42 protein-coding genes and 1 pseudogene (1 of these 43 running past the window's edge) are annotated in these 57,671 nt (G+C 66.9%); 15 read left to right on the top strand and 28 right to left on the bottom strand.

Going from position 1 to position 57,671, the window contains the following annotated elements:
* From garL to AC1DQ3_RS17475, 4 genes are all read right to left on the bottom strand, one after another.
* A protein-coding gene (gene garL / locus AC1DQ3_RS17490) for a 2-dehydro-3-deoxyglucarate aldolase (RefSeq protein ID WP_477121424.1) crosses the window boundary here: on the bottom strand, positions 1 to 739 show its 5' portion. It extends 59 nt beyond the left edge of the window; the window shows 739 of its 798 coding nt (coding positions 1-739); the start codon lies at positions 737 to 739; the stop codon falls past the left edge of the window.
* A 160-nt stretch (positions 740 to 899) separates the two neighbouring features.
* Positions 900 to 1,274, bottom strand: a complete 375-nt coding sequence (locus AC1DQ3_RS17485; RefSeq protein WP_477121423.1) for a 5-carboxymethyl-2-hydroxymuconate Delta-isomerase — start codon at positions 1,272 to 1,274, stop codon at positions 900 to 902.
* Between the two features lie 47 nt (positions 1,275 to 1,321).
* The gene (locus AC1DQ3_RS17480; RefSeq protein ID WP_477121422.1) at positions 1,322 to 2,416 is read right to left on the bottom strand and encodes a malate/lactate/ureidoglycolate dehydrogenase; all 1,095 of its coding nucleotides are present in this window, start codon (positions 2,414 to 2,416) and stop codon (positions 1,322 to 1,324) included.
* Between the two features lie 111 nt (positions 2,417 to 2,527).
* Positions 2,528 to 3,574: a Bug family tripartite tricarboxylate transporter substrate binding protein gene (locus AC1DQ3_RS17475; protein WP_477121421.1), complete on the bottom strand. Its 1,047-nt coding sequence runs from the start codon at positions 3,572 to 3,574 to the stop codon at positions 2,528 to 2,530.
* Positions 3,575 to 3,830: 256 nt separating this feature from the next.
* Here AC1DQ3_RS17475 and AC1DQ3_RS17470 point away from each other — a divergent pair, with 256 nt between their 5' ends.
* From AC1DQ3_RS17470 to AC1DQ3_RS17455, 4 genes are all read left to right on the top strand, one after another.
* Entirely contained in the window at positions 3,831 to 5,531 is a 1,701-nt protein-coding gene (locus AC1DQ3_RS17470; RefSeq protein ID WP_477121493.1) for a thiamine pyrophosphate-binding protein, read from the top strand.
* A gap of 49 nt (positions 5,532 to 5,580) precedes the next feature.
* Positions 5,581 to 7,014, top strand: a complete 1,434-nt coding sequence (locus AC1DQ3_RS17465; protein ID WP_477121420.1) for an FAD-binding oxidoreductase — start codon at positions 5,581 to 5,583, stop codon at positions 7,012 to 7,014.
* An 82-nt stretch (positions 7,015 to 7,096) separates the two neighbouring features.
* Positions 7,097 to 8,089: a Bug family tripartite tricarboxylate transporter substrate binding protein gene (locus AC1DQ3_RS17460; RefSeq protein WP_477121419.1), complete on the top strand. Its 993-nt coding sequence runs from the start codon at positions 7,097 to 7,099 to the stop codon at positions 8,087 to 8,089.
* Positions 8,090 to 8,131: 42 nt separating this feature from the next.
* Positions 8,132 to 9,205: an Ldh family oxidoreductase gene (locus AC1DQ3_RS17455; protein ID WP_477121418.1), complete on the top strand. Its 1,074-nt coding sequence runs from the start codon at positions 8,132 to 8,134 to the stop codon at positions 9,203 to 9,205.
* Between the two features lie 81 nt (positions 9,206 to 9,286).
* Here the strand turns inward: AC1DQ3_RS17455 and AC1DQ3_RS17450 are convergent, their stop codons facing one another.
* The gene (locus AC1DQ3_RS17450; protein WP_477121417.1) at positions 9,287 to 10,006 is read right to left on the bottom strand and encodes a response regulator transcription factor; all 720 of its coding nucleotides are present in this window, start codon (positions 10,004 to 10,006) and stop codon (positions 9,287 to 9,289) included.
* Positions 10,007 to 10,671: 665 nt separating this feature from the next.
* Positions 10,672 to 11,703, bottom strand: coding sequence for an aldo/keto reductase (locus AC1DQ3_RS17445; protein WP_477121416.1), 1,032 nt, complete (start codon positions 11,701 to 11,703; stop codon positions 10,672 to 10,674).
* Between the two features lie 167 nt (positions 11,704 to 11,870).
* Here AC1DQ3_RS17445 and cls point away from each other — a divergent pair, with 167 nt between their 5' ends.
* Positions 11,871 to 13,304, top strand: coding sequence for a cardiolipin synthase (cls, locus tag AC1DQ3_RS17440; protein ID WP_477121415.1), 1,434 nt, complete (start codon positions 11,871 to 11,873; stop codon positions 13,302 to 13,304).
* A 10-nt stretch (positions 13,305 to 13,314) separates the two neighbouring features.
* On the opposite strand, the gene AC1DQ3_RS17435 is transcribed toward cls, so the two are convergent.
* The 10 genes from AC1DQ3_RS17435 to AC1DQ3_RS17390 all read right to left on the bottom strand — a co-directional run bounded on the left by AC1DQ3_RS17435 (position 13,315) and on the right by AC1DQ3_RS17390 (position 34,097).
* Positions 13,315 to 13,785, bottom strand: a complete 471-nt coding sequence (locus AC1DQ3_RS17435; RefSeq protein ID WP_477121414.1) for an ion channel — start codon at positions 13,783 to 13,785, stop codon at positions 13,315 to 13,317.
* Between the two features lie 329 nt (positions 13,786 to 14,114).
* Positions 14,115 to 14,384, bottom strand: a complete 270-nt coding sequence (locus AC1DQ3_RS17430; protein ID WP_477121413.1) for a hypothetical protein — start codon at positions 14,382 to 14,384, stop codon at positions 14,115 to 14,117.
* Positions 14,385 to 14,530: 146 nt separating this feature from the next.
* Positions 14,531 to 17,155, bottom strand: a complete 2,625-nt coding sequence (gene treY, locus AC1DQ3_RS17425) for a malto-oligosyltrehalose synthase (RefSeq protein ID WP_477121412.1) — start codon at positions 17,153 to 17,155, stop codon at positions 14,531 to 14,533.
* On the bottom strand, positions 17,156 to 19,444 hold the full coding sequence (gene malQ / locus AC1DQ3_RS17420; protein WP_477121411.1) for a 4-alpha-glucanotransferase: 2,289 nt from the start codon (positions 19,442 to 19,444) through the stop codon (positions 17,156 to 17,158).
* Between the two features lie 10 nt (positions 19,445 to 19,454).
* A complete protein-coding gene (gene treZ, locus AC1DQ3_RS17415; protein ID WP_477121410.1) occupies positions 19,455 to 21,320 on the bottom strand; it encodes a malto-oligosyltrehalose trehalohydrolase in 1,866 nt (621 codons plus the stop codon).
* A gap of 37 nt (positions 21,321 to 21,357) precedes the next feature.
* Complete coding sequence (gene glgX / locus AC1DQ3_RS17410; RefSeq protein WP_477121492.1) at positions 21,358 to 23,472, bottom strand: glycogen debranching protein GlgX; 2,115 nt, start codon at positions 23,470 to 23,472, stop codon at positions 21,358 to 21,360.
* A 25-nt stretch (positions 23,473 to 23,497) separates the two neighbouring features.
* Positions 23,498 to 25,705 carry a 1,4-alpha-glucan branching protein GlgB gene (gene glgB / locus AC1DQ3_RS17405; protein WP_477121491.1) on the bottom strand — a complete coding sequence of 736 codons (2,208 nt, stop codon included), beginning with the start codon at positions 25,703 to 25,705 and terminating at the stop codon, positions 23,498 to 23,500.
* Between the two features lie 88 nt (positions 25,706 to 25,793).
* Positions 25,794 to 29,264 (bottom strand): putative maltokinase, encoded by a 3,471-nt coding sequence (locus AC1DQ3_RS17400; protein WP_477121409.1) that lies wholly within the window; start codon positions 29,262 to 29,264, stop codon positions 25,794 to 25,796.
* The gene (locus AC1DQ3_RS17395) at positions 29,261 to 32,518 is read right to left on the bottom strand and encodes a maltotransferase domain-containing protein (protein ID WP_477121408.1); all 3,258 of its coding nucleotides are present in this window, start codon (positions 32,516 to 32,518) and stop codon (positions 29,261 to 29,263) included. Before AC1DQ3_RS17395 ends, AC1DQ3_RS17400 begins: the two co-directional genes overlap by 4 nt.
* A gap of 544 nt (positions 32,519 to 33,062) precedes the next feature.
* Positions 33,063 to 34,097, bottom strand: a complete 1,035-nt coding sequence (locus tag AC1DQ3_RS17390) for a sigma-54 interaction domain-containing protein (RefSeq protein WP_477121407.1) — start codon at positions 34,095 to 34,097, stop codon at positions 33,063 to 33,065.
* Positions 34,098 to 34,424: 327 nt separating this feature from the next.
* Here AC1DQ3_RS17390 and AC1DQ3_RS17385 point away from each other — a divergent pair, with 327 nt between their 5' ends.
* Positions 34,425 to 35,810 (top strand): sigma-54-dependent transcriptional regulator, encoded by a 1,386-nt coding sequence (locus tag AC1DQ3_RS17385; protein WP_477121406.1) that lies wholly within the window; start codon positions 34,425 to 34,427, stop codon positions 35,808 to 35,810.
* 50 nt (positions 35,811 to 35,860) lie between these two features.
* On the opposite strand, the gene AC1DQ3_RS17380 is transcribed toward AC1DQ3_RS17385, so the two are convergent.
* Positions 35,861 to 38,431 (bottom strand): glycogen/starch/alpha-glucan phosphorylase, encoded by a 2,571-nt coding sequence (locus AC1DQ3_RS17380; protein ID WP_477121405.1) that lies wholly within the window; start codon positions 38,429 to 38,431, stop codon positions 35,861 to 35,863.
* Between the two features lie 151 nt (positions 38,432 to 38,582).
* Positions 38,583 to 38,735 carry a hypothetical protein gene (locus AC1DQ3_RS17375; RefSeq protein ID WP_477121404.1) on the bottom strand — a complete coding sequence of 51 codons (153 nt, stop codon included), beginning with the start codon at positions 38,733 to 38,735 and terminating at the stop codon, positions 38,583 to 38,585.
* Between the two features lie 722 nt (positions 38,736 to 39,457).
* On the opposite strand from AC1DQ3_RS17375, the gene ribA reads away from it, so the two are divergent.
* Together ribA and AC1DQ3_RS17365 are read left to right on the top strand one after the other, a co-directional pair.
* Complete coding sequence (gene ribA, locus AC1DQ3_RS17370) at positions 39,458 to 40,054, top strand: GTP cyclohydrolase II (RefSeq protein WP_045238727.1); 597 nt, start codon at positions 39,458 to 39,460, stop codon at positions 40,052 to 40,054.
* Positions 40,055 to 40,183: 129 nt separating this feature from the next.
* Entirely contained in the window at positions 40,184 to 41,533 is a 1,350-nt protein-coding gene (locus tag AC1DQ3_RS17365) for a sensor histidine kinase (protein ID WP_477121403.1), read from the top strand.
* A 33-nt stretch (positions 41,534 to 41,566) separates the two neighbouring features.
* Here AC1DQ3_RS17365 and cqsA read toward each other — a convergent pair whose 3' ends face one another.
* The gene (cqsA, locus tag AC1DQ3_RS17360; RefSeq protein WP_477121402.1) at positions 41,567 to 42,895 is read right to left on the bottom strand and encodes an alpha-hydroxyketone-type quorum-sensing autoinducer synthase; all 1,329 of its coding nucleotides are present in this window, start codon (positions 42,893 to 42,895) and stop codon (positions 41,567 to 41,569) included.
* Positions 42,896 to 43,575: 680 nt separating this feature from the next.
* On the opposite strand from cqsA, the gene AC1DQ3_RS17355 reads away from it, so the two are divergent.
* Positions 43,576 to 43,752 carry a hypothetical protein gene (locus tag AC1DQ3_RS17355; RefSeq protein ID WP_477121401.1) on the top strand — a complete coding sequence of 59 codons (177 nt, stop codon included), beginning with the start codon at positions 43,576 to 43,578 and terminating at the stop codon, positions 43,750 to 43,752.
* 31 nt (positions 43,753 to 43,783) lie between these two features.
* Here AC1DQ3_RS17355 and AC1DQ3_RS17350 read toward each other — a convergent pair whose 3' ends face one another.
* From AC1DQ3_RS17350 to AC1DQ3_RS17325, 6 genes and pseudogenes are all read right to left on the bottom strand, one after another.
* Complete coding sequence (locus AC1DQ3_RS17350; RefSeq protein ID WP_477121400.1) at positions 43,784 to 44,203, bottom strand: hypothetical protein; 420 nt, start codon at positions 44,201 to 44,203, stop codon at positions 43,784 to 43,786.
* 148 nt (positions 44,204 to 44,351) lie between these two features.
* Complete coding sequence (locus AC1DQ3_RS17345) at positions 44,352 to 44,516, bottom strand: hypothetical protein (protein ID WP_477121399.1); 165 nt, start codon at positions 44,514 to 44,516, stop codon at positions 44,352 to 44,354.
* 80 nt (positions 44,517 to 44,596) lie between these two features.
* A complete protein-coding gene (locus tag AC1DQ3_RS17340; RefSeq protein WP_477121398.1) occupies positions 44,597 to 45,295 on the bottom strand; it encodes a hypothetical protein in 699 nt (232 codons plus the stop codon).
* A complete protein-coding gene (locus AC1DQ3_RS17335) occupies positions 45,264 to 45,719 on the bottom strand; it encodes a DUF417 family protein (RefSeq protein WP_477121397.1) in 456 nt (151 codons plus the stop codon). Before AC1DQ3_RS17335 ends, AC1DQ3_RS17340 begins: the two co-directional genes overlap by 32 nt.
* Positions 45,720 to 45,769: 50 nt before the next feature.
* Positions 45,770 to 46,056 (bottom strand): annotated as a pseudogene (locus AC1DQ3_RS17330) (catalase); the annotation flags it as partial.
* A 166-nt stretch (positions 46,057 to 46,222) separates the two neighbouring features.
* On the bottom strand, positions 46,223 to 47,422 hold the full coding sequence (locus AC1DQ3_RS17325; protein ID WP_477121396.1) for a site-specific integrase: 1,200 nt from the start codon (positions 47,420 to 47,422) through the stop codon (positions 46,223 to 46,225).
* A gap of 122 nt (positions 47,423 to 47,544) precedes the next feature.
* On the opposite strand from AC1DQ3_RS17325, the gene AC1DQ3_RS17320 reads away from it, so the two are divergent.
* The 3 genes from AC1DQ3_RS17320 to AC1DQ3_RS17310 all read left to right on the top strand — a co-directional run bounded on the left by AC1DQ3_RS17320 (position 47,545) and on the right by AC1DQ3_RS17310 (position 51,872).
* The gene (locus tag AC1DQ3_RS17320; protein ID WP_477121395.1) at positions 47,545 to 48,516 is read left to right on the top strand and encodes a DNA-binding protein; all 972 of its coding nucleotides are present in this window, start codon (positions 47,545 to 47,547) and stop codon (positions 48,514 to 48,516) included.
* Between the two features lie 140 nt (positions 48,517 to 48,656).
* Positions 48,657 to 50,126: a M20 family metallopeptidase gene (locus tag AC1DQ3_RS17315; protein ID WP_477121394.1), complete on the top strand. Its 1,470-nt coding sequence runs from the start codon at positions 48,657 to 48,659 to the stop codon at positions 50,124 to 50,126.
* A 120-nt stretch (positions 50,127 to 50,246) separates the two neighbouring features.
* Positions 50,247 to 51,872, top strand: a complete 1,626-nt coding sequence (locus AC1DQ3_RS17310; RefSeq protein ID WP_477121393.1) for a histidine kinase N-terminal 7TM domain-containing protein — start codon at positions 50,247 to 50,249, stop codon at positions 51,870 to 51,872.
* A 124-nt stretch (positions 51,873 to 51,996) separates the two neighbouring features.
* Here the strand turns inward: AC1DQ3_RS17310 and AC1DQ3_RS17305 are convergent, their stop codons facing one another.
* The 3 genes from AC1DQ3_RS17305 to AC1DQ3_RS17295 all read right to left on the bottom strand — a co-directional run bounded on the left by AC1DQ3_RS17305 (position 51,997) and on the right by AC1DQ3_RS17295 (position 54,364).
* Complete coding sequence (locus tag AC1DQ3_RS17305; protein WP_477121490.1) at positions 51,997 to 53,268, bottom strand: MFS transporter; 1,272 nt, start codon at positions 53,266 to 53,268, stop codon at positions 51,997 to 51,999.
* Positions 53,265 to 53,831 (bottom strand): isochorismatase family protein, encoded by a 567-nt coding sequence (locus AC1DQ3_RS17300; protein ID WP_477121392.1) that lies wholly within the window; start codon positions 53,829 to 53,831, stop codon positions 53,265 to 53,267. The genes AC1DQ3_RS17305 and AC1DQ3_RS17300 overlap by 4 nt, the downstream gene beginning before the upstream one ends.
* A gap of 74 nt (positions 53,832 to 53,905) precedes the next feature.
* Positions 53,906 to 54,364, bottom strand: a complete 459-nt coding sequence (locus AC1DQ3_RS17295) for a MarR family winged helix-turn-helix transcriptional regulator (RefSeq protein ID WP_477121489.1) — start codon at positions 54,362 to 54,364, stop codon at positions 53,906 to 53,908.
* Positions 54,365 to 54,754: 390 nt separating this feature from the next.
* On the opposite strand from AC1DQ3_RS17295, the gene AC1DQ3_RS17290 reads away from it, so the two are divergent.
* From AC1DQ3_RS17290 to AC1DQ3_RS17280, 3 genes are all read left to right on the top strand, one after another.
* Positions 54,755 to 56,053: a TAXI family TRAP transporter solute-binding subunit gene (locus AC1DQ3_RS17290; protein ID WP_477121391.1), complete on the top strand. Its 1,299-nt coding sequence runs from the start codon at positions 54,755 to 54,757 to the stop codon at positions 56,051 to 56,053.
* Positions 56,054 to 56,191: 138 nt separating this feature from the next.
* On the top strand, positions 56,192 to 56,590 hold the full coding sequence (locus AC1DQ3_RS17285) for a DUF1801 domain-containing protein (protein ID WP_477121390.1): 399 nt from the start codon (positions 56,192 to 56,194) through the stop codon (positions 56,588 to 56,590).
* Between the two features lie 359 nt (positions 56,591 to 56,949).
* Positions 56,950 to 57,498 (top strand): hypothetical protein, encoded by a 549-nt coding sequence (locus AC1DQ3_RS17280; RefSeq protein ID WP_477121389.1) that lies wholly within the window; start codon positions 56,950 to 56,952, stop codon positions 57,496 to 57,498.
* Positions 57,499 to 57,671 lie beyond the last annotated feature (173 nt).

The following is a 57,671-nucleotide window of genomic DNA, read 5'->3' as shown; positions in this document are numbered from 1 at the left end:
GCTCCACCCCTACCGCCACGAAGCTCGCGCCCATATCCAGGTAGCGGCGCGCGTCGGCTTCCACCGGCGTCAGCGTGCCAACCGCCTTGCCGGCGCGATTGGCGGCTTCGAAGATGCGCGCGACCTGTGCCTGCACTTCGGGATGGTTGGGGTTGCCGAGGTGGCCGCAGGCGGCAGCCAGGTCGGACGGGCCGATAAAGATGCCGTCCACGCCATCCACGGCGCAGATAGCATCGGCGGCATCCACGCCTTTCCGGCTCTCGATCTGCACCAGCACGCAGATATTGTCGTTGATCTGGCTGAAGTACTCCGGCACCGTGCCGTAGCGGTTGCTGCGCTGGACCATCGACACGCCGCGCACGCCGGCAGGCGGGTAGCGGGTGGCGCTGACGGCGCGCTCGGCCTGTTCGGCGCTCTCGACAAAGGGAATCAGGAAATTATAGAAGCCGATGTCCAGCAGGCGCTTCATCACCACCGGATCGTTCACCGGCGGCCGCACCACCGGCGCGCTCACGCTGCCTTGCAGCGCCATCAACTGCGGAATAAAGGTGAGCACATCGTTGGGCGAGTGCTCGCCGTCCAGCAGCAGCCAGTCGAAGCCGGCCAGGCCCAGGATCTCGGTGGTGGTGGGGTTGCCCAGCGAGCACCAGCACCCGATCAAGCGCTTGCGCGCCAGGATGTCGGCGCGGAAGCGGTTGGGCAGAGGGGAAGGCAGGTGCGAATTCGGTAGCGAAGTCATGACGATTGGTTTTCCTGTTGTTGCGGCGCGGTGCGATGGAAGTCTGTGGCGCCACGGCGCGAACGCGTGGTCGCCCGGCCGGGTAACGCGCTCCTGGCGCGCTGGCCGGGGTTGCTGCTGGTGCGATTCACGAAGCCGTCGGAGCGGCCCCGGGGCAACCTCAGCGCGAGCCGCTGACGATCTGCTTGGCGAAGCTGGCGCGTTCCATCTCCACGACTTCCACGCTGACCTGCACGTTGTCCTCGGCGTTGGCCGGCCGTACGGCTTCGGCGATGACATCGCAGATCGCCTTGCTGAGCGCCTGGCGCAAGGCCAGCTCGCGGCCGTCCAGGATGTGCAGCCGCGCATGCACGAAGGCGCCTTCGCGCACTTCGGTACCCTGGCGGAAGGAGGTCAGCGTAATGCAGCGGGACTTGATGTCCGGTTCGCCGAACTCGCCGGTAGCCAGCAGCGCGGCATTGGCTTCGTCCAGCAGTTCCTCCTGCGAGCAGGTGAGGCGGGTGTTCTCGGTGATTTCGATGATGAGGTGCGGCATGGTGGCTGGGCCTTGGTTGATTGGGTTGTCGTGCGGGACCGGGCGGATCAGTCCACCGCCAGCCGCGACAGCGGGCCGGGCGATGTCCCTCGCGCGGCCTGCACGCGTGCCGCGGCATCGTCGAGCTGGGCCAGCGTGCCGCTGTCCACCGGCATGAATTCGGCGCGGGCCCGGCGCCACGCGCGCTCGGGCTCGCCGGGCAGCAGGATGGCATCGGTGCCGGGCTGCCGGTGTGACGACCGCAGCCAGTCGACGAAGGCCTGCACCTCATGGCCAAAGGTGGTGCTGCTGCCCAGGCGCGCCGGGTCGAAGACGATGGCCAGCATATTGTTCCAGACCGCATGCTCGTGGGTCAGGGTCTCGGGGCGGATGGTGTGGCCGCCCGTAACGGCCGCGCCCAGCAGTTCGCACATCACGGCGAGCACATAGCCCTTGTGCTCGCCGAAGGCGCGCAGCGCGCCCTGCGGGTCGCCGGCGGCCGGGAACATCACGGCGGGGTCGTCGGTGGGCTGGCCCTGCGCATCCAGCAGGCAGCCCGGCGGCACCCGCACGCCCTTGTTATTGGCCACGCGCACCTTGCCCAGCGCGATCGCGCTGGTGGCGAAATCCATCACCAGCGGCTCGGCGCCGGCCACCGGCACGCCGATGGTAAAGGGGTTGGTGCCATAGCGCGCCTCATGGCCGCCATGCGGGGCCACGATCGGCTTGGACAGCACGTTGACAAAGTGGATGGAGATCATGCCGGCCGCCGTGGCCTGCTCGGCCCAGTGGCCGACCCGGCCCAGATGGTGCGAGCGGCGCAGGCCCAGCACGCACACGCCGTGCTCGCGCGCGCGTTCGATCGCCAGGCCCATGGCCTCCTCGGCCACCGCCTGGCCCATGCCGCGGTTGCCGTCCAGGCTCAGGATGCCGCCGGCCTCATGCAGCACGCTCACGCGCTGGTTGAGTTGGAGCTGCTCGCCCAGCCAGGACAGCACGTACTTCGGGATCATGCCGACCCCGTGCGAGTCGTGGCCAGACAGGTTGGCGCCAACCAGGTGATCTGCGGTGAGGCGGGCCTCGCGGGCATCGGAGCCGGCGGCAAGCCAGAGATCGGCCACCCACTGATGGAGGGCGGCGCTCGGAATACGGTGTTCGCTCATGGGCTTCGGGAGAGAGAAGGAGGAATGGGCCACTGGCCGGAGCAAGCGGCCATCATAAGCCGCCGGGCCCCGCTTGGGTACCCGGCAAGGCATGCGGGCCATGCGCTGGCGTCATTCCGGCCGGATATTCGCGGTCTTGATCAGTTGCGCCCATTTGGCCACTTCGCTTTTCTGGAAAGCGCCCAGCTCGGCCGGGCCGGCGCCGGACGCATCGATCCCCAGTCCGGCAAGGCGGGCGCGCATGTCGGGCTCCTGGATGATCTTGCCGATATCGCCGGCAAGCCGGTTGACGATGGGCGCGGGCGTGCCGGCGGGGGCGAACACGGCTTGCCAGGACACGATCTCGTAGCCCTGCAGTTTCGGCCCGCCAGCCTCGGCCACCGTCGGCACGTCCGGCAACTCGCGCGCGCGCTTGGCCGCGGTGGTGGCCAGGGCGCGGAACTTGCCGGACTGGATCAGCGGCATGGCCGCCACGCTGTTCTCGAACAAGACATCGACCTGGTTGCCCAGCAGCGCCTGTACCGCCGGGCTGCTGCCCTTGAAGGGCACATGGAGCAGCTTGACACCAGCCATGCTGGCGAACAGTTCGCCGGCCAGGTGCTGCGAGGTGCCATTACCGGACGAGCCGAAGGAGACCGCTCCGGGCTTGGCGCTGGCCGCGGCAATGACGTCCTGCACGTTCTTCCACGGGCTGTTGGCATTGACCACCAGCAGGTTGGGCAGCGTGCCGATCAGGGCCACCGGCTGGAAACTCTTGATCGGGTCGTATGGCATCTTCGGGTACAGGCTCACATTGATCGAGTGCGAGCTGATGGTGCCGCCGACCAGCGTGTAGCCGTCGGGCGCGGCCTTGGCCACATAGTCGGAACCGATATTGCCGCCCGCGCCGGCGCGGTTCTCCACCACCACCGGTTGGCCGATCATCTGCGACAGGCGCTGGCCGATCAGGCGGCCCAGCACGTCGGTGGTGCCGCCCGCGGCAAAGGGAACGACGTAGCTGATCGGCTTGGACGGCCAGGCGTCCTGCGCATGGGCGGGCAGGGCGCCAGCGAGGGTGCCCAGCGCGGCAAGCGCGCAGCTACACAGGCTGGCGAGCCGGCCCGTGCGGGCGCGATGGGAAAGCGGGAGCGACTGGCCGGGTTGCGGGTGCATGGGCATATCTGGGTCTCCTGATTGTTTTTGTCGAAGTCAATCTCCTTTCCACTGCCTTGCCGAGGCACCTTGCTCTGCCAAAGCGGCGCGGGGGCAGGACGGGATCGCTCGGCACCAATCTACACGCGCGCGGCGGCGCCAGCCTTGCGTTTTACGCATAGCAGAAATGCGGCGCATGCCAGACGCGCATGGCGTTCGCGCCATGACAATCAACGCATTCCCGGTTATCCGTCCGATTGCACCGCACCATTTCCATCCTGTCATGACCAGCCAGTCCGTTGCGACCACAGCATCTTCCTCTTCACCCGCCGCCAGGCAGGCCCGCTCCGGCGGCCGTATCCTGGTGGACGCCCTGCGCATCCACGGCGCCGAGCGCATCTTCTGCGTGCCGGGCGAGAGCTTCCTCGACGTGCTCGACGCCTTGCATGACCAGCCCGCCATCGACCTGATCGTGTGCAAGCATGAAGGCGCGGCAGCCAATATGGCCGAGGCCGACGGCAAGCTCACCGGGCGTCCCGGCATCTGCTTCGTCACCCGCGGGCCGGGCGCCACGCACGCCAGCATCGGCGTACATATCGCAGCCCAGGATTCCACGCCGATGCTGCTCTTCGTCGGCCAGATCGCGCGTGGCCACAAGGGGCGGGAAGCCTTCCAGGAAGTGGACTATGGCGCCATGTTCGGCACCATCGCCAAGTGGGCGGTAGAGATCGATAACCCGGCGCGCATCCCCGAACTGGTGGCGCGCGCCTTCCAGTGCGCCACCTCCGGCCGGCCCGGCCCGGTGGTGATCTCGCTGCCGGAGGACGTGCTGGACGGCCTGTGCGAAGTGGCCGATACCGGGCGCTATGCGCCGGTGGCGGCAGCACCATGCGCGGCCGATGCCGAGGCGCTCGCCGCCGCGCTGGCCGGCGCGCAGCGTCCGCTGGTGATTGCCGGCGGCGCCAATTGGAGTGCGCGGGCGGCAAGCGATTTCGCCGCCTTTGTCCAGCGCTGGAACCTGCCGGTGGCCTGTGCCTTCCGCCGCCAGGACGTGTTCGACAACCGCGATCCGCATTACATCGGCCACCTCAGTCTTGGCGTCAATGCCGCGCTGGCGGAACGCGTGCGCGATGCCGACCTGATCGTCGCCTTTGGCACGCGCCTGGGCGATATCGCGACCGATGGCTACACCTTGCTGGAAGTGCCGCGGCCGCGCCAGCGCCTGATCCACCTGCACGCCGACAGCGCCGAGCTTGGACGCGTGTACCAGCCCGAACTGGCCATCCAGGCGGGCATCGAGCCCGGCGCCGCCATGCTGGCCACGCTGATGCCGCCGGCCAGCCTGCGCTGGGGCGAATGGACCCGCGCCGCGCACGCCGCGCATATTGCCTTCGCCACGCCGGCCAAGCCGCACCCGCAACTTGCCGGCGTGGACATGGGCGCGGTGATCGCGCACCTGGACCGCATCCTGCCGGATGACGCCGTGCTGAGCAACGGCGCGGGCAACTACACCGTCTGGCTGCATCGCTTCTACGCCTACCGTCAGCCGCGCACCGAGCTGGCGCCAACCTGCGGCGCCATGGGCTACGGCTTGCCCGCGGCGGTAGCCGCCAAGCTGCGCGAGCCGCAGCGCACGGTGGTGTGCTTTGCCGGGGATGGCTGCTTCCTGATGTATCCGCAGGAACTGGCGACCGCCGCGCAGTACCGCGCCAACCTGATCGTGGTGGTGGTCAACAACGGCATGTACGGCACCATCCGCATGCACCAGGAGAAGCGCTATCCCGGGCGGGTCAGCGGCACGGATATCCCGAGTCCGGATTTCGTGGCGATGGCGCAGTCGTGCGGGGCCTGGGCCGAGCGCGTGACGCAGACGGAGGACTTTGCCGCGGCCTTCGCCCGGGCACAGGCCGCGGGCAGGCCCGCCTTGCTGGAGCTGGTGACGGACCCGCGCCAGATTACGCCGGCGATGCGGATCGCGGATTAGTCCGGGCTGCAAAAGGCGCCTCACCTAAGACAAAGAAAGGAGACATGCCATGACCGACGCCACGCTGAGCGCGCTGCGCAGCTGCTTCAGCGGCCGCTTGCTGACGACGCCCGAGGACACCGCACCGTTCCTGACCGATTGGCGCCGCAGCTGGACCGGCCGCGCGCTGGCGGTGGCGCAGCCGGACACCACGGAGGATGTGGCTGCGGTCGTTCGCTGGTGCGCGGCGCGACGGGTGCCACTGGTACCGCAGGGCGGCAATACCGGCATGGTGGGCGGCGCCATTCCCGACGGCGGCGGGCGCGCGCTGGTGCTCTCCACGGCACGCCTGAACCGCATCCGCGACATCGATCCGATCAACAACACCCTGACCGCGGAGGCCGGATGCATCCTGGCCGCCGTCCAGCAGGCGGCGCAGGAGGCCGGGCGCCTGTACCCGCTGTCGCTCGGCGCCGAAGGCAGCTGCACCATCGGCGGCAACCTGGCAAGCAATGCCGGCGGGGTGCAGGTGCTGCGCTACGGCAATACACGCGAGCTGTGCCTGGGGCTGGAAGTGGTCACACCGGATGGGGAGATCTGGGATGGCCTGCGCGGCTTGCGCAAGGACAACACGGGCTATGACCTGAAGCAGCTCTTTATCGGCGCGGAGGGCACGCTCGGCGTGATCACCGCCGCCACGCTCAAGCTCCATCCGCGTCCCGCCGCGCGCATGACCGCGCTGGCCGCGGTGCGCGATCCGCGGGCGGCGCTGCGCCTGCTGGAGCTGGCGCAACGCCGCCTGGCCGCCACGCTGACGGCCTTCGAGCTGATGAGCGGCGTGTGCGTGGCACTGGTGGCGCGCCATTTCCCGGAGTGCCGCGCGCCGTTCGACCAGGCGCATCCCTGGTACGTCCTGCTGGAAAGCAGCGACCCGCACAGCGAAGCGCATGCCACGCGAGCCTTCGGCGAGTTGATGGAAGAAGCCTTCGAGGCCGGCATCGTGGCCGACGCCGCCATTGCCGCCTCGCTGGCGCAGTCCGACGGCCTGTGGCGGATCCGCCATCACCTGCCGGAGGCGCAGTCGCAAGAGGGCGACAACCTCAAGCACGATATCTCGGTGCCAATCTCGGCCATCGGTGAGTTCATCGAGCACACCAGCGCCGCCATCGTGGCCGCGCATCCGGGCGCGCGCGTGCTGGCTTTCGGCCATCTCGGCGACGGCAACCTGCACTACAACGTCAGCGCGCCGCAGGGCATGCCACAGCCGGAATTCGTGCGGACCAACGGCGCGGCGATCAGCGCGCTGGTGTACGAGGCGGTGCATCGCGCGCGCGGTTCGATCTCGGCCGAACACGGCATCGGCCAGCTCAAGGTGGACAAGAACGCCCACTACAAATCCGCCGTCGAAATGGCGCTGATGCAGAAGATCAAGCACGCGCTGGACCCGCACGGCCTGATGAACCCGGGCCGGCTGTTGCCGGAACCATCGCAGTCGGCAAACTGAACACCGGCTTGACCACGGCTGGCGCCGGTTCCACCGCGGGGCCGGCGGCACGGACACGACAAGAACCACAGAGGAGACCACCATGCATCCAAGCTTCAAGCCTTCACGCCGCACGCTGCTGGCCTTTCTGGCCACCACCGTCACCTTCGCGGCGTTACCCGTGCAGGCGGACACGTATCCGTCCAGGCCCATCCGCGTGGTGGTGCCATTTGCCGCCGGCGGCAATACCGATATCGTGGCCCGCCTGATCGGGCGCGACCTGCAAAAGGCGCTGGGCCAGCCCGTGGTGGTGGAGAACCGTCCGGGCGCCTCGGGCAATATCGGTGCCGACATCGTCGCCAAGTCCACGCCGGACGGCTACACGCTGTTGATGGGCACGGTCGGCACCAACGCCATCAATGCCAGCTTCTATCGCAAGATGCCCTACGATACAGCGAAGGATTTCACGGCGGTGGCAATGGTGGCTTCGGTGCCGAATATCCTGGTGGTCAATCCGTCGGTGCCCGCCCACGACGTCAAGGAACTCACGCAGTTCGTGAAGGGCGAGAACGGACGCGCCACCTTCGCCTCGTCGGGCGCGGGCAGTTCGATCCACCTCTCGGGCGAGCTGTACAAGGTGATGACAGGGACCCAGATGGTGCATGTGCCGTACAAGGGCAGCGCGCTGGCGGTGACGGACCTGATGGGCGGCCAGGTGCAGATCATGTTCGACAACGCGCCGACCTCGCTGCCGTTCGTCAAGTCGGGCAAGCTCAAGGCGCTTGCGGTGACCAGCGCTAAACGCATGGCCGCGCTGCCGAACGTGCCCACCATGGAAGAGGCCGGCCTGCCGGGCTTTGTGACTGGTTCCTGGTTTGGCCTGTTTGCCCCGGCCGGCACGCCGCGCGAGATCGTGACAAAGGTCAGCGACGCCGTGATGGCGGCCATGCGCCGGCCCGGGTTCCGCGAGCAGTTGGTGAATACCGGGGCCGACCCCGATCCCAAGCCCAGCGCGGAATTCCAGTCCTTCGCCCTGGCCGAGAAGGTACGCTGGGAGAAGGTGGTCAAGGCGGCCGGCGTGTCGGTCAACGAGTAACGCCAAGGGCGTGCCTGGCGCGCCCGATCTGACGGAGCCCCTATGCAAAGCCAATCCCCAGCCGTCCCCCGCCACGACGCCGCCGCGCTGCGCAGCCTGGCGCAAGCCATGTTCGAACGCGCGGGCATGCCCGCCGACCGGGCCGCCGACGTGGCGGACATCCTGGTCGAAGGCGACCTGATGGGCCACGATACGCACGGCCTGCAATTGCTGCCCACCTACCTGGCCGAGATCGAAAGCGGCAGCATGAACGTCAAGGAGGACTACGAGGTGCTGGCGAACCGCGCCGCCGTGGCCACCTGGGACGGCAAGCGCCTGCCCGGGCCGTGGCTGACGCTGCGCGCCATGGAAAGCGCGATGGCTCGGGCACGCGACTACGGCACCGGCACCGTTACCATCCGCCGCGCCCATCATATCGCCTGCCTGGCCGCCTACCTGGAGCGAGCCACGCGGGCCGGCTTTGTCATGCTGCTCTACTCCTCGGCGCCGGCCGCCTGCACGGTGGCACCATTTGGCGGCACCCGCCCGGTGTTCTCGCCCAGCCCGGTGGCCGCGGGTTTTCCTACGCCCGAGGGGCCGGTGCTGATCGACGTTTCGACCTCGATCACCACGGTCGGGCTCACCACCCGGCTGTACAAGGAAGGCAAGCGCCTGCCGCAGCCGTGGCTGATCGACGAGCACGGCAACGCGAGCGACGACCCGGCCGTCATGTTCCCGCCGCACGCGGGCTCGATCCTGCCGCTGGGCGGGCTGGACGCCGGCCACAAGGGCTATGCGCTGTCGCTGATGGTGGAAGCGCTGACCGCGGGACTGTCCGGCCACGGCCGCGACGACCCGGGCAAGCGTTGGGGCAATACCGTGTTCCTGCAGATCCTGGACCCGTCGGCATTTGCCGGCGAGGAAGCCTTTGCCGGCCAGATGGGCTGGATTGCGCGGGCCTGCACGGACAACCCGCCGCGCCCCGGCGTGGAGCGCGTGCGGCTGCCGGGGCAGGGCGCGCTGGAACGCAAGGTGCGGCAGTTGCGCGATGGGGTGGCGCTGAATCCCGCCATCCTGCCGCAGCTTGCGCCCTGGCTGGAGAAATACGGCATGGCGGCACCCGTGCCGTTGGCGTAAGGCGGCCGGCTCCGAAGCCTGGCGGTCCCGCGCGTGCAATGCCGCTTCGATGTCGCGGATGCAAAGCAGCCGGCGCTTGACCTATTCGCGCTGATTCGGCGGCGTCCTGCCCGGGCCGGTTTCGTCCAGACGATAGCCCTGGGCGTATATCACCGTGATGACCAGGCCGTTAAGGGAACTCAGCTGCAGGGTGCGGCGCAGGCGCGACACCAGGCTCGCCAGCGCGCGCGACAACGGCGGCAGTGGATAGCCCCATATCTCGCGCTCGATACGGCCATGCGACAGTACGCGCCCGACATTGGCAAACAGCAGCAAGGCAAGTTCGAATTCCCTGGGCGTCAGCGCCAGCCGCTGGTCCCGGAACACGGCCTGGTGCGACAGGCAATCCAGTGTGTAGGGCCCCACCCTGAGCTCAGGGTGGGGCGGCGGCCGGCGCGCGGCGGTGCGGCGCTGCAGCGCATGCAGCCGGGCCACCAACTCGCGTGAGCGCAGCGGGCGGATCATGTAGTCGTCGGCGCCGGCTTGCAGGGTATTGACGACCGACTCCTCGTCGCGTCGGCTGGAGACCACCAGCACGGGCACCTCCGAGCGCCAGGCGCCGCGTACCGCGCGCACGGCATCCACGGCGGGCATGTCCGCCAGCTCATGATCGATCAGCAGGACGTCGTAGCTGGACCGGTCCATGCCATGGAACAATTCCCGGCTTGCATGGTACGTGTGGCAGCACACGCCCGCGCGAGACAGGGAGTCTGCCATGGCCTTGGCCTGGACCGACAGATCGGTGAGCAGTGCGATCTTCATAGGAATTCATCAAACTGGCATTCGAGCAATTAGCCGACCGGCGCGCGCATCTGTTGCCCGGCCAGACGGGCTGTCAATGCGAATGAGCCGGGCAGCCACTGGCCTGCCCGCAAGGCAATCCGGGCAGGATAGTCCCCGCCAGGGGGGCAATCAATCGGAGGAATTCGCAAGTTCAGGCGGAACCATCCCAAAGCAGGGCAGGCAGGGGCGCATGGGCGGCCGATACCGCCCATGGCCGCGGGCGGATTGCTGCTGCACACATACACAATTTGTCCACAATTGGCGAATTGTGTTATCCACAGCTTGTGTGGATAACTGTGCCCGTTGCTCCGCGCTTACCCAATGGTGGCGGTTTTGTATCGGGCTGCCTGTTTTTTGGACAGGTCGACAGGATGCGGCCAGCGGGTGAGCGCCGCCGGCGGCAATCGCCGCGCAGCTATCTGGCCAGGGCGGCGAACAGTTCGGACAGGGGCCGAGGGCCAGGCGAAGATCGCGAAACGGTCCGCCATTGGCCGCCGCCTGTCAATGCCTCGGATGGCCGTTCGTACCGGTTGGCCGATTGCAAGGTCGAATTCGCCTGGCCGCATTGCACCAGGTGCACCGCTTCGCGGGTGGAGCCTGCCGCCAAGCCGCATCGCGCGCAAGTCTCTCCGGCAGAGCAGGTATCAGATCGCCGAAAGCGGACGCGGACGGCCGGTGAGCGGGTAGCTCGGATCGTTATAGCCAGGCGTGGAGGCATGCCCGGGACGCACCAGCCGGTCGACCAGCGCTTCCTCGTCCACCGACATGGCGACGCCGACCGCGCCGAAGTAGTCCTCGAACTGCGCCAGCGTCCGCGGCCCGGCAATCACCGAACTGACGATGGGATTCGCCAGCACCCATGCGGTGGCGAACTGCCCCAGCTTGAGTCCGCGTGCATCGGAGTGCGTCTTCAGGGCCTGGGCGATCACCAGCGATTCCTCGCGGAATTCGGTCTCCATCATGCGGCGGTCGGCGCGGCCAGCGCGCGAGTCCTGCGGAGGTTGCTGGCCCGGCAGGTACTTGCCGGTCAGCACGCCGCGCGCGATCGGGCTGTATGGCACCACGCCAAGCCCGAAATGCTGGCACGCCGGCAGGATCTCCACCTCGGGCGTGCGGTTGAGCAGGTTGTAATAGGGCTGGCAGACAACGGGGCGCGGCACGCCCAGCTGGTCGCACAGGCGCACCATCTCGGCGATGCGCCAGCCGCGGAAGTTGGACACCGCCCAGTAGCGGACCTTGCCCGCGCGAACCAGGTCGCCCATGGCGCGTACGGGCTCCTCGAGGTTTTCGCCGGGATAGTCGCGGTGCAGGTAGAGGATGTCGAGGTAATCGGTGCCCAGGCGGCGCAGGCTTTCCTCTGCCTCTCGCAGGATCCACACGCGCGAGTAGTGCGAATGGTTGGGCGCGGCCTGCATCGGGTTGCCGAGCTTGCTGGCCAGGATCCAGTCATGACGGTCGGCGGCGAGCAGCTTGCCCACCATCTGCTCGGAGCCGCCCTTGCTGTAGACGTCCGCGGTGTCGATGAAGTTGACGCCGTGGGCGCGGGCACTGTCGACGATGCGGCCAGCCTCTGCTTCGTCGGTCTGGTCGGCGAACATCATGGTGCCCAGGCATAGCACCGAAACCTTCAGGTTGCTGGCGCCAAGACGCCGGTATTCCATCTTGAATTCTGACATTGCGTTCTTCCTTGATGCGGCGAGGAGAGGCCGGGTGCGAAAACGCTAGAGCTTACCGCTTGCGAAGAAATCCTGCCTGCCGCACGGGCAGGCAATGCCCTTGCGGCCCGCCTATGCCAGAATGCTAGTCATTGTGGTCCGGCGCCGCCTGGCGAAATCTGACGATCATGCTCAGCCCATCCCTAGTCGCGGCGATCGTGCTGGTGTTCCATGCGCTCGGCGTCGTCGCCGCCCTGCATGCGGTGATGACGGTGCGCACCGCGCCCGGGGCCATTGCGTGGGCGGGCTCGCTGGTGATGATGCCGTACTTCACCCTGATCCCCTACATGATCCTGGGCAGCAGCAACTTTGCCGGTTACGTCAATGCGCGCCGCTTCAACAACGACCGGCTGCGCGAAGTGACCCACGAGATGGATGCGGGCGAACGTGAGGCACGCGATGCCTGCATAGTGCACTCGCCCCGCGAGGCCTGCCTGCGCGCCTTGCCCCAGCTGACCGGCATGCCGTGCCTGGCCAATAACGCGGTGCGGCTGCTCGTCAACGGCGAGGCAACCTTCGAGGCGATTTTCGCCGCCATTGCCGCCGCCCGGAGAGTGGTCATCGTGCAGTTCTTTATTGTCCACGACGACGACCTGGGCCAGGAACTGCAACGTTTGCTGTGCGAGCGGGCTGCGGCGGGCGTCAAGGTGTATTTCCTTTACGACAGCATCGGCTCGCATGCGCTGCCGGGCGCTTACGTCAAGCGCCTGCTGGCAGCGGGGGTCGAGGCGCGCGCCTTCGCCACGCGCAGGGGCTTCGTCAATCGTTTCCAGCTGAATTTCCGCAACCATCGCAAGGTCGTGGTGGTGGATGGCGAATGCGCGTTTACCGGCGGGCATAACGTCGGCAACGAGTACATGGGGCGCAAACCGCCGCTGGCGCCGTGGCGCGATACCCATATCGAGATCCGGGGCAGCGCCGTGCTGGATATCCAGATGGTATTCGCCGAGGACTGGTTCTGGGCCGCGCGCGAGGTGCCGATGCTGCTGCCGCCGCCGTCCGCGCCCGCCGGCACCATGACCTGCCAGGTGGTGCCGTCCGGTCCCGCCGACGCGCAGGAGACCTGCTCGCTGTTCTTCGTCGAGGCGATCCAGTCGGCGCGTTGGCGGGTGTGGATCACCAGTCCGTACTTCGTGCCGGACGAGGCGGTATTCGCCGTACTGCGCCTGGCGGTGCTGCGCGGGGTGGATGTGCGCATCCTGCTGCCTGCGCGGCGAGATCATCTGGTGGTTTTTGCCGCCTCCACGCTGTACGCCTACAAGGCCATCTGCGCCGGCGTGAAGATCTATCGCTACCAGCCTGGGTTCCTGCACCAGAAGGTCATCCTGATCGACGACGAGGCCGCGGCCGTGGGCAGCGCCAACCTCGACAATCGTTCGTTCCGGCTGAATTTCGAACTGATGGTGATGACAGCCGACCGCGGCTTCGCCGCCGGCGTGACGCATATGCTGGAGCAGGATTTCGCGCTGGCGCGGCGGATCGATCGCGACGAGTACATCGGCGGGCCCAGGCTGCGCCGGGCGGCGATGCACGTGGCGTGCCTGTTCGCGCCGATTCTCTAGGGCGGGGCGGCTATATCTCGGCCTGCGCCGCTTGTTTCGCGGTATCTGCCTGCCAGTCGCGCCGCATGATGATGTAGGTGAAGGACGTCGACCAGCCGATCAGGATCAGGCCCACCAGCGGTTCGATACTGGCGATCAGGCGCGTGACCCCGACCGGCACGATGTCTCCAAGGCTTTGCGTGGTGAAGGTTTCCAGCGAAAAATAAAAGTACGCGATGGGCGCGAGCGGGTGCGAGCTGGACAACCCGCCCAGCCCCAGTACATGGCCCGATATCCAGTAGCCAAACGCGAACACCAGGGCTTCCAGGATATGGGCAATGATGATGCAGACGATCAGCACGCCCACATTGACCCGGCCGTTCCAGCGCCGGGGATTCGTCCCCGACAACAAGCGCAAGGCCTCGTAGTGCATTGCAACCACGGTTAGCGTCAGCACGCTGGCGCAAGCCAGGGCCAGCAGGTCGTCCGGGGTGATTCCCATGGGTTTTCCTTGTCATGCCAGGATCGTTGGCGCCTGTCGCGGCACGCGATATTGACCGCGCTGACCGCCCGGATGTTCCCCGGGTGCAGTGACGCGCTGCCTGGCAGGCAATGGGGGACCATAAGCAAAGCCAGCCCGCGGCGGCGTCCCGGCATCCCGATGCAATATGACGCATCCGGCACCATCAATGGAAATGCGGACTGCCGCGCACCTGACAAGCCTTGCCTTTCGGCATTGACGCAGCGGGGCGCGAACCGGATGCGCGCCGGAAGGATCGGGGTAGCCCGTACGCATGGTGCGCCGGGCGGCTCGCCGGCCTGGCCGGACGCTTAGTCGAACTCGACGTAGATCTCGCCGCGCGGGCCGTCGTAGCCCAGGCGCGGCACCTTGCCGTGCTCGCGGCAGGATCTGGCGAGCGCGCGGAGTTCGGCCTGGCGGGTGGGTTCGCGCAGCTTGCGGCGGGCGCCTGTGCTGATCTCGGTAGGGCCGCACTCCGGGTTGTGGCACTCAAACCGCACCCACTGCCCATAGCTGCCGCGACGGGGCTGGGCTTTGGCCTCGGTACCGCACAGAGGACAGGTTCCTTTTTTTTCAGTCATTGGCAGATTGTAGCGTCGCGTACTTGTCTGACATTGCAAACAAGTGTGCGCAGTTCGGGGTCGTGCGGCTGCCCCTCTTAAGGGGGATCGACAGGCGGCGGGTGGATGCTAGCGAGAAGCCAAGTCCAAAATGAACGCATCCGGCACTACACGCCCAACAGCAGCGCCACCGGCAGCATTTCCAGCACCTCGGCCAAGGGCAAGCGGCCTTCGCGCGCATCGAGCGGGCGGCTGGTCAGCGCATCCACCCAATGGCTGTTGTCCCCAAGCCCAACTTGCAGGGCGGTGTCGCGCCATTGGGCTGGCGCGAGGATGGGCCGGTCGACTTGGGCCAGCCGGGCGGCCAGCCGGGTGCCGACCACCAGTGCCTGCACCTGCCCATGGCGGCGCCTGAATGCAAGCGCGTGCGCGGCGAGCGGGCCGGCCAGCGGGATGGGGCGATAATCGCCGGCGGCGAACAATCCGGCATGGGTGCGCCGCGCGGCCAGCACGCTGCGGATCAGTTGCAGCTTGAGGCGGCCGTCCTGCCAGTTGGCAAGCCAATCGGGCCAGCCCGATGCGTCAGTCAACCGGGCGCGCAGCGATTCGAAGTCCACCGGGCGGCGGTTGTCGGGATCGACCAGGCTGAGATCCCAGTCCTCGGTGCCTTGGTAGCGGTCGGGCACGCCGGGCGCCGTGAGTTGCACCAGGGTCTGCGTCAGGCTGTTGATGGCACCCGGCACGGCGATGCGGCGGGCAAAGCGGGCGAGTTGGACCAGCACCCCGTCCCCGCCGGCGTCGGCGCCGAGTGCATCGAGAAAGGCGGCGCAGCCTTTCTCATAGGCGATGTCCGGACTGGTCCAGCTGCCGTGCCGCTTGGCTTCCCGGATCGATTTCAACTGCCAGGCTTGCACGCGGGCAAGCAATGCCGCGACGCCCCTGGCGTGCTCCGGCGCCAGCCCGGCTGGCCAGGCGCCGGCCAGCGTCTGGTACAGCATCAACCGGTCCGCGCCATCGGGGCCGTGCGGCAAGCTCGCCAGCAAGGGCCGGCACTGCGACTCCCACAGGCGGACGGCTTGCGCCCACTCGCCGGGCAGTTCGCTCAGCACTGCCAGGCGCATGCGCGCATCCTCGCCGCGCTTGTGGTCGTGGGTGGCGGTGGCCAGCATGGCATTCGGCCAGTCCTGCGCGCGCCGTGCCATGCGCGCGTGGAAGTCCTCGGGCGGCATGGCCAGGGTGGCCGGGTTGCTGCCCACCTCGTTGCGCGAAAGCAGGCGGCCGTAGCGGTAGAAGACGGTGTCCTCGGTGGCCTTGGCGGCCAGCGGCGGCATCAGTTGCTGCACGCGCGTGCGCGCCTCGCGCAGCGCCATGCCGTCCCCGGCCGGGTCGGCCAGCCAGGACAGCAAGCGCGCCAGCGCCGGCAGATCGGTGGCGGCCAGCGTGGCGCGCGCGGCGTCGGCGGCGTGCTGCAGCGCCGCCTTGTCCTCGCGGGTCCGTACGCGCTCGCTGAAGTATGTGCGATAGACCCGCAGCGGCGCCAGCAGCGCCGCCAGCGCGCGGCGCAGGCTGGCCAGCGTCAGGTCGCGCGTGGCGGGCTCGCTGCGCGCGCAGGCGTGCAGGCGGCGGCAGGCGCCTTCGTACTCGGTGACCAGGTGATGGTCGAGCATCCGGCCGCGGGCCGACTCGACCTGCGCATCGAAGCTGCGCGTCTCGCCGCTCATCTCCTGCCAGAGCGCGGCGAGCGCGTCGGCGCCCGCGCTGTCGTGCAGCACGCAGGCTACTTCGTTCATGAAGTCGTAGCCGGTGGTGCCGTCCACCAGCCAGTCCGCGCGCAGCATCTCCTGCTCCGCCAGGATCTTCTCGATCACCAGCCACGGGCATTCGATGGCGCGCGCCGGCGGCCGTTCTGGCGCGAGCGCAGTGAGGCGGGCGCGCAGCCGCTGGCAGTAGGCTGCCGGGTCGGCCAGGCCGTCCACGTGGTCAACCCGCACGCCGTCGATCCAGCCTTCGCGGAACAAGCGGAACACCAGCCCGTGGATCGCTTCGAACACCGGTACCTGTTCCACCCGCATGCCCACCAGTTCGCTGATCTCGAAAAAGCGCCGCCAGTTCAACTCGTCGGCGGCCGTGGCCCACCAGGCCAGCCGGTAGTGCTGCAGTTCCAGCAGTGCGTGCAGGCGCGCGCGGCCCGTGGCGTCGCCCCCGTCGAGCTGCCCCGGCAGGCTCGCCGCCGCGGCGGGATCGAAGGTGCCGTCCGCCAGCGGCAGCGCATGTTCGCCGTAACACACGACCGGCTGGCCCGCCCGCGCATCGAAACGCAGTGTCAGTTCACCGCCGCACAGCGCCTCCCAGTACGGCTTGCCGAGGATAGGCAGCAACACGCGTGCGTGCAGGTCCGGGTCGGACGAATGCCAGTCGATATCGAAATGATGGGCAAAGGCGCTTTCCGCCCCGCGCGCCAGCACATCGCGCCACCAGGGGTTGTGATCGGGGCTGGCCGCCATATGGTTGGGCACGATGTCCAGCACCAGCCCCAGGCCGTGTTGGCGGGCGCGTTCGGCAAAACGGTAGAAGCCGGCCTCGCCACCCAGCTCGGGATTGATGGCGCGGAAATCGGTGACGTCGTAGCCGTGGGTCGAGCCCGGGCGCGCGCTGAAGATCGGCGAGAGGTAAAGATGGCTCACGCCGAGCGCCGCGTAGTAGTCGACCTGCGCGGCGGCGTGCCCGAAGGTGAAGCCAGCGTGCAGTTGCAGGCGAGCCGTGGCGCGCGGCCGCGGGCAGGGTCGGGGCATTCAGTGCCCCTCTTCAGGTTTATCGGTGATCCGGCGGGGAGGGTCCTGCGCGCCAGGTCCGCTTGCGCCCGCGCTGCCGAGCGCGGCAATGCGGCGGCGCACCGGCGGCTCGGAAAACAACGTGCGCACGTCGGCATCGAGCCGGCGCTGCCAGTTGGGGTGGCCCGACACCGTGCCGGGCAGGTTGGGCTGCTCGCCCACGCCCAGCAGGTCTTCCACCGGCACCAGGCGCAGTGGCGTCCCGGCACGGCCGAGCCAGGCCAGGATGGCTTCGAGCGGCGGGTGATCGGGACCGGGTTCCGGTCCGCGCGCCAGGCCGGCAGCGCGCAGCGCCTGCCACAGCGCCGCGCGGTCGCGCGCACGCGCGGCCAGCGCACCGGATTCGGTTTCGTCGGCGCCGAGCTGGTCCAGGCGCGCGCGCCAGATGATGTCGCGGCCGGCCCACCAGCCGGCCACCGTGGGCAGGTCATGGGTGGTCGTGGTAGCCACTGCCTCGGCTGGCCAGCGCTCGGGCGGCAAGAAGGCGGGCACGGGCACGGTGGCGGACGTGGCCGGTTGCGCCGCCGTATCCTCGGCACCGGCCACCGCGCTTTCGCGCTCGAACCACAGCACATCGATGCCGAGCATGCCGCGCGCGGCCAGGCTGGCGTTGAAGCTCGCCGGCACGGTGCCGAGGTTCTCGCCGATGATGACAGCGCGGTGCCGCCAGGACTCCAGCGCGATCAGCCGCAGCAGGTCGTCGAACGGGTAGCGCAGGTAGGCACCGGCGACGGGCGGCGTGCCATCGGGCACCAGCCACGTGCGCGCCAGGCCCAGCGCATGGTCGATGCGCAGCCCGCCCACCTGGCCGAGGTTGGCGCGCAGCATCTCGATAAAGGCATCGAAGCCCCGCCGACGCAGCGCGCGCGGCGAAAACACGGCAATCCCCCAGTCCTGGCCCAGCGGGTTGTACAGGTCGGGCGGGGCGCCGGCACTGACACCGGGCAGGATTTCTTCCTGGCGTGCCCAGGCGTGGCTGCCGCCGGGGTCGGTGCCGACCGCGAGGTCGGCGATCAGCCCGATCGCCATGCCGGCGCCGCGCGCGGCGTGCTGGGCAGCGGCCAGCCCGTGCGCCGCCAGCCACTGCGCGAAGGCGTGGTAGCTCACCGCATCGGCATGGGTCCTCGCAAAGGCAGCTACCGCGGCCGCCTGCGGCGAGTGCTGGGTCACGGGCCATCGGCGCCAGTCGGCAGCGGCGGCCGCTTGCTCCGGGCTGCCGGCAGCAGCCAGGTGGTGGGCCTGCAGCGCTTCGAAGCACGCATGCGCCTCAAGTGCGGCGCCGCAGTCCCGTCGAAACGCCGCGAATGCCTGCGCCGCGCGGGCAGGCAGCAGGGCGCCGCGGCGTTGCCACAGCCATTGCAGCAAGGCGTTGCGCGCTTGGGCCAGCGCGGGCCAGTCGATCTCGGTGCGCGCTTCGAGCGCCTGCAGGGCCGTGCGCAGGCCCAGCGCTGCTACCGCCTGCCCGACCGCGCGCTGGCCGAAGGCGGTGGCGGGATCGGCATAGAGCGAGTTGAGAAACAGCCGGCTGGACGGCGCGTAGGGGCTGTAGCGCTGCGGCAGGGCGGCAAAGCCGGCGTGCAGCGGATTGATGGCCACCGCATCCGCGCCTTCGCGCGCGGCGGCCTCGCAGCACTGTGCCAGCGCGGTGAGGTCGCCCAGTCCCGCAGGAGCGCCGCGGCGCAGGGAATACAGCTGCACCGAAAGGCCCCAAGGCCGCCGGCGATCGTCATCGCGCCCATCGCGCCCATCGTGCTGCCGGGCGCGCAGGGCATCGGCCACCCCGAAGCAGCGCGCCGGCGCCACGGCCAGCATCACTTCGGCAGCCCCGAGCATCAGCCGGTGATAGCCGCTGGCGGCGATGGCCGGCACGCGCAGGATGCCACCGGCATCGCGCCGGGCGGTGCCGTTCACCACGCTGCCGTCTTCCAGTTCGAGCCGGTAGGCCTGTTGCGAGAGGGTATGCGCGGATGGGATCGGCACGGGCTCGCCCTGATCCGCGGTGATCAGCGGCGGCAGGCCCTGCGAGGCATCCTCGGCCGCCAGCTGGGCGCGCGCTGCCTCGCACTGGCCCACGGTGGCGCTGGGCAGCCCGAACTTGGCGAGCATGGCGCGCAGTACATCGGGCTCGACCTCGCGCGCACGGCCCTGGGCGTCTTCCCAATGGACCAGCAGGCCGGCGCGGTCGGCCAGGGTATGCAGCGCACGCAAGGCACTGTCATGCGCGGTACCGGGTAAGGCGGCGGGATCCATGCTGGCCTCGTTACGGTTGAGCGGGAGCGTCCAGGCAGGCAATCGCGGTGGCGGCCGGCAGCGCCCCGTTGGCCAGGGCCTGCACGGCGCCTTCGCGGCTCTGGGCCAGCAGCCGGCTGGGGTTGACGGGCGGCATGCCCGCCAGCACGCCCGGCGCGGGCTCGTTGCCGAAGTTGATCCAGATCGTCAGCAGCGCGCCATCGCCCAGCCGCCAGCTTGCCGCCAGCGCCGCCTCGCCGACGATGCGCACGCCCGCGCTGGTGCTGCCGGCCAGGCGCGGCACCAGCTCGCGCCGCCGGATGGCCAGCAGCGCGCGGTAAAACTGGCTCCACGTGTTGTCGCCCTCGAGCGGGGGACGCGACGCCTCGAAGGTGGCAGGGTCGTTCGGGTCGGGGATCAGCGCCGCGCGCTGCGGATCGCCGAAGGCGGCCGTGGCGCCGAACTCCCGGCGGCGGCCGGCGCGCACGGCCTCGGCCAGCTCGGGTGGGTGGCTGGTGAAATACAGGAAGGGCGTTTGCGCCCCGTACTCCTCGCCCATGAAGACCAGCGGGATCTGCGGACACAGCAGCTGCAACAAGACCGCCGCGCGCAGCGCGTCGGGGCGCGCCAACCGGGTCAGGCGCTCGCCGAACGCGCGATTGCCGGTCTGGTCGTGGTTTTGCAGGAACAGCACGAAGGCGGTGGGCGCCAGCGCGGCGCTGGGCTGGCCGCGCCGCGTGCCGCGCGTGGGCGAGACCTCGCCCTGGCAGGCAAAGCCTTCGGCCAGTACGCGGGCGAGATGAGCCAGCGCGGGGCCAGCGGGCGCACCCTCGGCAAGCCCTTCGCTGGCTGGCCCGGCATAGTCGCCGTAATAGCCGTCGCGCTCACCGGTCAGCAGCACATGCAGGGCGTGGTGGCCGTCGTCGTTCCACTGCGCATCAAAGCCCGCCGCGAGCAGCGAGGCGTCGTTGTCGTCGTTCTCCAGGACGAGGTGGATATGCCGTCCGGGATGGCGCGCGCGCACCTCGCTCGCCAGCTCCCGCAGCCAGCCTTCGTCGACCATGGCGTGCACGGCGTCGAGGCGCAAGCCGTCGAAACGGAAGTCCTCCAGCCAATAGAGCGCGTTCTCGGTAAAGAAGCGGCGCACCTCGGGCTGGCGGAAATCGATGGCTGGCCCCCATGGCGTGCGCACATCGCCGCGGAAGAACGCGTCGGCGTACCGGTGCAGGAAATTGCCTTCCGGGCCGAAGTGGTTGTAGACCACGTCGAGCAGCACCGTCATGCCCAGGCCGTGCGCGCAGTCCACCAGCGCGCGGAGCGCGTCGGGCTTGCCATAGCTGCATTCCGGCGCGAACGGCAGCACGCCGTCGTAACCCCAGTTGCGCCCGCCCGGAAACTCGGCCAGCGGCATCAGCTCCACCACCGTAAAGCCGAGCGCGGCCAGGCGCGGCAGTTGCCGCGCGGCGCCGGCATAGCCGCCGCACAGGCCGACGTGCATTTCATAGATGATCGCCTCGTGCCAGGGGCGGCCATGCCAGTACGGGTGGCACCAGGTGTAGGCGTGCGGGTCGCAGACCAGGCTCGGGCCGTTGACGTCGGTCGCCTGGGCGCGCGAGGCGGGATCCGGCACCGTGCTGCCGTCGTCGAGCCGGAACCAGTAGCGCGCGCCGGGGCAGCACGGCGCAATCGCTTCCAGCCAGCCTTCGCGCCCGTCCGGGCCGGGCGCAGCGGCGCGCATCGGCACCGGCCCCATGCCTGCGATCTCCAGCCGTATGGGCTGCCCGCGGGCGGCCGCATCGGGCGCCCACAGGCGAAAGCGCATGCGCCCGTCCTCAAGCTGGCTTGGGCCGAATGACCGCAGCGGCGGTGGCGCCAGCAGTGATGGCAAGGCGTTCATGAGGTGGCCTCCTTCAACGGTCCGGGAACGGGTTGGGTTAGCTCCATTGCGAGTCCGCGTCGCTGGGCGGCACGGCCAGCAGCAGCGCCACGGCATGCGCCGGCACGGTCACGGCAGGTGTGTCGACGCCGGCCTCGCGTGCATCGGGCTGACTGCTGTCCAGCAGCAATTGCCAGTGCTGTGCTGGCTCTGGCAGGCGGAACGTGGCGTCCTCGCTGCCGGCGTTGAGCAGCAGCAGGGTCACCTGGATCTGGTCGTCCGGGCCGGTGGCGGCGCGGCGCATGGCCAGGGTGCGGCCATCGGGGTTGGACCATTGCTCGGGGTTGAGCGGGTGGCCGTCGACATCGAACCAGGCGATATCGGCCAGCCCGGGGTCCAGATCGCGGCGACCGTGGGCAAAGCGGGTTTCGGCAAACGCGTGCAGGCGCCGGCGCAGCGTCAGCAGGCGGCTGACAAAGGCCGTCATGGCGCTGCCGGCGGCGCTGCTGGCTTGGTCCCAGTCCAGCCACGAGAGTTCGTTGTCCTGGCAATAGGCGTTGTTGTTGCCGTCCTGGCTGCGGCCCCATTCGTCGCCCGCGGTGAGCATCGGCGTGCCGTGGGAGAGCAGCAGCGTGGCCATCAGCGCGCGCGCCACGCAGCCGCGCGTCTGGCGGATCGCCGGGTCGTCGGTGGGACCTTCCACGCTGCCGTCCGGGCTCCAGTTGGCGCTGGCGTTGTCGGCGGTGCCGTCGCGGTTGTCCTCGCAGTTGGCTTCGTTGTGCTTGGTGCTGTAGCTGACCAGATCGGCCAGCGTGAAGCCGTCGTGCGCGGTGATGAAGTTCACCGAGGCCCAGGGCTTGCGGTGGCGGCGGTCGAAGAAATCGGCCGAGCCGGCCAGGCGCGCGGCCAGGTCGCCGCGCTGGCCGGCGTCGCCGCGCCAGTAGCGCCGCGCAGTGTCGCGGAACTTGTCGTTCCATTCGGCAAAGCCGGGCGGGTGGTTGCCCAACTGGTAGCCGCCGGGGCCAAGGTCCCAGGGCTCGGAGATCAGCTTGACGCACGACAGCACCGGATCCTGCAGGATGGCATCGAAGAAGCCCGCGCCCGGGTCGAAGCCGCCGGTGCCCTCGCGCCCCAGCGTGCTGCCGAGATCGAAGCGGAAGCCGTCGACATGGAAGCACTCGGCCCAGTAGCGCAGCGAATCCATCACCATCTGCAGCACGCGCGGATGCGACAGGTTGAGCGTGTTGCCGCAGCCGGTGTCGTTGATGTAGTGGCGTTCATCGCCTGGCATGAGCCGGTAATAGCTGGCGTTGTCCAGCCCGCGCCACGATACCGTGGGGCCGAGCGCGTTGCCTTCGCAGGTGTGGTTATAGACCACGTCGAGGATGACTTCGATGCCTGCCGCGTGCAGCCGCCGCACCGCCACCTTGAATTCGTTGAGCTGGCCGCTGCTGAGATAAGTTGGCTCCGGCGCGGAAAAGGCCAGCGTGTTGTAGCCCCAGTAGTTGCGCAGGCCACGTTCCACCAGGAAACGGTCCTGCAGGAACGCATGGATGGGCAGTAGTTCCACGGCGGTGATGCCGAGCTTGTGGAGGTGGTCGATCCAGCGTGGGTCGCACAGCGCGGCAAAGGTGCCGCGCATGTGCGGCAGCAGGTCCTGGCGCAACATCGACACGCCGCGCGGATGCACTTCGTAGATGACGGTCTTCTCCCAGGGCACGTCCGGCGCGCGGTCGTCGCCCCAGTGGAAGCTGGGGTCCACCACAACCGCCTTGGGCATGGCGGGGGCATTGTCGCGGCGGTCGGGAGCCAGGTCGGCGCGCGGGCTTTGCAGCCGGTAGCCGAACAGCGCTTCGGACCAGCGCACCGGCCCGCTCAACTGCCGCGCATAGGGGTCGAGCAGCAGCTTGTGCGCGTTGAAGCGGTGTCCGTGGGCGGGCTCGTAAGGGCCGAACGCACGATAGCCGTAGACCGTGCCGATCGCCGCGTGCGGCAGGTAGCCGTGCCAGATCTCGTCGGTGCATTCCGGCAGCGTGGTCCGCGTCAGCTCCTTGCGGCCGTTGGCCGAGAACAGGCACAGGTCGATGCGCGCGGCATTGGCTGAGAACACGGCAAAGTTGATCCCGAGCCCGTCCCAGTGCGCGCCGAGCGGGTACGGTTTGCCGGGCAGCATGCGGGTGGCGAGGGCTTGGGGCAAGTCAGGCTCCTTCCGGGATGAAGCGCAGGACCAGCGTGGCCAGCGGCGGGAGGGTGAGCGTGAGCGATGCAGGCAGGCCGTGCGAGGGCGTGGCGCTGGCCAGGACTTCGCCGCCGTTGCCCACGTTGCTGCCGCCATAGCAGGCAGCGTCGGTGTTGACGCATTCCTGCCAGCGGCCCGCGAACGGGACGCCCAGGCGGTAGCCGGGGCGCACCACCGGCGTCATGTTGACCACCGCCAGCACCACTTCGCGGCTGCCGGGCGCAGCCCTGCGCAGGTAGGCGAACACGCTGTTGCGGCTGTCGTCGCCCACCACCCAGCCAAAGCCCTCGGGCCGGTGGTCCAGCGCATGCAGCGCCGGCAGTTCCCGGTGCAGCCGGTTGAGATCGCGCAAAAGCGCCTGCATGCCGCGGTGCTCGGGGTGCTCCAGCAGGGACCAGTCCAGCTCGGTGTCGTGGTTCCACTCGCGCCACTGGGCAAACTCCGCACCCATGAAGAGCAGCTTCTTGCCGGGATGCGTCCACATGAAGCCGTAATAGGCGCGCAGGTTGGCAAAGCGCTGCCAGTTGTCGCCGGGCATCTTGCCGATCATCGAGCCCTTGCCATGCACGACTTCGTCATGCGAGATCGGCAGTACGAAGGCCTCCGACCAGGCATAGACCATGCCGAAGGTCATGTCCTGGTGGTGCCAGACGCGGTGTACGGGATCGTGGGAGAGATAGCGCAGCGTGTCGTGCATCCACCCCATATTCCATTTGAAGGTGAAGCCAAGCCCGCCGCTCTCCACCGGCGCGGTCACGCCGGGCCACGCGGTGGATTCCTCGGCGATGGTCATGGCGCCACGGCAGCGCTCGCGCACCACGGTATTGAGCTCGCGCAGGAAGGCCACGGCCTCGAGGTTCTCGCGCCCGCCGAAGCGGTTGGGAACCCACTGGCCGGCCTCGCGGCTGTAGTCGCGGTAGAGCATCGACGCCACCGCATCCACGCGCAGGCCGTCGATATGGTAGTGCTCCAGCCAGTGCAGGGCACTGGCTAGCATGAAGCCGCGCACTTCGTTGCGGCCCAGGTTATAGATCAGCGTGTTCCAGTCCTGGTGGAAGCCCTCGCGCGGGTCCTGGTATTCGTAGAGCGCGGTGCCATCGAACTCGGCCAGCCCGTGCGGGTCGGTAGGGAAATGCGCCGGCACCCAGTCCAGGATGACGCCGATGCCTGCCTCGTGGCAGCGGTCGACGAAGGCGGCGAACGCCTGCGGCGGCCCCAACCGCGCGGTGGGCGCGAACAGCGACAGCGGCTGGTAGCCCCAGGAGCCGCCAAAGGGATGCTCCATCACTGGCAGCAGCTCGATATGGGTAAAGCCCAGTTCGCGCACATACGGAATCAGCCGGCCGGCCAGGCGCTCCCAGCCGTGCACGGGATCGTTGGCCTCGGCGAGCCAGGAGCTGACGTGCATCTCGTAGATGGACATGGGCGCGGCGTGCGCGTCGGCGGCGGCGCGATGGCGCATCCAGGCCTGGTCGTTCCAGGTATACGGCGGCGCTGACGTGCCCGGCTGCGCTACCACCGAGGCGGTGGCAGGCGGCGCCTCCGTCGCCAGAGCCACCGGGTCAGCCTTGTCGGGCAGCGGCTCGCCGTGCGCGCCGAGCAGGTCGAACTTGTAGCGGCTGCCCGGGGCCGCGCCCATCGCGCCGGGAATGAACAGTTCCCAGATGCCGGCGCCATGGCGCAGGCGCATCGGGTGCCGCACCGGGTTCCAGCCGTTGAAGTCGCCGATCACCGAGACCCGCCGCGCATTGGGTGCCCACACGGCAAAGCGCACGCCTTCGACGCCATCCAGGACCTGCGTCTGCGCGCCCAGGCATCGGCCCAGCTCGAAGTGGCGCCCCTCGGCGATCAGGTGCAGGTCGAGATCACCCAGCAAGGTGCCGAAGGCGTAGGGATCGGCGCTGACCTGCTCGCTGCCGTCCGGCCAGCGCATGCGCAGGCGATAGTCGCGCGCGCCTGCGGAGCCGGGCAGGGTTCCGGCGAAGATGCCGCCGGGGTGAAGCCGCTCCAGTTCGGCCAGCCGGGTGCCGTCGGCGCCGGCGAGCCAGGCCGCCTGCGCGCCCGGCAGGCAGGCGCGCACCACGGTGCGGCCTGCCGCGTGGTGCGGCCCGAGTACGGCGAAGGGATCGGCATGGCGTGCCGCCAGCAGCGCCTCCATGTCCGGCATGGCCAAAGGCGGCAGTATCGCGGGCCGCGAGCCAGGCGTATTCGGTGGGGCGCGCTTGTCCTTCGGACCGTCGCGGGGCGGGACGCTTTCAGTCTGGTTCACTGCCGTCCTCGGTGAGTTCGCGGATGAGCCGGGCCAGGCCATTGACCGGCAGGTCGATCCACGCCACGCGGTTGGCGGCTTCGTAGCCCACCTCGTAGGCGGCCCGCTCCAGCAGGAAGAGGTCGAGCAAGGCTTGCGTCTGCTCCGGCTGGACCCATGGCTGCGGCGCGGCCTCGGCAACCTGCCGGTAGCCGGCCACGAAGGCTTCGCTGGCGGTCTCGCGGAAGCGGTCGAGCAGCATCTCGCGGCGCTGGGCCAGGGCCGGCGGCAGGGCCGCGTGGGTGCGCTCCTGGCGGTCTGTGCCAACCGTGGCGGCGGCATAGTCGAGCGAGCGCAGCAGGCCCGCCACATCGCGCAGCGGCGAAGTCTTGCGCCGGCGCCAGTCCAGCGGCAGGCCCGGTTCGCCTTCGAAATCGACCAGATAGGTATCGTTCTGCGCGATCAGCACCTGGCCCAGGTGGAAGTCGCCGTGGATGCGCGTCTGCAGGCTGCCGGGAGCCGCCGCGGCGAGCCGGGCCACCAGCCGTGGCAACTGTCCGCGCGCAGCGAGCAGGGTGTCGATATCGGCGGCGAAGCGATCGTCGCGGGCCTGCCGCCCGAGTTCGCCGGCGCGCTTTTCGAGCAGGGTCACGGCGCGATCCAGCTCGGCCATGGCTTCATCGGCCCACTGCAGTGCCTGTGCCTCGCCGGCCGCTTCGGGCGCGAAGGCGGGATCATCGGACGGACGCGCCAGCACCGCGTGCAGTTCCGCCAGGCGCTGGCCCAGCGTACCGGCAACCGTGGCATACCCGGTCAGGGCCTCGGCGAACTCCGCCTCGCTGTCCTCGGACGGCACGGCATCATCGATGGCCCGGCCGAGATAGTCGAGCGTCCAGCCCCACGCATCGCCCTGGTTGAGGATATAGCCCTGCAGCAGCATCAGCGTGCGCGGCGTGCCATCGGTGCCGGTGCGCACCACCTCGCCCAGCAGCGGGGCCGAATTGCGATAGCCCTGGATGGTCAGGTAGCGGGTCATCTCGGCCTCGGGGTGGATGCCCGCGGCGATGCGGCGCACCAGCTTGAGCACTGCCGAGTTGCCATAGGACAGCGAACTGTTGGATTGCTCGGCCGACATCCACTGGACCTCATCCGTTTCCAGGGGCAGCTCGGCCAGGCCAGGTTCGCCGAGGAAGCGGATCGGGCCGCGCGGGGTGGACAGCTCGGCCCCGCCGAGCAGCGCGCGCACCACCTCGCGGGCAAAGCACTCCACGGCGAAGCCATCCGTGACCAGGCCAACCCGGCTGCCCTTGCGCACGCGAGCCATGGCCAGCGAATGCGCCAGCTGCGAGGCGCCTTCGCCCGTGTCCACGCGGTCCCACAGCAGCCCCACGGGCAACTGGTAGCAATCGGCGTGGCTGTCCAGCGACAGCTCCATTTCGCACAGGTAGGTTTCCTCGCCGGCCGTGCCCAGGCCGAACGGAATGGCGTAGGCGATTTTCACACTGCCGATGCGCTCACCCTTGGCGCCATACCAGCGCCGCCGCCCGATGTAGTGCGGCAATACCTCGTTGGCCAGCGTGCGGCGCGAGGCTTCGGTCAGCTCGCGCTGGGCGGCGCTGTGTATCACCAGCGTAATCTGATCAGGCATTTGCTCGGGGGCATCGACGTGCCACGAAGGTGGCTGGGCTTCTTCGCTCAGCACGAACCAATAGAACCCGTAGGGCGGCAGCGTCAGCAGGTAGGTGAGCTGGCCGATCGCCGGAAAGGGGGTGGCGCCCATCATTTCCACCGGCACGCGGCCGTCAAAGGCGGAGAGATCGAGTTCCACGGCCTGCGGCGCCCGCGCCAGGTTGGCCACGCACAGGATGTGCTCGCCTTCGAACTCGCGCAGGTAGGCCAGGACCTTGCGGTTGCCCGGAAACAGGAAGCGCAGCGTGCCGCGCCCGAAGGCGCGGTGCTGGCGGCGCAGCGCCAGCATGCGGCGCATCCAGTTGAGCAGCGAATGCGGGTCGCGGGCCTGTGCCTCCACGTTGACGGCGTCATAACCGTAGAGCGGGCCTTGCAGCGGCGGCAGCACCAGGCGCTCGGGGTCGGCGTGGGAGAAGCCGCCGTTGCGGTCGGGCGACCACTGCATGGGCGTGCGCACGCCGTCGCGGTCGCCCAGGTGGATGTTGTCGCCCATGCCGATCTCGTCGCCGTAATAGATCACGGGCGTGCCCGGCAGGGAGAACAGCAGGCTGTTCATCAGCTCGATGCGGCGGCGGTCGCGTTCCATCAACGGCGCCAGGCGGCGCCGGATACCGAGATTGATGCGGGCGCGGCGATCGGAGGCGTAGACCTCCCACAGGTAGTCGCGCTCGGCGCTGGTGACCATTTCCAGCGTCAGTTCGTCGTGGTTGCGCAGGAAGATCGCCCACTGGCAGTTGGGCGGGATCTCCGGCGTCTGCCGCATGATGTCTGTGATGGGAAAGCGATCCTCCCGGGCGATGGCCATGTACATGCGCGGCATCAGCGGGAAGTGGAACGACATATGGCACTCGTCGCCCAGCACCGCGGTGCCCTCGTTGCTCAACTCGCCTGCGTTGCTCATGGCGGGGACGGCGGGGTGCGCCTGCCCCGTGAGCACCGGCGAGATGGGCGAGGTGGACTCGGCCGGCGCGCCCGGGCCGCCGAAGTACTGCTGGGCATCCTCGGGCCACATATTGGCCTCGGCCAGCAGCAGGCGGCCGCTGTACTCGGCATCCAGGTGCGCGCGCATCTGCTTGATGATGGCGTGGGTCTCGGGCAGGTTCTCGTTGCTGGTGCCCTCGCGCTCGACCAGGTAGGGCACCGCGTCGAGCCGCAGGCCGTCCACGCCGATATCGAGCCAGAAACGCATCACCGACATGACCTCGCGCAGCACCTGCGGATTGTCGAAATTCAGATCCGGCTGGTGCGAATAGAAGCGGTGCCAGAAATACGCGCCGGCCACCGGGTCCCAGCTCCAGTTGGATTTCTCGGTGTCGCAGAAGATGATGCGCGTGCCGGCATAGGTCTGGTCGGTGTCGGACCAGACGTAATAGTTGCGCGCCGCCGAGGCGGGCTTGGCACGGCGCGCGCGCTGGAACCAAGGGTGCTGGTCCGAGGTGTGGTTGATGACCAGTTCGGTGATCACGCGCAGGCCGCGCGCATGCGCCGCGGCGATAAAGCGGCGCGCCTCGCCCAGCGTGCCGTAGTCGGGATGGACGCTGCGGTAGTCGGCGATATCGTAGCCGTCGTCGCGCCGCGGCGAGGGATAGAACGGCAGCAGCCAGACGGTGTCGATTCCCAGGTTGACGAGGTAGTCGAGCTTGGCCGACAGGCCGGCAAAGTCGCCTACGCCATCGCCGTTGCCGTCGTAGAAGGACTTGATGTGCAACTGGTAGATTACCGCGTCCTTGTACCAGAGCGGGTCGGCGTTGAGCAGGGCGGCGCTCCACGGTTCGGTCAGGCGTTTCATGCCGGCTCCTCGCGCAGCGGCTGCACGCGCCACAGGGCGAACGGCAGGATGTGCGGGTCGAGCCGGATACGCTGGTTCTTGCCCCGCCAGGTAAAGCGGGGACCCTGCATCAGGTCTTCGGCTTCCAGCGCGCCGTGGTCGGGCAGGCCCCATTCCCACAGCGGCAGTTCGATCGCGGACTCGCGCACGGCGCGGGGGTCCAGGCTGATCGCCGCCAGCAGCACGTCGTCGCCGAAGCTGGCGGCGCGCTCGGCACTGCCAGCCGGCCCGGACACGCGTGGCACGAAGCGGGCGAAGTACAGCACCGCGTCGTCGCTGGCGTGATAAAAGCGCAGGCCAAGGTGGTTCTGCAGCGCCGGGTGGCTGGCGCGGATCGCGTTCAGCCGCGAGATCTCGGCAATGATGTTGCCGGGTTGCTGCCAGTCCCACGCGCGCAACTGGTACTTCTCGGAGTCGAGATACTCTTCCTTGGGCACGCCGTCCTTCATTAGCGGCGTACCTTCGCAGAGCTCGAAGCCGCTGTACATGCCCCACAGCCCCGACAGCAGGGTAGCCAGCGCGGCGCGTATCAGGAACCCCGGCCGGCCGCTGTCATGCAGGAAGTAGGGATTGATGTCCGGCGTGTTGACGAAGAAATGCGGCCGGAAATACTCGCGCAGCGGACCTTGCGTCAGTTCGGTCATGTACTCCGTCAACTCGCGCTTGTGATTGCGCCAGGTGAAGTACGTATACGACTGGTTGAAGCCGAGCTTGGCCAGGCGCGCCATCATCTTGGGCCGTGTGAAGGCCTCGGCGAGGAACAGCGCGTCGGGAAAGCGAGAGCGCACGTCGGCGATCATCCATTCCCAGAACGGCAGCGGCTTGGTGTGCGGGTTGTCCACGCGGAAGATGCGCACGCCCTGCTCGGCCCAGAACACCACCACATCGCGCAGCGCCAGCCACAGCGCGGCGTCCGCAGGTGGCTTGCAGTAGAAATCGACGTTGACGATATCCTCGTATTTCTTGGGCGGGTTTTCCGCGTAGCGCAGCGAGCCGTCGGGCCGGTGCGCGAACCACGCCGGATGCTCGCGCAGCCAGGGATGGTCGGGCGAGCACTGGATGGCGAAGTCGAGCGCCAGCTCCAGGCCCTCGGCCGCGGCCGCTTCGCGCAGCCGGCGAAAGTCGTCGAACGTGCCCAGCTCCGGGTGGATCGCATCGTGGCCACCTTCTTCCCCGCCGATGGCATAGGGGCTGCCGGGCTCGCCGGGGTTGGCGCGCAGGCTGTTGTTGCGGCCCTTGCGATGGGTGCGGCCAATGGGATGGATGGGCGGCAGGTAGAGCACGTCGAAGCCCATGGCGCGGATGGCCGGCAGCCGCGCGATGACGTCGTCGAAAGTGCCGTGGCGCTGCGTGTCGCCGCTCTGCGAGCGCGGGAACAGCTCATACCAGCTGGCAAAGCGCGCCGCGAGCCGGTCCGCTTCCACTGGCAGCACCACCGGGTGGCGCGTGGCGAACGGGCGCGGGTCGGCGGCCCGCATGGCGGCGCGGGTGCGCGGCGACAACAGCAGTTCCAGCCGGTGCACATCGCCGCCGGGATTGCCGCGCGCGGCTTCCAGCTCGGCGGCGATGGCGTGCACCTCGGCATCGTCGGTGGGTGCCGTGTCCACCGCCGCCGCCACCAGGCGCGAGCCTTCCTCGATCTCCAGCGTCACGTCGATGCCGGCCTGCTTCTTCTTGCCGACTTCGTCGCACCAGCTGGCGAATGTGTCGCGCCAGGCTTCCACCGTGAACTCGTGGCGGCCCATCCCGCGCAGGGGGAAACTGCCGCTCCAGCGGTCGTTGACGCCGGGCTCCAGCGCAGACTGCTGCCACTCCTGCTCGCCGGGGCCGCGCCACAGCAACACCGCGGCCAGCTTGTCATGGCCGTCCATCCAGATATCGGCTTCCACCTCCACCCGCTCGCCGGCCACGCGGCGTACCGCGAAACGCCCTGCATCGCAGGCCGGCGTCACATTCTCGATGGCGATGCGCGGTGCCTTCAGCGCGGCGGCCACGCTTTTTTCCAGCGTGGCACGCACGGCAGCGGCAATGCGCTTGTCGTCGCGCTGCGCGGGCGCGGCCTGCGCAGCACTGGGCACCGGGTGGTAAAACTGGATGCCGGCAGGTGCCAGCGCAATATTGGCCATGGCGTCGAGCACGGTGCCGTCTTGTTCCGCGCGACCAGGGCCGCCCTCGGCCGGCAGCAGTGCGCCCACCCCCTGGGGCAGCGCGGCCAGGATGCGGTCTGCCCCGAGGGTGGCGGCCTCCCGGGTATCGGGATTGATCACGATGGCCAGCGCCGTGGCGTCCTCGCCGGCGGCGCCGGCCGTGCGCGCGAGCACCGTGAGCGACGAGTTGCCGCCGTTCACCAGCCGCAGGCTGCGCACCGGCGCGCTGCCGCGCGCCGCCAGCCAGGCGTTGGCGTGGATCACTTCGTGGGAGAGATCGTAGGGCGGCGCGGTCTCGCCGTCGCCGCCGGCCTCGAATCCGGCCGGCGCCAGCAGGCCGTCGCCAATCGCGGCGGCGGCCCAGAGGGCGCGCCGCGCAACCAGCGCGTCGGTGCCCGCTGCTTCCAGCGCCGGCGCGGCCAGGACGGCACCGAAGGGGCGCAGGCGAGCGATTTCATCGGTGAGCCAGGCGCTGCGGTAATCCCACCACGGCAGCGAGCAGAAGGCGCCGTCGAAGCCGCCCCGCGCGAGGTCGTCAAGTTGCGCGGGCGCCAGGCCAGGGGTCCACGCCAGGAAAGCCAGCCTCCGGCCAGGCGCGGCATGGCGGGCACCGGCAATCAGTTGGGCCCAGTGCTGCCCGCCGACGCGCGCCGGCGCGCGGCAGACGAAGCCGGCAATGCCGGCCCCCACCGGCAGGCGCAGGCGCTCGCCCCACCATGGCACCAGTGCCGACGCGGTATGCGGATCGTGCCAGCGCAGGCGCACGCCCGGCAGGTGGTTGTCGGTGTCGCGCGGATCGGCGGCCAGGCCGGCGGGCTCGCGCCAGCCGGGATCCAGGCCGGCGCTGCCTTCGGGATAGCGGTCCAGGGCAAGCTCCAGCAGGCAGGACAGGCCGTGCGCGCCGCAGGCCGCCACGGCCTGCGCCAGCGCCGCACCCTGTGCGTGCAGGACCGGCCAGCCTGCCAGCAGGACATGGTCGAAGCCAAGCGCCGCGGCGCGGGCCAGCACCTCGGCGCCGGGGGCGCCGTCAAGCTGGGTGGCGGACAGGTCTATCTGGCAGATTCGCACGTTGTTTTCCCGCCTGTTCTCGCCAGTGCAATCGCCTCGGCGGCGACAGATAGCATGCTCGGGTTCAAGATGGAACTCCTTCGATATCCGTATCCATAGCCATAGCCATATCCATCGGCGGATAGCGGTGATGAAGAGTGATGGTCGGGTGCCACAGTGCTGGCACGACCCCGCGCGCCGCCGGAGCGGCAGGACCTTGCGCTTTTTGTGCTACGCGAAGCGCGTGCCAGGCGTGGCGCGCGCACTCGCGGGGGACCCGGATCGCCACGATTGCCAAGGCCGCGCGGCGGAACGCGGCAAGTGCATCAGGCGAGGCTTACAGCGCGCGCGCGGGTAGGCCGTGTAAAAACTATAGTGGGGCGGCGGCAGTTCTGGCAGAAACGCGCACGCAGACCAGGCGGCGCGTTTCGCTTCAGGCGGGCGGGTGCTTGAAGGGAGACAAGGAAGGAATCGGCACTGTTCCGCCGTAGCGCGCGAGTGCGCGATGGAAAGCAAGTGGACGGCAGGCTGCAACGCAGCAATGCTCGCCTCGCTGCAGGACGGATCAACTCGCGCGATAGGCGTCGAGCCGGTTGTAGAGTGTCTTGAGGCTGATACCCAGGCAGCGCGCTGCCTGCCGCTTGTCGCCGTCGAAACGCGCCAGCGTGGCCAGGATGATCTCGCGCTGCGCGTCGGCCAGCGAGGTGCCGATGCGCACGTTGACGAAGCCGTCCTGCGTAGCGGGGCGGGGCGGCTGGCTGGCGACATTGGGGTTGGTGATATCGATGACGCGGTCCGCCAGGATAAAGGCGCGGTAGATGGTGTTCTTGAGTTCGCGCACGTTGCCGGGCCAGCCGTAATGGCGCAGGCGCTCCAGCGCGGTGGAGGAGAAGGTCTTCTCGATGCCTTCCTTGGCATTGAATTCCGCCAGGAAATGCCTGGCAAGTCGGGTGATGTCCTCGCCGCGCTCGCGCAGCGGCGGAATATGCAAGGGGAACACGGCGAGCCGGTAGAGCAGATCTTCACGCAGTTGGCCGGCGCGTACCGCTTCGATCGGGTCACGATTGGTGGCGGCGAGAATCCGCACGTCGCAGACGATCTGGGTGTCGCCGCCCACGCGCTGGAAGGTGTGCGTTTCCAGCACCCGCAGCAGCTTGATCTGCATGTCGGGCGCCATCTCCGTGACTTCGTCGAGGAAGAGCGTGCCGCCGCGGGCCTGCTCGAAATACCCGGCCTTCTGCTGTATGGCGCCAGTGAACCCGCCTTTCTCGTGGCCAAATAATTCGGACTCGATCAGCGTGGCGGGAATCGCGCCGCAGTTGACCGCGACGAACGGCCCGGCCCGGCGGGCCCCCCGGTCGTGCACGGCACGCGCCACCAGTTCCTTGCCGGTGCCGCTCTCGCCGACCGCCAGCATCGTGACTTCGGTGGCGGCCACGCGGTCGATCTGCGCCAGCAGTTGCTGCATGACGGGCGAAGCGCTTTGCCACAACAGGGCCGAGGGGCCCTGGACAACGCCGGGGCGCGGCGCGTCGCCGACAGGCGCGGCAGGAGGGGTTGGCGTGGCGCGTGGATTGCGGCTTGTGCTTGTCATTGGCAAGGATCAGGGGGTGCGCCTCGCCTTCGGCGAGACCGGCCGGCGGGCGGGCGGCAACTCGCCGCCAAGAGGACGCATTCAGGCTAATCCTATCGCTTGCAATGGCGAGAGGCCACTGTTTTGAGCCCGCCCGGCGCGCATCGCCGCGTTGTCAGACAGATTCCGGTACCGCTGCCTCTGGCGGCTGCATAGAATGGGATGTATCCCCTGATTCACCCCTCGCGCCGTGACGCATCATCGCCGCATGCTGCTCTGACATAGGGTCTGGGCTTGTGCTTGCCGTGGCCTGCGCCGATGGTGGAGGACGATACGTCCGGCCGACTGGAATATATGCCTCACATCCTTATCGTCGATGACGATGAAAATACCTGTGCCGCACTATCGGAAATCGTGGCGGCCGAAGGCTTCAGCTCCGCCACCGCCGGCGATCTGCGCGAAGCCTGTCTGCAAATCGGCTGGCAGGTGCCCAATGTCGTGCTGGCGGACCTGAAGCTGCCCGACGGCAGCGGCATGGACCTGTTCAACGAGGTCGGCAACGCCGGGGTCGAAGTGATCCTGATGACCGGCTACGCCAGCGTGGAATCCGCGGTGGATGCCCTGCGCCTCGGCGCCACCGATTACCTCGTCAAGCCGATCAACGTAACGCGGCTGCGCACCATCCTGAAGCGCATCGCCACCACCGGTGACCTCAAGGAGGAGATCCATTCGCTGCGCGGCGAGCTGCGCCGCTACGGCCGTTTCGGCAGGCTGCTCGGGAGTTCGGAGGCCATGCAGGTGGTCTACGACCAGCTCAGCAAGGTCGCGCCCACCGAGGCCACCGTGCTGCTGGTGGGCGAGAGCGGGACCGGCAAGGAGCTGGCCGCGCAGTCCCTGCACGAGCTCTCGGCGCGCCGGCGCCAGCCCTTCCTGGCCGTCAATTGCGGCGCCATTTCCCCCACGCTGATCGAGTCCGAGATGTTCGGCCACGAGCGCGGCAGCTTCACGGGCGCCGAGCGCCAGCACAAGGGCTACTTCGAGCGGGCCGACGGCGGCACGCTATTTCTCGACGAAATCACCGAGATGCCGGTCGAACTGCAGGTCAAGCTGCTGCGCGTGCTGGAGTCCGGCGCATTCATGCGGGTCGGCACCAACCGAGAACTGCACGCCGATGTGCGCGTGGTGGCGGCCACCAACCGCAATCCGGAGGAAGCGGTGGCCGACGGCAAGCTGCGCGCCGACCTCTATCACCGTCTCAATGTATTCCCGATCGAATTGCCGCCGCTGCGCGCGCGGGGCGATGATGTGGTGCAGATCGCCAATACGCTGCTGGAACAGATGAACGGCGAGCACGGCACCCAGCGCCGTTTTGCCCCGGAGCTGCTCGACAGCCTCTTGCTGCATGCATGGCCCGGCAATGTGCGCGAGCTGCGCAATTTCGTGCAGCGGGCCTACATCATGGCCGACCAGGACCTGATTTCCGAGGCGCACGTGCCGCTGCAAGTAACGGCCGCGACCTCGGCTGGCACCGCCATGGTGTCGGTGCCAGTGGGGATGTCCCTGGCCGATGCCGACCGCCAGTTGATCTTTGCCACGCTGGAGCAGTGCTCCGGCGTGAAGAAGCACGCCGCCGAGATACTCGGCATCAGCCTGAAGACCTTGTATAACCGCCTGGAGGAATATACCTCGAGAGGCGAGTTGCCCGAGCGGCTGCGCGCCAATGGCGCGAGCGCCACTTGAAGCGGCACCACGGCGCTGTGCTGTACCAGTACGCGACGCCTGGCATGCCGTCATGCATGGATGAGCCGCCGGCGCCGGCGGTGCGCGGCGAACGTGTCACCCGACTGGTGCAGCAAGGGTACCGGCACCGGGTTGACGTGCCAGATCCGTGAGCAATACTCCTGAATGGCGCGGTCGGACGAAAAATACCCGGAGCGCGCCGACGACAGCACCGACATGCGCTGCCAGCGCTCCCGGTCGGCAAACGCGGCGCTGACGTCCTGCTGGCAGTGCAGGTAGGAGGCGAAGTCCGCCAGCAGCAGGTAGGGATCGTGCTGAAGCAGACTGTCGAACAGCGGCTGGAACACGGCCGCGTCGCCCTTGGCGAAAAAACCTTGCTGCGCCAGCCCGATCACCGCGCGCAATTCGGCGTTGCCATCGTAGATCGTGCCCGGCCGGTAGCCGGCCGACTTGAGTGCATAGACCTCCGACGCGGTCAGGCCGAACGGGAAGAAATTATCGGCGCCAATGTGCTCGCGCAGCTCGATATTGGCGCCGTCCATGGTACCGATGGTGATGGCGCCGTTCATGGCGAGCTTCATATTGCCGGTGCCGGAGGCTTCCTTGCCCGCCAGCGAGATCTGTTCGGAGAGATCGGCGGCGGGGTAGATGCGCTGTCCGTGGCTCACGTTGAAGTTCGGCAGGAACGCCACCTTGAGCCGGTCGCGCACCTGCGGGTCGCGGTTGATCACTTCGGCCACCGCGGTAATGAAGCGGATCATCAGCTTGGCGTAGTGGTAGCCGGGCGCGGCCTTGCCTGCAAACAGGAAGGTGCGCGGCACGATGTCGGCATGCGGGTCGGACTTGATGCGATGGTAGAGCGCAACGATATGCAATACGGCCAGATGTTGCCGCTTGTACTCGTGGATGCGCTTGACCATGACGTCGAACATCGAGTCGGGATCGACCACCACGCCGGTGCAGTTGCGGATCAGGCGTGCCAGGTCCACCTTGTTGGCACGCTTGACCGCTTGCCATTGGTGGCGGAAGGCGGCATCGTCGGCATAGGGCTCGAGCGCCCGCAGCCCCGAGAGATCGCGTATCCAGCCGTCGCCGATGGCGTCGCAGGCCAGCCTGGCAAGCCGCGGGTTGGCCAGCGCGACCCAGCGCCGCGGCGTGACCCCGTTGGTAACGCAGGTGAACTTCTCTGGCCACATCTCGTAGAAGTCCTTCAGCACGTCTTGCTGCATCAGGCGGGAGTGCAGTTCGGCCACCCCATTGATGGCATGGCTGCCGACGCAGGCAAGATGGGCCATGCGCACGTAGCGCGGGCCGCTCTCGTCGATCAGCGACAGGCGCGCCAGGCGCGATTCGTCGCCGTAGAAACGGATGCGCACCTCATCCAGGAAGCGCGCGTTGATCTCGTAGATGATCTCCAGGTGGCGCGGCAGGATGCGCGCAAACAGCGGCAGCGGCCAGCTCTCCAGCGCCTCGGGCAGCAGCGTGTGGTTGGTGTAGGCAAAGGCGCTTCGGGTGATATCCCAGGCCTGGTCCCACGGCACGTCGTGGTCGTCCACCAGCAGGCGCATCAGCTCGGCGATGCCGATCGAGGGATGGGTGTCGTTGAGTTGCACCGCGAACTTCTCGTGGAAACGCGTGAGTGCAATGTCGTGCGTGTCCATCAGGCGCAGCATGTCCTGCAGCGAGCACGCGACGAAGAAATACTGTTGCTCCAGCCGCAGCTCTTTCCCCTGCAAAGTCTCGTCGTTCGGGTAAAGCACCTTGGTCAGGTTTTCCGAGGTCACCTTCTTGCTGACCGCGCCGAGGTAGTCGCCCCGGTTGAACACATTGAAATCGAACGCCTCGGTGGCCTCCGCGCGCCACAGGCGCAGGGTGTTCACGGTATTCACGCGGTAGCCGAGGATCGGCGAGTCGAAGGGAATGCCCACCACGGTCTTGTCCGGCACCCAGCGCACGCGGTAGTGCCCGCGGTCGTCGGTATAGCGTTCGGTGTGCCCGCCCAGCTTGACCTGGACGGCCCATTCGGAGCGCTGGATCTCCCATGGATTGCCGTTGCGCAGCCAGGTGTCGGTGCTCTCCACCTGTATGCCGTCGACGATGGACTGGTGAAAGATGCCGTATTCGTAACGGATGCCGTAGCCCAGTGCCGGCGTCTCCAGGGTGGCGAGCGAATCGATGAAGCAGGCCGCCAGCCGGCCCAGGCCGCCGTTGCCCAGGCCCGGCTCTTCCTCCTGCGCGAGAATTTCGTCCAGGTCCAGGCCAAGTTCCGCCATGGCTTCCCGCACTTCGTCGCAAATGCCCAGGTTGATCAGGTTATTGCCCAGGTGCGGACCCATCAGGAACTCCGCGGAAAGGTAGGCCACGGTACGCGAGGGCTGGCCAAGATAGGCCTCGGCCGTGCTGATCCAGCGCTGCACCAGCCGGTCGCGCACCGTGTGGGCCAGGGCCTGGTAAAGATCGTTGCCACTGGCCAGCCCCGGGAGCTTGCCCTGCGTGTAGAACACATGATCGAGAAAGGCGCGCCGGATGGTGGCGCTGGACATTGCGGTGCGGGTGTCGTGTCCGGGGTGCGGGGCAGGCGGCACGGGTGGCGCGACATTCGGCTCGGAATCTGCCGTCATCGGGATCCTCCTGGTGGCATCGGTCTCGGGCGGTGCCGGGCCGGGCGCGGCACCGCCACGTCTCTGAGCCTAGACAAGTTTCAGCCTGGCAGGTACCCGGATTGCGTTCTTGACTCGCGTGCGCGCATCTCCTTGACGCCACACCGGCCTTTTACGCGCGCTGGGGCGCAGGCGGGGGCAGGTCGCCGGGAGGCGGGTCCTTGACTGGCGTCGGCGGCTCCGGGTCGGGTACCTCGGGCGGTGGCACCTCCGGCGAGGGCGGTGCCTGGTCGGGCTCGGGCGTGATATGGAAGTGGATCTGCATGCTTCTCTCCGGGTTCGGGAGCGCGGCCGGTCCGGAGTGGGCCCGGGCCGCGGTCGGTTGGCAAAGGCGGGGCATCGCGCAGGCGGCTCCCCCAGGTTCGTCCAGGATGCGCGAGAGCGCTTCCAGGTCGACCGGCTTGACCACGTGGCGATCGAAGCCGGCCTGTGCTGTACGCTGGCGAGCGTTGCATCTGCTCCTCTCCCTGGAGCGGAGAGCGGGCTGTCGGTCTGGTCTCCAGTAGTTGCTCGGGCTCGCCGGTAAGAACTATAGGAAAATCCGGAGTCCGACCGGTAGATTCTGCATGTAGCGTTTGCTCGACAATGCTCCCCTTGTCATGCAAGACACTGCGCTTCTCTCTGCCGGCGGCAGTTTGCGGGCGACGGCACGCAACCAGGCCGGTCCGCCGGTGCCCATGCGGCGACCGGGACGGGAAAGATGCGGCAAAAGCCGTGCCCACGCGTGGGACAGGGCTTCAAAGGGACGGCGGGTTTGGAGCTGGGCTGAGCCGGCCGGCGGCGGCCTCGCCCGGACAGCGGTATGCTTGTCTTTTGAGCGGCGCGCTGCGTGGAGCGGGCTTGCCAGCCAGGGGTCCAAGGAAGACTTCCGGGGGCCGAATCACGCGCCGCCTGCGATCCGGCCCCGCTCGTGCTACCGTAGCGGGCTAGACGCTGCAAAGCGCCGCGATGCCGTGCCGCCAAGGCCGGCGCCAAACCCCCACTGATATGACTGACACAGAGATCCAGCTGATCGGCTCCGCCCGCCTGCCGACCCGCTTTGGCGAATTTACCGCCCACGCCTTCAAGGGTGCCGTTTCGGGCACCGAACACCTGGCGTTGAGCGTCGGCGATATCACCGGCGAAGCCGTGCTGACCCGCCTGCATTCCGAGTGCCTGACCGGCGACGTCTTCGGCTCTTGCCGCTGCGACTGCGGCGAGCAACTCGACCTGGCCATGAAGAAAATCGCCGAGGAAGGCCGCGGCATCCTGCTCTACCTGCGCGGCCAGGAAGGGCGCGGCATTGGACTGGGCCACAAGATCCGCGCCTATGCGCTGCAGGATGGCGGGCTCGACACGGTCGACGCCAACCTGGCGCTGGGCCAGGAAATCGATAGCCGCAATTACGCCTTCGCCGCCGACCTGCTGCACCAGTGGGGCGTCAAGTCGATCCGGCTGATGAGCAACAACCCCAAGAAGAAGCAGGCCCTGGAGGCAGCCGGCATTACGGTGGTGGAGCAGATGCGCCATATCGTGCCGTCCAATGCCGAGAACGAGAAGTACCTGGAGACCAAGCGCGAGCGGATGGGGCATCTGCTCGACTAAGCGGAAGGCCAAGGCTGGCCCGCAGACGCGCCTGAGCAACTAAAAGCGCACAAAATCGAGAAGATAACCAGGTTATCCGGCTACACTTTCGTATCGACGCCATCATCCAGCCACTAGCCGGTTCTCAACATGCTTGCCCAGATTCAACGCAGTTGCGGCGAAAGCGCGATGCGCCTGCGCCGGGTACTTGCCAGGGAAGTCCATCTGGACATCCGCCAACCGGCGCAGGTCAAGCGCATCCGGCTACTGGGCTGGCTGGCCTTTATCGGGTTTCCGACCTTCTACGTGGTCTGGAAATTCGTTTTTCCGCAGCCGTATGAAAGCCTGACCTTGCGGCTGGTGGCGATGGTGATGTGCCTGCCGTTGATTGTGACCGGCGATCTGCGGGACAAAAAGTGGCTTCCTGCGCATTTTTTGATGACGTTGACGTACGCGCTGTCGTTTTTCTTCGTCTACATGTATCTGATGAATCACGGGAACCTGGTCTGGTCCCAGTCGCTCGTGATTGCCGTCATCATCCTGTTCAACTTCAGTGGCTGGCTGGGTGGCGCCAGTTCGCTGGCGTTGGGCACGGCGGCGGCGTGGCTAGTCTACAACTACGTCACGCCGCCGCCGGTCACGCTGCTGCAGGTGAACTGGCCGACCGAGCTGCCGATCATCGGCTTCACCATCTGCACCATTGCCGTCCTGAAGATCGACCAGCGCATCCTGATCCAGGAAAAGCTCGACGGCATGGCCATTGCACTGGGCACCGTTGCCCACGAACTACGCACGCCCATCCGCAGCATTGGCTCGACCGCGCTCGGCATGGGCCGCTACCTGCCAGGCCTGATCCGCTTCTACGAGGAAAACGAGACGCCGGAGAACTCATTGAACCTGCCGCGCGCGCATTTCGGTTTGCTCAAGGACGCGTTGCCGCGCATCCAGCTGGAAGTCGACCGCATGAACCACGGCATCGATGTGCTGCTGGTCAACGCGAAGGTCAAGGCCGGGCAGGGGCCCGGCGAGCATTTCCGGCTGGGCGAAGCGATCGAAGAGGCGCTGGCGCGCTATCCCTTCGAACCGGGACAGCGCGAACTGGTGCATGCCGACCTGGCGATGGATTTCCCGATCCACGCCGACCAGAAGCTGATGGTGATGGTGCTGTTCAACCTGATCAAGAACGCCCTGCATGCGCTGGCGCGGGCAGGCCACGGCGAAATCCGGCTGCGCATGGAGCATGGCACCCGACGCAACCGCCTGATCTTCCGCGACACCGGCACCGGCGTGCCGGAGCGCGAGCTATCGTCCATCTTCAAGCGGTTCCATACCTATCCTCGCAACGAGGGGACGGGCATTGGCCTGGCCTTCTGCAGGGAGACGCTCGAAGCCTGGGATGGCCGTATCCACTGCAGCTCGGTCGAGCACGAGTACACGGAGTTCGTGCTGGAGTTTCCGCCCGCCATGCCGCGCCACGGTAACGCCGGCGCGGCTAGCTGAAACCCGCGCGTCGCCGCGCGGCCGTGCGGCCGCTCAGGCCGTGCCGTGCAATGCTTCGAGCGCCTCGTGCAGCACGGTGTGCCGGGTCAGGGGCGGCTGCGGCAGGGCCGCGCGGGGCTTGCGCTGGGTGGAGCGCCAGCCCGCCAGGTTCACCTCGTCGCGGATTTCCGCGCAGACCTGGATCAGCCGATCGATCTCCACGGCGGTGAGGCAGGCGTGCATGGTCAGCCGCATCAGGGCCCGGTCGCGCGCCGTGGCCGGCGCGCAGAACACGGCGCCGAAGATGCCGCGTGACTGCAGGGCATTGCGCAGCACCAGGGTTTGCTCCTCGGTGCCGGACTCCAGCGCGATGATCTGCTCCGAACCCGCCGAGACGTTGTAGCCCAGACCAGACAGCGCGCTGCGCACCTGGGCCGATACCGCGTGCAACTGTGTACGGCGTTCGTCCGCCTCGGCGATGAAATCCGCGGCGGCGTCGAACCAGGCCAGTTCGTGGTGAAGCAGACCCGAACTGAAGATGGCCGGGCGCGATTCCGCAGCGAAATAGCCCTTGAACGAGGTCGGGCAGGTTACCAGCCCGGCACGGCCGCCGAAAGCCTTGGCCAGGCTGGCGGTCTGGAAATGAACCCGGCGCGAAAGGCCGAGTTGCGCGACCAGCCCGGCGCCGGCCGGGCCATGGGTGCCCAGCGAGTGCGATTCGTCGACCACGATCACGCTGCCCGTGCGCTCGGCCACCTCCACGAAATCCGCCAGCGGGCAAAGACTGCCATTGGTGCTGTAGACCGAATCCACCACGATGATGCCGGGACCATCCTTGCGGATCTGGCGCTCAGCGTGTTCCGCGTCGTTGTGCATGAAGGGCACGGCCCGGGCACGCGCTGCGTGGGCGCCTTCCCACAGGGACATATGGGCCAGCATGTCGAGATAGACCGGCGTGCGTTCATTGGCAATGCTCTGCAGCAGGCCCACATTGGCCGCCCAGCCCGACTGGCACAGGATGCTGTCCTCCGCGCCGCTGAATGCCGCCAGCTTGCGCTCGAGCCGGCTGGTGGGATTGTCCCCATACTGGAACACCGCCGACATCAGCAATTCGCTCTCCGGCCCGCGCATCGCGGCCGTCTGGGCCCTGACCAGCTTGTCCTCGCCAAGCAGGCAAAGATAATCGTTGCTGGAAAAATGCACGGCGTCAGGCCCGGGTTGCCGGCCGTGCAGCAAATGGCTGCCGCCCCAACGCTTCTGTACCCGCTCCACCTCGTGCCCCGCGACGCGCGTGGTGACGAATTCCGGCCAGGCGGCCACCGCGGCGGAGGCCGCGTGGGAGGTACGGTTGGTTTGCAGGCGACCCGAGTTCACATTGATCATTACATTCCCCTAGAAGGTACTCCGACAGAAAAGCCGGCCGAGACGGCCGATGATGGTCGAGGCAACGCAGGCGCGGCCCGCGCCCTTTGGTTCAATGTATGGTCCGGGGCGGGCGAAAGCCTGTAGCGTGTTCGTGTTTCGAATTGATGTTGCGCCGACAAGCTATTCTGCCGTGTGTCGGGGAGTTCGCCCCGTTCAGTCGCATACGATTGGCGCGGCAAAACCACGCTTCGGGTTGCACGAAGGCGGCGGCGCTGTCCGGCGGGGCATGCTGAGCCAAATCCGGATAGTGATATTAAATTTATTTAATTCAGAGTTGAATTTAATAAATTCCCATTGCCTCGGCTTGCGGAACCTGCGGTTGCCTGCCAATCGCACCGAAGAAGGATTGGGGAAACAGTCTGGCTACTCCGATATTCCAGGCACATCCGTTTCAAGATAAACGCAGTTGCCCGGCGACAGCAGGTAATCGATTGCCGCATGAGACGACACGCGCATCATTTTCATCGAGATACACCTGATCGAAGTCTCGCGTAACGCAGGCATACGGCCCGCCGGGTGGCCCCAGCGGCGCTTTGGCATATACCTGGCAGCCGCTGGACGCATGCGATGGCGCAGGATTGGCATCCCGCTGGAAAGCCTTCTAAGATCAAAGTCCAACCCCTGTACAGGATCAGACTATGAGCAAGCCCGCCACGCCGGCTCACCCCGCTTCACCGCCGCCCAAAGTTGCGCCGAAGCCAGGCAGCAAGAACGACCATCTGGAAGAAGAACTGGACGAAGCGCTCCAGGAAACCTTTCCCGCGAGCGATCCGATCTCGGTGGACCACGGGCAACCAGCCCGGCCGGGCAAGTAGCCGCAAGTCCGCAGCGCCCTGCGCCAGGGCCCTAGACCAGTTGCCGCAACTGCGCGACAACCTTCATCAGTTGCCCGTGCGCAACGATCACGCCGGATTCGTCCTGCAGGGCTTGCTGGTAGCGGTCGCGAAAGGCCGGTTCACTCTTCGGACCGAACAGCTTCTCGGTGGCCGCAGCCACCGCGCGGCAGGTTTCATCGTGGTGTTCTGGTGCCTCCAGTTCCTCATCGATCTCGATAATCAACCGCGAAAGCGGATCGAGCCAGCGAAAATAGGTCTCTTCGGTCACAATCTGCACAAACAAGCCCGCCGGGATCGGGCCATGCAGCCGCTCGTACTCCGTGCGGTTCAATGCGATCACTTCCTTGTGCACCTTCAGCAGCGCAGCACGCAATGCCCGCAGCCCGCTGCGGCGATCTTCCTGCTTGGCGAGGAACTGTTCGTGTGGCATATCCCTTCTCCTATTCCTTTTTTTGACGGCCTGGAGCGCACAGCCCGGTCTGCGGCCCGCTTGTCAGCCGCTTGTCAGTATAGGTAGGCGCGCACGCCTGGCGGCAGGTCTCGCACTTGGGGGCATCCCTGATGGATAGTCCGCGGAATCAGTGCAGGGGATCCGTGCCTGCCATGGGCTGCGGGCACTGCCCAGCCTTCCGGAACGCCTTGATGTCATACATGGAGGCGGCATTGGCCTCGGCCGGCAATGCGGCGATGCCATCGTGGCTTGCCGGATCGAGCCGTGCGGCCCCGACGCCCGGATACAGCAAGCAGTTTGCTGGCGGCCTCATTGCTGCGGAAGTGGCTGCGGCTCCTGACGATCTTGCGCAACTGCATGCGCCTGTTCGCACTACCCTTCGACCTGTATCCCCTGATTGGGAACCTTCAGGTACGCCTGAAAGCGCATTGCATGCTGCTCCAACATGTTTCCAACTACATGATCAGTCAATGTATGTGTCAGCAAGGTACTGAAATCGACGAACCAGGATTGGGCAGGGTTCGATGCGCCCCTCTTTTGAAACCACACGCCGCTTGCCTCGTTGCGACGCAGAAAATGGTAACCGACGTGATTAGCCAGCAGCGCGACAAGGTATGTATCATCAGTGAATCGTGGTGGCACCGGTCTCGGCACTCCCCCAAAACGGACTATCTCGATGCGTACATTCTGGGCTAAACCGTCATTCACGACGCCTGCCGAAAAATCCCCCGTCCAAACAGCTTGTCCAGCAAATTTCCCCGGTCGAGCGTTGCAGCCCAAACCGCGCGGATGTTGACATTTCATCGCATAAGCGTAGCAATTATGATTGCTATTCCAAACACCATCCATCATATCCAGGCCTCCTTTGAAATTCGAGTGGGCACCGTAGTGAAGTCGGTCGTCAATAGTGGACACTCGCAGCGCGGATTGCGTGCGTGTGAATTCCCTGGCTTCATGATTTTCAGGATGGCAGCGGCCAATCGACTGTTCGCCGTTTCGCGTTTCGACACAACGCTCTTCATGCAGAAGCCCTGCCGTTTCAGGCTCCCGCTTGCCGGACCGCGAGTCCATTCTGCCAGGCAAGTCCGGCCGACCACAGGGCGCCGCCCAGCAGCACGACGTCCTTGATGATGAAGCCATCGGCACCGATGCCGGGCGTCGTCGCCAGAAATGACAATGTCGTTGCAAGAGCGAACGCGATGCCGAGGCTGCCGGCTAAACTAGCGCGCCAGTTGCCGCGCCACGCCATCAGCAGTGCAAGCGCGATTTCCACGACGCCGATAAGGTTCGAGACGCCCTGCTTGCCGAGCCACGGATAGAGCCAGGCGAACAACGGGCTGTTGCTCGTCAGCGGATAAATGGCGGCCGCCTCCACTGCGGTGAACTTGTAGAGGCCGTAACCGACGAAAATGCCGACGACAGAATAAAACACGATGGCCTGGCCGAGGCGCTGCAGCGTCAGCGGACAAGTGGCGCGCGATGCGAAGAATTTCATCGAATGACTCCTCGAAGTGAAGGGTTTGACGCCGCTACGCCATGTCATCCCGGCACACCTGTATGCCGCGCGATGTTCGCAAAGAGACGCTCGTGTTGCCCCCCGCATCGAACAACAGGGCGCCCGGCTGGCTGTAGTAGTCGTCGTCCTGGCGATGGTCGTAACGGTCAATCGCGCCCGCGGCGATCCGCGGCTCGAACGCATTACGGTCCTGCGCAAAGTCGCCGAAACGGTTCGGCTCGTAGTTCGCGTTGCCGCCAAAGCTGCCCACCGTGCGGAGGCGATAGCGCTGCATGTAGCCAAACGAAAGCAGCCGCGCCTGCAATATCCGGTCCGGCACTATAACAAGCAGCCTAAACCTGTGAAATGGAAATACTTCGATCCTATGCGGCGAATTAAAACAAGGACACTACCGGCGTCAAGGCTATCGCATTGGCGCCGGTCGAGGATTTCCGTCGCGATTCCGACCTGTTCGGTGAGGGCGTTCGAGAGCCGGCGGCAATTCAGCGCGGCGATTCGTCGCCGCGTTCGTCCTGGCTTTTATCCGGTTTGTCGCCTGGCTCCGGCACGCCGATCAGGTCCGCCGCCGTGGAGCGCCGCGCGTCCGCCGCCCGGAAATACCGCACCAGCGTTGCCACGCTGGTGTGGCCGGTCATGGCCATGGTTTCGGCCAGCGGCACCTGGCGCGATGCCGCCTCGGTGACGAAGCCGGAGCGTAGCGAATGCGCCGAGAAATCTCCCTCCAGGCCCGCCTCCTCGCAACGTTGCTTGACGATCTTGCGTACGGCCCCGTCCGACAATCCCTCGCCCACATGGCCCCCGCGCCGGATGCGGCGGAAGATGGCGCCTTCGTCAAGCGCGGCTGCCTGCAGCCACGCCTCCAGCGCCGCGCCCGCGGCGCCAATGACTGGCTTGGCGTTGTCCGGCAAATCCGCGCCGGCCTGATTGGTCTTTGACCAGCCCAGTTGATAGACGAACTCTCCCGGCCCAATGCGCGTGAGATTGGCCAAGGTGGCTGCCGCCACCTCCGAACGCCGCCGGCCGCCGCTGGACCAGGCAAACAGCAGCAGGGCACGGTCGCGCAGGCCGATCAACGAGTCGTCGCAGGTTTCCAGCAAGCGGGACAGGGGCTCGCGCGTCAGCGCAGCCTTGCGCGCCGGGCGCTCGCCACGCTTGGCATAGGCGCGGCGCGTGCGTGCCACCAGTTCACGCACCGCCGGGTCCGCGCACGGGTTGTTCGCATTCTCCAGCCGGTGTGCCTTGGCAATGACCGCCAGGCGATGCATCAGCGTGGCCAGCGCGGGTGGGCCGGTGCGCGCCTTGAGGCCACGCGCCAGCAACGCAGCATCGATTGCCGGTGGCAATTCGCTCACCGGTCCTTGCGGCGTGGAGCGGGTAGCGTGGTCTACCACGAACTGGATAACGACCGCCGGCAGCAAGGGAAGGGCGATCGGCTGGCCGTAGCGCAGAGCGAACCAGCCCGCCCAATACCGTAAGGCGGAACGATAACTGGCAACCGTGTTGACGGATTCTCCCTCCCGGTACAGCGCCTCTGCGGCCTGGCGGCCAAGCGGATCGAGTTCGGACGGATGAAGCGGCGCGGGGAAATCGGCATGAGCAGACGTCAGGCTGGATAGATCGGGGGAATTGGGCGAGCTTTCGGCGGAAGTGCCGGGAAGCCTGTGTGTTTTGCGAGCAAGCATAATAAATATGATGTATGCTGTATTAAATTATACACCAACAGACAATAAGGCACGATAACTATCTCTTATCGTGCCTTATCTGGGTGGCTGAACCGAAAGCCGCCAGAAAACATGCCTGGATCATGCAAAACGTCACGCTTCCCGCAGCAACGCGCTCCCGTTCCATCACCCAGCAGGACGTCTGGCAGGCCGCCGATGCCTTGCTACTGGCCGGTCAGCGGCCGACCATCGAGCGCATCCGGCTGCATCTGGGGCGGGGCTCGCCGAATACCGTCAGCCCCCACCTGGATGCGTGGTTTGCCGGGTTGGGCGCGCGCCTGCAGGATCCACAGGCCTTTGCGGCGCCGGCAAACCTGCCCGAGCCGGTAAACCAGGCAGCACGGTATTTGTGGGACGCGGCGCAAGCGGAGGCCCGGGCCACCGTCTCCGCGAGCTATGCCGCGCGGGAAGCCGAACTGGAGCAGGGCAGGGAAGCGCTGGCGGCAGACCAGGCCGCGCTGGCTCAGGAGCGCGCCATCCTGATGGCGAAGCTCGAAGCCGCCGACAGCGCGCTGGCCGAGCTGGCACGCGCCCGCGATGAAGCCGGCGAACGCGCCGACCGCGCCGAGGCGCAATGGCGGGCGCAGCAGGCGGAAAACGAAGCGGCACGCGCCGCGCTTGTGCGCGCGCAGCAAGAGAAAGACGCGCTGCTGCGCGATACCGCCAGCCAGCGCGCCGCATGGGACAAGGAGCGCGAAACCATGACGGATCGTTTTGGCGCCAGCGAGCGGCGCATGGCGCTGGAACTGGACGGTGCGCGGGTGGCCCTGCGGGAAGGGCAGCGTCAGATCGACAACGAGCGCAAGTCTGCCCAGCAAAAACTGGCGGATGCTGCTGAAGCGGCGGGGTGGCAGGCGCAGGCGCTGGCGAAGGCGGGGAATGCCGTGGCCGTGCTGGATGAGCGGGTCCGGCAGCAGGAAGGCTTGCTGGCCGAATATCGGCAGCTTCTGGAAAACCGGGGCGAACCGGATCCGGAGATCGTACGGACAGTCCGCTCACCCTGGCGCAAGGCCCGACCGATCCGGCCGGCACGGCCTCCGCGCTTCAAGGCCTAGGACGGCTTACTCTTGAATCCGGATAGGGAAATGCACCGGTGCGCCCGAAGGCTCGTCCTCCAGCCCGGAACGCGATACAGTTTTGGTCAGCGGCGCCGGCCTATCCGGCGTCGGCAACCGCTGAACGAAAGGATGCCCAGATGACTCCGGCTACCGAGCCCGCCAACCAGCAAAGTCCCGCCCTCGATGCGGCGCGACTACGCGATTTCGTCGAGCGCAAGTGGAACGACGAGATCGTGCCGGCGCTGACCGACTACATCGCGGTGCCCGCCAAGAGCCCCGCCTTCGATCCCGACTGGGAGCGCCACGGCTTTATCGAGCGCGTGGTGACCGAAGCGGCGACATGGGCGCAGCGGCAGCCCGTGCGCGGCCTCAAGCTGGAAATCGTCCGCCTGCCCGGCCGCACGCCGGTGATCTTCTTCGAATCGCCCGCCACGCGTTCCGGCAGCACGGAAACCATCGTGCTGTACGGCCACCTGGACAAGCAGCCGGAATTCTCGGGCTGGCGCAACGACCTGGGCCCCTGGACCCCGAAGCTCGAAGACGGCAAGCTGTACGGCCGCGGCGGCGCCGACGACGGCTACGCCATCTACGCCAGCCTGACGGCGCTGGCGGCGCTGGACGCGCAGGGCATCGAGCGCCCGCGCTGCGTGGGCCTGATCGAAACCTGCGAGGAATCCGGCAGCTACGACCTGCTGCCCTATGTCGATGCGCTGCGCGAGCGGTTGGGCAAGGTGTCGCTGGTGGTCTGCCTGGACTCCGGCGCGGGCAACTACGACCAGCTCTGGCTGACTACCTCCCTGCGCGGCCTGGTGGCGGGCGACCTGGAGGTGGAAGTGCTGGACGAAGGCATCCATTCGGGGTCCAACGGCGGCATCGCGCCGTCGAGTTTCCGCATCATGCGGCAGTTGTTCGACCGACTGGAGGACGCAGCCACCGGCAACCTGCTGCCCGCCGCCTTTCATTGCCAGATCCCGCCGGGGCGCCTGCGCGAGGCCGATGCCACCGCGCGCGTCCTTGGCGACGAGGTCTGGAAGAGCCTGCCGTGGGCTTGCGGCCAGAACGGCAGGCCGGTGCTGCCTGTTACCGGCGATCCGCGCGAGGCGCTGCTGAACGCCACCTGGCGGCCTTCGCTGTCGGTGACAGGCGCGGCCGGCCTGCCGGCGCTGGCCGACGCCGGCAATGTGCTGCGCCCGCGCACGGCATTCAAGCTGTCGCTGCGGCTGCCGCCGCTGGTGGAAGCCACCCGGGCCGTGGCTGACCTCAAGGCCCTGCTCGAATTCGACCCGCCGTACAACGCCCGCGTGACCTTCCGCCCCGATGCCGGGGCCGCCAGCGGCTGGAGCGCGCCGGACCTGGCGCCGTGGCTGACTTCGGCCTTGAACGATGCCTCGCGCGAGCACTATGGCGCGGATTGTGGCTATATCGGCCAGGGCGGCACCATCCCCCTCATGAACACCTTGAAGGCCGGCTTTCCCCTCGCCCAGTTCATGGTCTGCGGCGTGCTGGGCCCGAAGTCGAATGCCCACGGCCCCAACGAGTTCCTGCATGTCCCTTATGCCAGGAAGCTCACCGCGGCCGTGGCACAAGTGATTGCCGCCGCGCCCTGAGCGCATCTTCGCGCCCGGGATCTGCCTTGGAGAACGTTCCAGTCCCGTCGCCTTATAATCCGGCCAGAATATCCGCCGCCGGACGCTGCCGGCGGGCGGGCGCGACCTGGAACCGGCCGAATGCCTTCGTATTCCCTCATCCTCTGTCTCACCTTTGCGGTCGTAGGCAGCCTTACGGTTGCCGTGGCCGCCTGGAGCAGGCGGGACGACCCGATCGTCAAGGCCTTCCTGGTGCTGGCCTTCGGCTGCGTCATATGGAGCGGCGGCCGCCTGCTGGAGCTGAGTTCCTTCGACCTGGAAACCCGCATCCTGTGGGCCAAGCTGCAATATTTCGGCATCGTCGCGGTACCGATCGGCTGGCTCTGCGCCATGGTCCAGCTCAGCCGGCCCAGGTTCGTCATTCCCTGGTCACTGCTATCGGTGCCCATCGTGATCAACATCGTCACGCTGGGCCTCGTCTTCACCAACGAACGGCACCATCTGATCTGGGATTCGATCAGGCTGGTACCCGGCGGCGCGCCCCCCGGCGCGGTCTTCACCCACGGCCCGGGCTATGCCGTGGCGGCTGTCTATTCCTACCTGCTGCTACTGCTCAGCCTCTACTTCCTGCTGACGGCGCGCTTGCCCAACAGCAGCCTGACCCGGGGCGGTCGGGCCGTGCTGGCAAGCGGGCTGGCGTTGCCGCTGGTGGCCAATATTGCCTATCTGCGTGGATGGACGGGGCCGCTCGGCGGCGACCTGACCCCGGCCACCCTGTCCGTGACAACGGTGCTGGTGTGGGTTTGCGCACTGCGCAGGCACCTGGATGACGTTGGCCACTACGCCAGGCTACGCGTATTCGATGCCCTGCAGGAGGGCTGCGTGATCGTCAATGCCGACGACATCATCGTCGATTTCAATCGCGCCGCCCGGCGGCTGCTGGAAACCGTGGAGCGCGGCAGCCCGTTCCCGGCGGCCTGGAAAGAGGCGATCGCCGCCAGCCGCTCGGGCATGCCCGGCAGCGGCGCGTCACACCTGATCTCGGAGCAGCGGGTCGACTACGAACTCACCGTGGATTCGGTTCGCAACCTGAACCGGCAGCCGGTCGGTCGCATTGTGTTTCTCCGCGACGTCACCCGGTTCCGCTCGCGCGAACAGGCGTTGACGTCGGAGAACTCCACGCTGGCGGTGCGGCTGGGCGAAACCGAGGAAAAGCTCTCGCGCATCGAGGCCGACCTTTACCGCGACGCGCTGACCGGGGTGTTCAACCGGCGATTCTTCCAGCGCGAAGCTGCCGCCGCGCTGGCCAATGCGTTCGAGCGCGGCATTTCCGTCGGCCTGCTGATCATCGATGTCGACTACTTCAAGCAGTACAACGATCTGCATGGGCACGTGCATGGCGATGAATGCCTGCGCCGGATCGCCAGCGCTCTCGGCGAAACCATGCGCAGCTGCCCCGGCGACTTCTGCGCCCGCGTCGGCGGCGAGGAGTTCGCCATCGTGCTTCCGGAGATCACGTCGCTCGAAACCCGGGAAGTCGGCCTGCGGCTGCTCCAGGCAGTGCGCTCGCTGGCGCTGCCCCACGGCGGCTGGCCCGGGCACCCGTGCGTCACCATCAGCGTCGGCGCGGTATGTGAAATCCCGGCCTCGCCGCTGCTGGAGCCCTTGCTTGAAAAAGCCGATGCCGCCATGTACGAAGCCAAGCGCAATGGCCGCGACCGCTTTGTCATGGGTGAGGCGACGGCATTGCCGGCGTATCCGGCGTAGCCGTCAACCCGGTTTTCGTGCTGCCGGCATCCCAAGGTTTGCGGGCGGCGGATGGCGTTGCCGTGCTGGCGGGCGGATTGCGGATGAGCAGGGCGGAGGAGGGCACGCAAACACGCGTGCCGTCTCACGCCTTCGACGTCAGCATTTGTTCGTCGAAGCTCAGGCGCAGGCGTCCCGCGTCGATACGCAAGCGCAGGCGATGGTACTTCGCGAGGTAATGGATCCCGACGAGCGCAGCCGCAAAACCCGCGGCGGCGCCGATGCCAAGTGCCCAGCGCGGTCCGAACGTATCGGCAACCCAGCCGACGATTGGCGCGCCAAGGGGCGTGCCGCCCAAGGCCAGGGCGAGCAGGATGGCCACTACCCGGCCGCGCATGGCGGGTTCGGTGGAAAGCTGCACCAGGCTGTTCGTCGAGGTGGTGATGGTCTGGGCCGCCACGCCGACCATGATCAGTGTGATACCAAACAGCCCGTAGCCGGGCATGATCGCGGCCAGCGCGCAGCCCAGCCCGAAGACGGATGTACCAGCCAGCAGCAGCGCAAAGCGCGGTTTCGCCCGCCTCGCCGCCAGCAGGGCGCCGGTGACGGACCCGATCGCCATGATCGACGTCAGGAATCCAAACTGATCCGCGCCGGCATGGAAGACGGTAACGGACATCGTCGAGATGAAGATCGGGAAGTTGAGCCCAAACGTGCCGATCAGGAACAGCATGAGCAGGGCGGCTTTCAGGTCGGGGCGCCGCCAGACATAGCGAAAGCCTTCGGCAAAGCTGCCTCGGGTTCGGACCGCCCGCGTCTTCAGATGAAGTTCGCCGCGACGCAGGCGGCTCAGCGCGCCAAGCACGGCGACAAAGGAAGCCGCATTGATCAGGAACACCCACCCCGTGCCCACGGCGCTGATGAGCACACCGGCAACGGCGGGGCCGATCATCCGCGCCGCATTGAACGAGGTGGAATTCAGCGCCACAGCGTTCGACAGATCGACCTCCCCGACCAGCTCCGAGACAAAAGTCTGGCGCGCCGGGGCATCGAAAGCCGTGACACAGCCAAGCAGGAACGCAAACACGTACACGTGCCATAACTGAATGTGCCCGGTGAGGGTGAGGAGCCCCAACCCGAGCGCCAGCGCGCCCATGGCCGCCTGCGTGGCAAGCAGTAATTTGCGCCGGTCGCAATGATCTGCGGCAAAGCCGGTCAAGGGCAACAAGAGCATCTGGGGTCCGAACTGCAGCGCCATGACCACGCCCACGGCCGTCGCGTTATTGTGTGTCAGATGCGTGAGCACGAGCCAGTCCTGCGCGGTGCGCTGCATCCAGGTGCCCACATTGGAGACGATGGCCCCGCCGGCCCAGAGCCGGTAGTTGAAGCTGTTTAGCGAACGGAAGGTGCCTCTCACCGGATTCTGCCCGCTTCCAGCAGATCGATGATCTCCCGGCACGTGCCGGTCTCGCCCAGCCTTGGAAATATGCGCGTGACGCTATTGGCGTGCGCATCCAGGCTCATGTCGGTCATGGCATCGACGGCGAGGGTAATGTTGAATCCGTGCTCGTGCGCCTGGCGCGCGGTCGATTCGACCCCGATGCTGGTCGCTATACCGGCAATCACAACCTGCGTGACGGCCTGCTTCCTGAGATACGCCTCGAGGTCCGTATTCGTGAACGCCCCCCAGGTCCGCTTGGTGACCGTGTGGTCATCTGGCTGCCGGTTCAGCTCGGGCACCAGATCGGTCCATCCTGCAGGAAGATCGCCAAGTCTGCGCCCCTGTTCCGCCCGGCCCGGCGCACCCCCGGCAACGTTGACCAGCACTACCGGCAAGCCATGGCTGCGGAATGCAGCAGCCAGCGCCGCGGCATGCCTCACGACTACGTCGACCGGGTGCGCGACAGGCAGGGAGACGATTCCCTCTTGCAGATCGATGACGACGAGAGCGGTCTTTCGATCGAGGGTGGTGGCGGCCATGGCGTTTTCGCTGGGTGGATACTTGGTGGATAGGGACTGTGGGGAGCCCGGAGTGGGGCGCCGGGAGGGGCCGGTTACGCATCGACCAGCCGTTTGAGCAACGCGATGCCGGCCGCAAGTTCATCTTGCTCGGCTGGCGCGAGTTTCGTTCGAATGGCACGGTAGAGCCAGTCTTCCCGGGCCGCACGCGTGGCCCGGATCATTTCCCGGCAGGCAGGCGTGATCGACAAAATGTTCTGCCGTCCGTCGGACGGATCCGGCGTGCCGGTCACCAGCCCCGTGGCCTCCAGCACGGCGACCGTGGCGCCCATCGACTGCGGCCGCACACCATCGGCCCGCGCAAGGGTTGTCACCGTGGCAGGGCCATCTCGCTCCAGACGGCCAAGTACCGCCATCTGTGACCAGGTGAGCGCTCCCGGATGCACTTCTTCGCGCAGGCGCCGCTTCAGCTGGCCGATCAGGATACGAAGGTCCGCAGCAAGCGCCGAGGCGCGTGCGGTATCCGTATCACTATGTTTCTCGGTGGTGTTCATCTCATCAATGTAGTCGATACGAAGGAAAACTACAAAGGTTACCTTCATAGTTTCTCGACACCCAGGCTGGCCAGCCACGAATCGCAGGATGTGCCAGGCTTTCTTCGGGCACAGCGCAAATACGAAGCGCGTTGAGCGATGAAGCAGTGTGATCGGGTTAAATCGGCATTGGGCTTAGGGGTGTTTCAACAAGACAATCTGGTATCGTAGGGTCGGGAAAACCAAATGACCGATCGACGATGGAAAGCGCCAACGCGAGTGTGGACAGCATGCTCAAGCGTCTGAACTATCCTGTGCCGTCCTCTTTGGCCACCACCAGCGCGGGCTGACAAGAGACGCAAAACAATGCCCAGGCACAACCCAGTGCTTCCTCGCAGCCAGAAGGCCCCCATGACACCGGGACGCCGGCGGCTTCTCATCTTCGGCGCGACACTGCTGCTGGCCGCGCTAGCCTGGGGGCTGGCGGCAGTACTCGAGCCCGCCATCCAGCGCACGATCGTCATTACAACCGGGGCCGACAAAGGTATCTATCGCGGCTTTGCGGATCGCTATGCGCCTATCCTGAGGCGTGACGGCATCACGCTTGATATCCGCAGCTCTTCGGGTTCGATCGAAAATTACGAGCGCCTGAAAAATCCAGGCAGCGAATACGAAGTCGGCTTTATCCAATCAGGCACCACCAATCCGAAAGACACAGACCGCCTGCAGACGATCGTGGCCGTCTCATATGAACCGATCTGGGTGTTTTATCGTGGCGCGACCACCGTCGACCAACTGGCACAGTTGCGCGGCAAAAGGGTCGCCATAGGCGTTCCCGGCAGCGGCCTGCTCAACGTCTCCCGGGTATTGCTCGGTTATAGCGGCATCACCGCCGGCAATACCACGCTGCTGGAAATGGACGCGGCCCAGGCATATGCGGGCCTGGAGGAGGGCAGGCTGGATGCTGCCTTCTTTATCGGCAGGCCAGATGCCGAGATGCAGCAAACGCTGCTGAACAGCGATCTGAAGCTGATGAGTTTTGCCCAGGCCGATGCGCTGGTGCAAAAATTCCCGTCTCTCTCCAAGATTATCTTCCCGCGCGCCTCGACCAGCATCGTCAACGATCTTCCGCAGGCTGACATCACGCTGCTTGCCGCCACGGCCCTGCTCGTATCCAAGGACTCCCTGCATCCAGCCCTGGTCTACCTGCTGCTGGAGGCAGCCAAAACCGTCCACGGCGGCGAAGATTACTTCACGCCGCTCGGCACGTTTCCCAACCTGAGCACCGCGGAATTTCCCGTTTCCGACGAAAGCACACGCTACTTCAAATCGGGACGTCCGTTCCTGCAGCGCTACCTTCCATTCTGGCTGGCGAGCTTTATCGAAAGGCGCCTGCTGATCCTGCTTCCCTTCATGGCCTTGCTGCTAGGCTTGCTGCAGGCATTGCCGCGCATGACGGAGGCGCGATTCAAGAACCGGCTCGTGGTTTGGTATCGCGAAATCAAGGAACTGGAAGACGAAATATGGAAGAACAGGCATCCGACCCCGGACCAGATTGCGAAGTGGCGTGATGAAATCGAGAACATCGATGCGCACGCCAGCCAGATACGGCTGCCGCAGCGCTATTTTCAAGATGTATACACCCTCAAGCAGGCGATCGGCGTCGTACGGGACCGGATTGCCAAGGCGGCCGGAAAGGTGAAGGCATAGTTGGGCGGCGACACATGGAATGCGAATGGCGCGCGTTCACCCTGCTGCTGAAAACTGGCTGCTGTTCGAAGGGTTCTGCACAAATCCAGGCTGGCCCTGCGTCGCAGGTTCAGCGTTCGCGCTTTAGGAGAAACTGGCATGAAGAAGATCGGGTTGCAGGAAAGCGAGTCTCCCTCTCAACTGATAGACGCGAGAATCAGGGAGCTGGGCGACTGGCGGGGCAAGATGCTCAGCCGGCTCCGTGCCTTGGTCAAGGAAGCCGATCCTGAAGTCGTCGAAGAGTGGAAGTGGAGAGGAGTTCCGGTGTGGTCGCACGACGGATTGATCTGCACAGGCGAGACTTACAAAAACGTCGTGAAGATGACCTTCGCCAAAGGGGCGGCTCTGCAGGATCCTTCGGGCCTCTTCAACTCCAGTCTTGACGGGAACACGAGGCGTGCCATCGACTTCCACGAGGACGAGAAGATAGATGAGGAGGCGTTGAAGACTCTCGTTCGCGCCGCCGTGACCCTGAACAGGTCCAAAGCCCAAGGCTGATTCATGGAATCAACCGTCAGACTGTCCTCTATGACGGCGCGCCATTGTGATTTCAATCGATCGATTTTGCCGTATGGTCAAGGTGATGGCTCCTGCTGGCACGACGGGGCTCCGTGGCGCTGGAAGCCGTCAAGCTTACGCTCGCCAAACTCGGAAATTTGAGCTTAGCCAAAAGGGGGTGCGGACGAATACATGAACTACCCCCAAGTAGTCCAAGTTTTCGTCTGCACCCCCGAAGCGGACATTCTGATTTGGCCTCTACAAATCAATGTCAAGGCGAAGTTCAGATGTCCGGTCGCGGGCAAAGTTAAAATGTCCAGGGCAAACATTTTCAGGTTGCCCGCCGCGATGAGGAATGTATGGAGCGCAGCTTCGTTTTGAATACCCGTTGGGGACAAGTAACAATTCTCGATGAACCGACGTATGCGTTTGGATCTGCGGACAACGCACGAACATACAATGTGGAGATCCGACTCGATCGAGAGAATCAAACTTCAATTCACGGGGTGAGAATCGAAGGGAGGTGGACCTCAGTATTCGGTGCGGGAGGTGGGTGTTCCACCGTCCATCAGCACACAGCCATCGAGCTAAACGGTCGACTGTATGTGGCAGTGGGCGATCAAATCGTCTGTTTGAATCTTGTGACGTGCTCGATGGACTGGTCCCGGCGCGTTGATTCCGCCACGTGCTTCGGCGTCTATTGGGATTCCGCGCACGAAGCGCTCATATCTCACGGTGAGCTGCAAATTAGTCGCCTCTCCTTAACCGGCGACGAGATTTGGAGCTCATCCGGGGCTGATATTTTCTCAGAAGGTTTTCGATGCCTACCTGAGGCCATTGAAGTCATTGACTTCAACCGCTCCGTGTACCTGTTTGACTATGCCAGTGGTGAACTGCGAGTCAGCTAGTACTACTGTGTTAACAACTACTCGGTTTTCCGACCGCAGCACGGGCACCGTTCAAGGCGGGCAAGCAGTGCGGCAGCGAGCTCCAATCGCAGCGTGGCGATAGAATCTGCCACATGACGCTGCTTACGCAGGGGTGCCCCGGGGCCGCTGCTTACGCAGGGGTGCCCCGGGGC

The sequence above is a fragment of the Cupriavidus sp. 01T418 genome (assembly GCF_056398885.1).
Note: the sequence above shows the minus strand (reverse complement) of the source record. Positions and strands in the feature narration are given on the sequence as shown.

Coding starts and splice junctions, on each gene's coding strand:
- AC1DQ3_RS17485 (WP_477121423.1), bottom strand. CDS start 1,274: ATGCCGCACCTCATCATCGAAATCACCGAGAACACCCGCCTCACCTGC.
- AC1DQ3_RS17480 (WP_477121422.1), bottom strand. CDS start 2,416: ATGAGCGAACACCGTATTCCGAGCGCCGCCCTCCATCAGTGGGTGGCC.
- AC1DQ3_RS17475 (WP_477121421.1), bottom strand. CDS start 3,574: ATGCCCATGCACCCGCAACCCGGCCAGTCGCTCCCGCTTTCCCATCGC.
- AC1DQ3_RS17470 (WP_477121493.1), top strand. CDS start 3,831: ATGACCAGCCAGTCCGTTGCGACCACAGCATCTTCCTCTTCACCCGCC.
- AC1DQ3_RS17465 (WP_477121420.1), top strand. CDS start 5,581: ATGACCGACGCCACGCTGAGCGCGCTGCGCAGCTGCTTCAGCGGCCGC.
- AC1DQ3_RS17460 (WP_477121419.1), top strand. CDS start 7,097: ATGCATCCAAGCTTCAAGCCTTCACGCCGCACGCTGCTGGCCTTTCTG.
- AC1DQ3_RS17455 (WP_477121418.1), top strand. CDS start 8,132: ATGCAAAGCCAATCCCCAGCCGTCCCCCGCCACGACGCCGCCGCGCTG.
- AC1DQ3_RS17450 (WP_477121417.1), bottom strand. CDS start 10,006: ATGAAGATCGCACTGCTCACCGATCTGTCGGTCCAGGCCAAGGCCATG.
- AC1DQ3_RS17445 (WP_477121416.1), bottom strand. CDS start 11,703: ATGTCAGAATTCAAGATGGAATACCGGCGTCTTGGCGCCAGCAACCTG.
- cls (WP_477121415.1), top strand. CDS start 11,871: ATGCTCAGCCCATCCCTAGTCGCGGCGATCGTGCTGGTGTTCCATGCG.
- AC1DQ3_RS17435 (WP_477121414.1), bottom strand. CDS start 13,785: ATGGGAATCACCCCGGACGACCTGCTGGCCCTGGCTTGCGCCAGCGTG.
- AC1DQ3_RS17430 (WP_477121413.1), bottom strand. CDS start 14,384: ATGACTGAAAAAAAAGGAACCTGTCCTCTGTGCGGTACCGAGGCCAAA.
- treY (WP_477121412.1), bottom strand. CDS start 17,155: ATGCCCCGACCCTGCCCGCGGCCGCGCGCCACGGCTCGCCTGCAACTG.
- malQ (WP_477121411.1), bottom strand. CDS start 19,444: ATGGATCCCGCCGCCTTACCCGGTACCGCGCATGACAGTGCCTTGCGT.
- treZ (WP_477121410.1), bottom strand. CDS start 21,320: ATGAACGCCTTGCCATCACTGCTGGCGCCACCGCCGCTGCGGTCATTC.
- glgX (WP_477121492.1), bottom strand. CDS start 23,472: ATGCTGCCCGGCAAACCGTACCCGCTCGGCGCGCACTGGGACGGGCTC.
- glgB (WP_477121491.1), bottom strand. CDS start 25,705: ATGCCGGACATGGAGGCGCTGCTGGCGGCACGCCATGCCGATCCCTTC.
- AC1DQ3_RS17400 (WP_477121409.1), bottom strand. CDS start 29,264: ATGAAACGCCTGACCGAACCGTGGAGCGCCGCCCTGCTCAACGCCGAC.
- AC1DQ3_RS17385 (WP_477121406.1), top strand. CDS start 34,425: ATGCCTCACATCCTTATCGTCGATGACGATGAAAATACCTGTGCCGCA.
- AC1DQ3_RS17380 (WP_477121405.1), bottom strand. CDS start 38,431: ATGACGGCAGATTCCGAGCCGAATGTCGCGCCACCCGTGCCGCCTGCC.
- AC1DQ3_RS17375 (WP_477121404.1), bottom strand. CDS start 38,735: ATGCAGATCCACTTCCATATCACGCCCGAGCCCGACCAGGCACCGCCC.
- ribA (WP_045238727.1), top strand. CDS start 39,458: ATGACTGACACAGAGATCCAGCTGATCGGCTCCGCCCGCCTGCCGACC.
- AC1DQ3_RS17365 (WP_477121403.1), top strand. CDS start 40,184: ATGCTTGCCCAGATTCAACGCAGTTGCGGCGAAAGCGCGATGCGCCTG.
- cqsA (WP_477121402.1), bottom strand. CDS start 42,895: ATGATCAATGTGAACTCGGGTCGCCTGCAAACCAACCGTACCTCCCAC.
- AC1DQ3_RS17355 (WP_477121401.1), top strand. CDS start 43,576: ATGAGCAAGCCCGCCACGCCGGCTCACCCCGCTTCACCGCCGCCCAAA.
- AC1DQ3_RS17350 (WP_477121400.1), bottom strand. CDS start 44,203: ATGCCACACGAACAGTTCCTCGCCAAGCAGGAAGATCGCCGCAGCGGG.
- AC1DQ3_RS17340 (WP_477121398.1), bottom strand. CDS start 45,295: ATGGACTCGCGGTCCGGCAAGCGGGAGCCTGAAACGGCAGGGCTTCTG.
- AC1DQ3_RS17335 (WP_477121397.1), bottom strand. CDS start 45,719: ATGAAATTCTTCGCATCGCGCGCCACTTGTCCGCTGACGCTGCAGCGC.
- AC1DQ3_RS17325 (WP_477121396.1), bottom strand. CDS start 47,422: ATGCTTGCTCGCAAAACACACAGGCTTCCCGGCACTTCCGCCGAAAGC.
- AC1DQ3_RS17320 (WP_477121395.1), top strand. CDS start 47,545: ATGCAAAACGTCACGCTTCCCGCAGCAACGCGCTCCCGTTCCATCACC.
- AC1DQ3_RS17315 (WP_477121394.1), top strand. CDS start 48,657: ATGACTCCGGCTACCGAGCCCGCCAACCAGCAAAGTCCCGCCCTCGAT.
- AC1DQ3_RS17310 (WP_477121393.1), top strand. CDS start 50,247: ATGCCTTCGTATTCCCTCATCCTCTGTCTCACCTTTGCGGTCGTAGGC.
- AC1DQ3_RS17300 (WP_477121392.1), bottom strand. CDS start 53,831: ATGGCCGCCACCACCCTCGATCGAAAGACCGCTCTCGTCGTCATCGAT.
- AC1DQ3_RS17295 (WP_477121489.1), bottom strand. CDS start 54,364: ATGAACACCACCGAGAAACATAGTGATACGGATACCGCACGCGCCTCG.
- AC1DQ3_RS17290 (WP_477121391.1), top strand. CDS start 54,755: ATGACACCGGGACGCCGGCGGCTTCTCATCTTCGGCGCGACACTGCTG.
- AC1DQ3_RS17285 (WP_477121390.1), top strand. CDS start 56,192: ATGAAGAAGATCGGGTTGCAGGAAAGCGAGTCTCCCTCTCAACTGATA.
- AC1DQ3_RS17280 (WP_477121389.1), top strand. CDS start 56,950: ATGGAGCGCAGCTTCGTTTTGAATACCCGTTGGGGACAAGTAACAATT.